This is a genomic window from Pantoea sp. GM_Pan_4, from assembly GCF_026541005.1.
GTDB lineage: Bacteria > Pseudomonadota > Gammaproteobacteria > Enterobacterales > Enterobacteriaceae > Pantoea > Pantoea dispersa.
This window is the reverse complement of sequence record NZ_JALNUZ010000002.1, coordinates 172083-229753: the sequence shown is the minus strand read 5'-3', so window position 1 is coordinate 229753 and position 57671 is coordinate 172083. Positions and strand designations below refer to the sequence as shown.

At 54.9% G+C, this 57671-nt stretch carries 56 protein-coding genes, 1 tRNA gene and 2 pseudogenes (2 of these 59 cut by a window edge); 25 read left to right on the top strand and 34 right to left on the bottom strand.

What is annotated here, in order from left to right; all coding sequences use genetic code 11:
* The 3 genes in view from ptsN to npr are tightly spaced (at most 52 nt apart) and all read left to right on the top strand, a layout consistent with a single transcriptional unit that may run on beyond the window.
* Positions 1-259: the 3' portion of a PTS IIA-like nitrogen regulatory protein PtsN gene (gene ptsN / locus OXR61_RS07065; protein ID WP_031279741.1), read on the top strand. The gene continues 224 nt to the left of window position 1, outside the view; 259 of the gene's 483 nt are visible here — the last part of the coding sequence; the start codon falls outside the window, past its left edge; its stop codon occupies positions 257-259.
* Positions 260-311: 52 nt separating this feature from the next.
* Positions 312-1166, top strand: a complete 855-nt coding sequence (rapZ, locus tag OXR61_RS07060; RefSeq protein WP_021507744.1) for an RNase adapter RapZ — start codon at positions 312-314, stop codon at positions 1164-1166.
* Positions 1163-1435 (top strand): PTS phosphocarrier protein NPr, encoded by a 273-nt coding sequence (npr, locus tag OXR61_RS07055; RefSeq protein WP_058759594.1) that lies wholly within the window; start codon positions 1163-1165, stop codon positions 1433-1435. Before rapZ ends, npr begins: the two co-directional genes overlap by 4 nt.
* Before the next feature lie 5 nt (positions 1436-1440).
* Here npr and mtgA read toward each other — a convergent pair whose 3' ends face one another.
* Entirely contained in the window at positions 1441-2163 is a 723-nt protein-coding gene (mtgA, locus tag OXR61_RS07050) for a monofunctional biosynthetic peptidoglycan transglycosylase (protein WP_031279742.1), read from the bottom strand.
* 306 nt (positions 2164-2469) lie between these two features.
* On the opposite strand from mtgA, the gene OXR61_RS07045 reads away from it, so the two are divergent.
* Complete coding sequence (locus OXR61_RS07045) at positions 2470-2814, top strand: hypothetical protein (protein ID WP_153001976.1); 345 nt, start codon at positions 2470-2472, stop codon at positions 2812-2814.
* Positions 2815-2971: 157 nt separating this feature from the next.
* On the opposite strand, the pseudogene arcB reads toward OXR61_RS07045, so the two are convergent.
* Positions 2972-5396: pseudogene (gene arcB, locus OXR61_RS07040) on the bottom strand (aerobic respiration two-component sensor histidine kinase ArcB).
* Positions 5397-6280: 884 nt separating this feature from the next.
* Here arcB and OXR61_RS07035 point away from each other — a divergent pair.
* Entirely contained in the window at positions 6281-11812 is a 5532-nt protein-coding gene (locus OXR61_RS07035) for a glutamate synthase-related protein (RefSeq protein ID WP_031279743.1), read from the top strand.
* A gap of 53 nt (positions 11813-11865) precedes the next feature.
* Complete coding sequence (locus tag OXR61_RS07030; protein ID WP_021507751.1) at positions 11866-13620, top strand: sulfite reductase subunit alpha; 1755 nt, start codon at positions 11866-11868, stop codon at positions 13618-13620.
* 112 nt (positions 13621-13732) lie between these two features.
* Here the strand turns inward: OXR61_RS07030 and sspB are convergent, their stop codons facing one another.
* The 5 genes from sspB to zapE form a co-directional block, all read right to left on the bottom strand.
* Positions 13733-14218 carry a ClpXP protease specificity-enhancing factor gene (gene sspB, locus OXR61_RS07025; RefSeq protein ID WP_021507752.1) on the bottom strand — a complete coding sequence of 162 codons (486 nt, stop codon included), beginning with the start codon at positions 14216-14218 and terminating at the stop codon, positions 13733-13735.
* Between the two features lie 3 nt (positions 14219-14221).
* The gene (sspA, locus tag OXR61_RS07020) at positions 14222-14863 is read right to left on the bottom strand and encodes a stringent starvation protein SspA (RefSeq protein WP_021507753.1); all 642 of its coding nucleotides are present in this window, start codon (positions 14861-14863) and stop codon (positions 14222-14224) included.
* 329 nt (positions 14864-15192) lie between these two features.
* Positions 15193-15585, bottom strand: a complete 393-nt coding sequence (rpsI, locus tag OXR61_RS07015; protein WP_021507754.1) for a 30S ribosomal protein S9 — start codon at positions 15583-15585, stop codon at positions 15193-15195.
* Between the two features lie 15 nt (positions 15586-15600).
* Positions 15601-16029 carry a 50S ribosomal protein L13 gene (gene rplM / locus OXR61_RS07010; protein WP_021507755.1) on the bottom strand — a complete coding sequence of 143 codons (429 nt, stop codon included), beginning with the start codon at positions 16027-16029 and terminating at the stop codon, positions 15601-15603.
* Positions 16030-16267: 238 nt separating this feature from the next.
* Entirely contained in the window at positions 16268-17395 is a 1128-nt protein-coding gene (gene zapE / locus OXR61_RS07005) for a cell division protein ZapE (RefSeq protein ID WP_021507756.1), read from the bottom strand.
* A gap of 184 nt (positions 17396-17579) precedes the next feature.
* On the opposite strand from zapE, the gene zapG reads away from it, so the two are divergent.
* The 3 genes from zapG (at position 17580) to degS (ending at position 20623) form a co-directional block, all read left to right on the top strand.
* Positions 17580-17984 carry a Z-ring associated protein ZapG gene (gene zapG, locus OXR61_RS07000; protein WP_021507757.1) on the top strand — a complete coding sequence of 135 codons (405 nt, stop codon included), beginning with the start codon at positions 17580-17582 and terminating at the stop codon, positions 17982-17984.
* Positions 17985-18092: 108 nt separating this feature from the next.
* Entirely contained in the window at positions 18093-19463 is a 1371-nt protein-coding gene (degQ, locus tag OXR61_RS06995) for a serine endoprotease DegQ (RefSeq protein ID WP_031279744.1), read from the top strand.
* An 86-nt stretch (positions 19464-19549) separates the two neighbouring features.
* On the top strand, positions 19550-20623 hold the full coding sequence (degS, locus tag OXR61_RS06990; protein WP_021507759.1) for an outer membrane-stress sensor serine endopeptidase DegS: 1074 nt from the start codon (positions 19550-19552) through the stop codon (positions 20621-20623).
* A 64-nt stretch (positions 20624-20687) separates the two neighbouring features.
* On the opposite strand, the gene epmA is transcribed toward degS, so the two are convergent.
* The 3 genes from epmA to efp form a co-directional block, all read right to left on the bottom strand.
* Positions 20688-21665, bottom strand: a complete 978-nt coding sequence (gene epmA, locus OXR61_RS06985; RefSeq protein ID WP_267411554.1) for an elongation factor P--(R)-beta-lysine ligase — start codon at positions 21663-21665, stop codon at positions 20688-20690.
* Positions 21666-21829: 164 nt separating this feature from the next.
* On the bottom strand, positions 21830-21964 hold the full coding sequence (locus OXR61_RS06980) for an entericidin A/B family lipoprotein (RefSeq protein WP_031279745.1): 135 nt from the start codon (positions 21962-21964) through the stop codon (positions 21830-21832).
* A gap of 152 nt (positions 21965-22116) precedes the next feature.
* A complete protein-coding gene (gene efp, locus OXR61_RS06975) occupies positions 22117-22683 on the bottom strand; it encodes an elongation factor P (protein WP_021507762.1) in 567 nt (188 codons plus the stop codon).
* 40 nt (positions 22684-22723) lie between these two features.
* Between efp and epmB the strand changes: the two genes are divergently transcribed.
* Positions 22724-23752, top strand: a complete 1029-nt coding sequence (gene epmB / locus OXR61_RS06970) for an EF-P beta-lysylation protein EpmB (RefSeq protein ID WP_031279746.1) — start codon at positions 22724-22726, stop codon at positions 23750-23752.
* A gap of 145 nt (positions 23753-23897) precedes the next feature.
* On the opposite strand, the gene OXR61_RS06965 is transcribed toward epmB, so the two are convergent.
* From OXR61_RS06965 to OXR61_RS06950, 4 genes are all read right to left on the bottom strand, one after another.
* Positions 23898-24245: a DUF4156 domain-containing protein gene (locus OXR61_RS06965; RefSeq protein ID WP_021507764.1), complete on the bottom strand. Its 348-nt coding sequence runs from the start codon at positions 24243-24245 to the stop codon at positions 23898-23900.
* A gap of 195 nt (positions 24246-24440) precedes the next feature.
* Complete coding sequence (gene groL, locus OXR61_RS06960) at positions 24441-26096, bottom strand: chaperonin GroEL (RefSeq protein WP_021507765.1); 1656 nt, start codon at positions 26094-26096, stop codon at positions 24441-24443.
* Positions 26097-26142: 46 nt separating this feature from the next.
* Entirely contained in the window at positions 26143-26436 is a 294-nt protein-coding gene (locus OXR61_RS06955; RefSeq protein WP_021507766.1) for a co-chaperone GroES, read from the bottom strand.
* A 194-nt stretch (positions 26437-26630) separates the two neighbouring features.
* Entirely contained in the window at positions 26631-27083 is a 453-nt protein-coding gene (locus OXR61_RS06950) for an FxsA family protein (protein ID WP_021507767.1), read from the bottom strand.
* 375 nt (positions 27084-27458) lie between these two features.
* Between OXR61_RS06950 and aspA the strand changes: the two genes are divergently transcribed.
* From aspA to OXR61_RS06925, 5 genes are all read left to right on the top strand, one after another.
* Complete coding sequence (aspA, locus tag OXR61_RS06945) at positions 27459-28895, top strand: aspartate ammonia-lyase (RefSeq protein WP_021507768.1); 1437 nt, start codon at positions 27459-27461, stop codon at positions 28893-28895.
* A 114-nt stretch (positions 28896-29009) separates the two neighbouring features.
* Positions 29010-30311, top strand: coding sequence for an anaerobic C4-dicarboxylate transporter (locus OXR61_RS06940; protein ID WP_021507769.1), 1302 nt, complete (start codon positions 29010-29012; stop codon positions 30309-30311).
* 86 nt (positions 30312-30397) lie between these two features.
* A complete protein-coding gene (locus OXR61_RS06935) occupies positions 30398-32095 on the top strand; it encodes a protein-disulfide reductase DsbD (protein WP_021507770.1) in 1698 nt (565 codons plus the stop codon).
* A 66-nt stretch (positions 32096-32161) separates the two neighbouring features.
* A complete protein-coding gene (locus OXR61_RS06930; protein ID WP_021507771.1) occupies positions 32162-32740 on the top strand; it encodes a transcriptional regulator in 579 nt (192 codons plus the stop codon).
* A 108-nt stretch (positions 32741-32848) separates the two neighbouring features.
* Positions 32849-32924 (top strand) — tRNA-Phe (locus OXR61_RS06925).
* Between the two features lie 276 nt (positions 32925-33200).
* Here OXR61_RS06925 and OXR61_RS06920 read toward each other — a convergent pair.
* Entirely contained in the window at positions 33201-34160 is a 960-nt protein-coding gene (locus OXR61_RS06920) for a site-specific integrase (RefSeq protein ID WP_267411539.1), read from the bottom strand.
* A 34-nt stretch (positions 34161-34194) separates the two neighbouring features.
* Positions 34195-35769: a TraI domain-containing protein gene (locus tag OXR61_RS23375; RefSeq protein WP_267411537.1), complete on the bottom strand. Its 1575-nt coding sequence runs from the start codon at positions 35767-35769 to the stop codon at positions 34195-34197.
* 206 nt (positions 35770-35975) lie between these two features.
* Between OXR61_RS23375 and OXR61_RS06910 the strand changes: the two genes are divergently transcribed.
* The 6 genes from OXR61_RS06910 (at position 35976) to OXR61_RS06885 (ending at position 40771) form a co-directional block, all read left to right on the top strand.
* Positions 35976-36536 (top strand): hypothetical protein, encoded by a 561-nt coding sequence (locus OXR61_RS06910; RefSeq protein WP_267411536.1) that lies wholly within the window; start codon positions 35976-35978, stop codon positions 36534-36536.
* 175 nt (positions 36537-36711) lie between these two features.
* Positions 36712-37701, top strand: a complete 990-nt coding sequence (locus tag OXR61_RS06905; protein ID WP_267411535.1) for a conjugal transfer protein TraE — start codon at positions 36712-36714, stop codon at positions 37699-37701.
* 117 nt (positions 37702-37818) lie between these two features.
* Positions 37819-39027, top strand: a complete 1209-nt coding sequence (locus OXR61_RS06900; RefSeq protein WP_267411534.1) for a conjugal transfer protein TraF — start codon at positions 37819-37821, stop codon at positions 39025-39027.
* 47 nt (positions 39028-39074) lie between these two features.
* Positions 39075-39611, top strand: a complete 537-nt coding sequence (locus tag OXR61_RS06895) for a hypothetical protein (protein ID WP_267411533.1) — start codon at positions 39075-39077, stop codon at positions 39609-39611.
* A gap of 14 nt (positions 39612-39625) precedes the next feature.
* Positions 39626-40270: a hypothetical protein gene (locus OXR61_RS06890; protein WP_267411532.1), complete on the top strand. Its 645-nt coding sequence runs from the start codon at positions 39626-39628 to the stop codon at positions 40268-40270.
* A 57-nt stretch (positions 40271-40327) separates the two neighbouring features.
* The gene (locus OXR61_RS06885; protein WP_267411531.1) at positions 40328-40771 is read left to right on the top strand and encodes a plasmid protein; all 444 of its coding nucleotides are present in this window, start codon (positions 40328-40330) and stop codon (positions 40769-40771) included.
* 55 nt (positions 40772-40826) lie between these two features.
* Here the strand turns inward: OXR61_RS06885 and umuC are convergent, their stop codons facing one another.
* From umuC to OXR61_RS06870, 3 genes are all read right to left on the bottom strand, one after another.
* Positions 40827-42101, bottom strand: coding sequence for a translesion error-prone DNA polymerase V subunit UmuC (umuC, locus tag OXR61_RS06880; RefSeq protein ID WP_267411763.1), 1275 nt, complete (start codon positions 42099-42101; stop codon positions 40827-40829).
* An 8-nt stretch (positions 42102-42109) separates the two neighbouring features.
* A complete protein-coding gene (umuD, locus tag OXR61_RS06875) occupies positions 42110-42559 on the bottom strand; it encodes a translesion error-prone DNA polymerase V autoproteolytic subunit (protein ID WP_255152487.1) in 450 nt (149 codons plus the stop codon).
* A 392-nt stretch (positions 42560-42951) separates the two neighbouring features.
* Positions 42952-43626, bottom strand: coding sequence for an SOS response-associated peptidase family protein (locus tag OXR61_RS06870; protein WP_267411530.1), 675 nt, complete (start codon positions 43624-43626; stop codon positions 42952-42954).
* Positions 43627-43680: 54 nt separating this feature from the next.
* Here OXR61_RS06870 and OXR61_RS06865 point away from each other — a divergent pair.
* Positions 43681-43791, top strand: a pseudogene (locus tag OXR61_RS06865) (DNA polymerase III subunit theta); the annotation flags it as partial.
* A gap of 46 nt (positions 43792-43837) precedes the next feature.
* On the opposite strand, the gene OXR61_RS06860 reads toward OXR61_RS06865, so the two are convergent.
* Positions 43838-44530, bottom strand: coding sequence for a hypothetical protein (locus OXR61_RS06860; RefSeq protein WP_267411529.1), 693 nt, complete (start codon positions 44528-44530; stop codon positions 43838-43840).
* A gap of 126 nt (positions 44531-44656) precedes the next feature.
* Between OXR61_RS06860 and OXR61_RS06855 the strand changes: the two genes are divergently transcribed.
* Together OXR61_RS06855 and OXR61_RS06850 are read left to right on the top strand one after the other, a co-directional pair.
* Positions 44657-44899 (top strand): DNA polymerase III subunit theta, encoded by a 243-nt coding sequence (locus OXR61_RS06855; protein ID WP_267411528.1) that lies wholly within the window; start codon positions 44657-44659, stop codon positions 44897-44899.
* A complete protein-coding gene (locus OXR61_RS06850) occupies positions 44896-45075 on the top strand; it encodes a hypothetical protein (protein ID WP_267411527.1) in 180 nt (59 codons plus the stop codon). The genes OXR61_RS06855 and OXR61_RS06850 overlap by 4 nt, the downstream gene beginning before the upstream one ends.
* Before the next feature lie 47 nt (positions 45076-45122).
* On the opposite strand, the gene OXR61_RS06845 is transcribed toward OXR61_RS06850, so the two are convergent.
* From OXR61_RS06845 to OXR61_RS06800, 10 genes are all read right to left on the bottom strand, one after another.
* Positions 45123-45824: an N-6 DNA methylase gene (locus tag OXR61_RS06845; protein ID WP_267411526.1), complete on the bottom strand. Its 702-nt coding sequence runs from the start codon at positions 45822-45824 to the stop codon at positions 45123-45125.
* 126 nt (positions 45825-45950) lie between these two features.
* Complete coding sequence (locus OXR61_RS06840) at positions 45951-46901, bottom strand: DUF1281 domain-containing protein (RefSeq protein WP_267411525.1); 951 nt, start codon at positions 46899-46901, stop codon at positions 45951-45953.
* 96 nt (positions 46902-46997) lie between these two features.
* Positions 46998-47981, bottom strand: a complete 984-nt coding sequence (locus OXR61_RS06835) for a zincin-like metallopeptidase domain-containing protein (protein ID WP_267411524.1) — start codon at positions 47979-47981, stop codon at positions 46998-47000.
* A gap of 71 nt (positions 47982-48052) precedes the next feature.
* Positions 48053-48664, bottom strand: a complete 612-nt coding sequence (locus tag OXR61_RS06830; RefSeq protein ID WP_267411523.1) for a hypothetical protein — start codon at positions 48662-48664, stop codon at positions 48053-48055.
* 80 nt (positions 48665-48744) lie between these two features.
* Positions 48745-49053: a hypothetical protein gene (locus OXR61_RS06825; protein WP_059009494.1), complete on the bottom strand. Its 309-nt coding sequence runs from the start codon at positions 49051-49053 to the stop codon at positions 48745-48747.
* A gap of 109 nt (positions 49054-49162) precedes the next feature.
* Complete coding sequence (locus tag OXR61_RS06820; protein WP_267411522.1) at positions 49163-49480, bottom strand: hypothetical protein; 318 nt, start codon at positions 49478-49480, stop codon at positions 49163-49165.
* 78 nt (positions 49481-49558) lie between these two features.
* Positions 49559-49924, bottom strand: a complete 366-nt coding sequence (locus tag OXR61_RS06815) for a hypothetical protein (RefSeq protein ID WP_104187978.1) — start codon at positions 49922-49924, stop codon at positions 49559-49561.
* Between the two features lie 88 nt (positions 49925-50012).
* Positions 50013-50429, bottom strand: coding sequence for a hypothetical protein (locus OXR61_RS06810; RefSeq protein ID WP_267411521.1), 417 nt, complete (start codon positions 50427-50429; stop codon positions 50013-50015).
* 567 nt (positions 50430-50996) lie between these two features.
* Positions 50997-51887 (bottom strand): integrase domain-containing protein, encoded by an 891-nt coding sequence (locus OXR61_RS06805; protein WP_255152473.1) that lies wholly within the window; start codon positions 51885-51887, stop codon positions 50997-50999.
* Between the two features lie 984 nt (positions 51888-52871).
* Entirely contained in the window at positions 52872-53723 is an 852-nt protein-coding gene (locus OXR61_RS06800) for a hypothetical protein (RefSeq protein WP_267411512.1), read from the bottom strand.
* A gap of 241 nt (positions 53724-53964) precedes the next feature.
* Between OXR61_RS06800 and OXR61_RS06795 the strand changes: the two genes are divergently transcribed.
* Positions 53965-54186 (top strand): hypothetical protein, encoded by a 222-nt coding sequence (locus OXR61_RS06795; protein WP_146068652.1) that lies wholly within the window; start codon positions 53965-53967, stop codon positions 54184-54186.
* 49 nt (positions 54187-54235) lie between these two features.
* Here the strand turns inward: OXR61_RS06795 and OXR61_RS06790 are convergent, their stop codons facing one another.
* The 4 genes in view from OXR61_RS06790 to OXR61_RS06775 are tightly spaced (at most 11 nt apart) and all read right to left on the bottom strand, a layout consistent with a single transcriptional unit that may run on beyond the window.
* Entirely contained in the window at positions 54236-55756 is a 1521-nt protein-coding gene (locus tag OXR61_RS06790; RefSeq protein WP_267411508.1) for a conjugal transfer protein TraG N-terminal domain-containing protein, read from the bottom strand.
* A 10-nt stretch (positions 55757-55766) separates the two neighbouring features.
* Complete coding sequence (locus tag OXR61_RS06785) at positions 55767-56105, bottom strand: hypothetical protein (protein ID WP_267411506.1); 339 nt, start codon at positions 56103-56105, stop codon at positions 55767-55769.
* A 1-nt stretch (position 56106) separates the two neighbouring features.
* Positions 56107-57531, bottom strand: a complete 1425-nt coding sequence (locus OXR61_RS06780) for an integrating conjugative element protein (protein WP_267411504.1) — start codon at positions 57529-57531, stop codon at positions 56107-56109.
* An 11-nt stretch (positions 57532-57542) separates the two neighbouring features.
* Positions 57543-57671 carry the 3' end of a TIGR03756 family integrating conjugative element protein gene (locus OXR61_RS06775; protein ID WP_222985808.1) on the bottom strand. Its footprint extends 843 nt past the window's final position, so 129 of the gene's 972 nt are visible here — the last part of the coding sequence; its start codon lies off the right edge, out of view; it ends in the stop codon at positions 57543-57545.

Here is a 57671-nt window from a genome sequence, read left to right as displayed (position 1 = left end):
GGAGGAGGATACGCTGCGCGCGGTTGGCGTGTTTATCAGCCTCGACCAGCCTATCGCCTTTGACGCCGTCGACAACCAGCCGGTTGACCTGCTGTTTGCCCTGCTGGTGCCCGCAGACCAGTGTAAAACCCATCTGCACACCCTGTCGCTGGTGGCGAAACGCCTGGCGGATAAAACCGTCTGCCGCCGTTTGCGCGCGGCACAGAGCGATGAAGAGCTCTACGCCATCATTACAGAAGCTCAGGAAGATCACGCTTAAGCGACAGACACTTTTACCGGCCTGCGTGCCGGTTTAACACGGGAGAAATGTGATGGTGCTGATGATCGTTAGCGGTCGGTCAGGCTCAGGAAAATCAGTCGCGCTGCGCGCCCTTGAGGATATGGGCTTCTACTGTGTCGATAACCTGCCGGTGGTGCTGCTGCCGGAGCTGGCGAACACCTTAACCGAGCGCAATATCTCAGCGGCGGTCAGCATTGACGTGCGCAACATGCCGGAATCGCCGGAGGTGTTTGAGCAGGCACTGAACAATCTGCCGGAAGCGTTCTCGCCACAGCTGCTGTTTCTGGACGCCGATCGCAATACACTGATCCGCCGCTACAGCGACACGCGCCGCCTGCATCCGCTCTCCAGCAAAAATCTGTCGCTGGAAAGCGCCATTGATGAGGAGAACGATCTGCTGGAGCCGCTGCGCTCGCGTGCCGATCTGATCATCGATACCTCAGAGATGTCAGTGCATGAGCTGGCAGAAATGCTGCGCACGCGCCTGCTGGGCAAGCGTGAGCGTGAACTCACCATGGTGTTTGAATCCTTCGGCTTCAAGCACGGCATCCCGATCGACGCTGATTACGTGTTTGACGTGCGTTTTCTGCCCAACCCACACTGGGATCCGAAGCTGCGTCCGATGACCGGGCTCGATCGTCCGGTGGCGGCCTTCCTCGATCGTCACACCGAAGTGCACAACTTTATCTATCAGACACGCAGCTATCTCGAGCTGTGGCTGCCGATGCTGGAAACCAATAACCGCAGCTATCTGACGGTGGCGATTGGCTGTACCGGCGGTAAGCACCGTTCGGTCTACATTGCCGAACAGCTGGCAGACTATTTCCGTTCGCGCGGTAAAAATGTGCAGTCCCGTCATCGCACCCTGGAAAAACGCAAATCATGACCGTGAAGCAAACCGTTGAGATTCGAAATAAGCTGGGTATGCACGCGCGCCCGGCGATGAAGCTGTTTGAGCTGGTGCAGAGTTTTGATGCGGAAGTGCTGCTGCGTAACGAGGCCGGTACCGAAGCCGAAGCCAGCAGCGTGATTGCGCTACTGATGCTCGACTCCGCTAAAGGCGGTCATATCGAAATCGAGGCCAGTGGCCCGCAGGAAACCCAGGCGCTGGCCGCGGTCATTGAGCTGTTTGAAGCCGGTTTTGACGAAGATTAACCGCGTCAGTGCAGCTGGTAACGGTTGAGGAAGCCCTCGCCGCCCAGCTGGCGCATCTGGCGCATAATCCACTGCTGGCGCTGACGAATGTAGCCGGAAGGCGCATCCGCGCGGAAGCGAATCGGATTCGGCAGCACCGCCGCCAGCAAAGCGGCTTCCGCCATGCTCAGCCGACTGGCAGGCTTGTGGAAATAGCGCTGCGATGCCTCTTCCACACCAAACACCCCGTTCCCGAATTCCGCAATATTCAGGTAGACTGTCAGAATGCGGCGTTTGGTCCAAACCGTTTCCAGCCCCACCGTCAGCCCGGCCTCCAGCCCTTTGCGCACCCAACTGCGGCCATCCCACAAGAACAGATTCTTCGCCGTCTGCTGAGACAGCGTTGAAGCGCCGCGCATCCGTTCGCTGCCGTCATTGTCCAGCACCTGCTGAATGGCATGCACGTCAAAGCCCCAGTGCTCGGGGAATTTTTGATCTTCCGAGGCGATCACCGCCAGCGCCATCCACGGTGAAATCTCATCCATTCCCACCCAGTCTGAATGCGCGACATAATCGAAGCGTCCGCTGAACCACGCGCCAAGCTGCCGCTCCACCATTACCGCCGAAAACGGCACCGGCAAAAATGCGAACAGCACGATGCCGGCCAGCCACAGACCCAGCCATGCCAGAAGCACCCTGCCAGCCAGCCGCTTCAGGCGCTGGACCATCTTCCCTTTACTCTTACTCATGCAATCGTCTCTTACCGGTTCCCTGGATTAATCAATTACTCAGGTCATGATTTCAAATAGCGGTGATGCAAGCCGGAATTTTATCTCTGCGGCATCGCGACCACCAGCCAAACTCATTGCGCGGGCAACCATCGTTCCTCTATTAGAGCCAGTCGCATCAAGCACTTCCGGCAAAAAGGAATCGGTTCCATGCAGAAAAATCGCGCAGCGCGCACGGGCATAAATACTTAACCGATTGTGATACCGCTCACGTTAAACCTTTCACGATGTTTAACTATCATCTTTAGTAGTCAGTGAAGATGTTCATTGACAACCGAGACCATTCTGAAAAACACGGCGCAAATAGCGACAATTACGCTTCAGACCAGGGCGCAACCTGTAAAACGTTTTACCGCCCATCCGGTTTACGCTAACCGTTCAATGCCCGAACTGGAACTTTCAGCCGGGGGTTTCCAAAACGTTTTGGATAACCGCGGCAAAATCTGGTTATTCATTATTAGAATCAATAACATGAGCATAAAAACGGCCGTTGCGCTGCGCTTTTTGCCGTTTCCCTTCGCTGCGCAGCGCTTTCCGGACCGCGACTGTGGGAAAACCAGGCAAAAAACCGAACATTTGCTCAAAAATAGTGCAATACGCCAAAGAAATTGATTCCTTGCTTGACTGTGTCAGCAAATTAATGTTTTCTGTATTTAAACGCTGCTCAACATCACACAATTTAATGAATCTTGTCACAAGCTGTGGCGAATTTGCTAAGGTGATTTTGAAGCGTTAACCAATACCACGCTGTTGCTTTTGTATTCGATTTCTAATAATAGCAGCAGCGCCCATTTCCCTGGTGTTGGCGCAGTATTCGCGCACCCCGGTTTCGACTGGGGTCATTTTTTTTCTGGCCCGCGCTATTTTTCCCGCTCCGCAACCCAGTTCCGTAATACTTCAACGTCGTGCCGCCACTCGTGCTTCAGCTCGTCAACCCACTCCTGCACGTTATCCCACCAGGCCGGCAATTCCGGTGACTGAATCTGTTTCGCCAGTTTCTGCAGATGCAGCAGGCCGACCGAGCCCGCCGCGCCTTTGATCTTGTGCCCCTCTTCGGCGATGCCCTTCTGGTCACGCGCCATCATATTGGAGTCCAGCACCTCAAGATAACCCGGCATCATCTGCTCGAACATCGTCAGGCTTTGGGTGATCAGCCCCGGACCAACCAGCTCGATATACTGCTCCAGCATGTCGACATCCAGCAGCGTGCGTGACTGTTCCGCGTCGGCGTCACTCACCACCGCTTCCGCTTCAGCCTGGTAATCCCAGAATTTCTTGATCATCGCGGTCAGCGCTGGCACCGCCAGCGGTTTGCTCAGCACATCGTCCATGCCGGCATCGAGATACTCTTTTTTATCCTTCAGCACGTTGGCAGTCAGCGCGACCAGCGGCGGCAGCGTCACGCCGGCATGCTGCTGATGAATGGCGCGCGACACATCGAGGCCAGTCATGTCCGGCAGCTGGATATCCAGCAGCACCAGGTCGAACTCCTGCGGATCGAACATCGCCAGCGCCTCACCGCCGGTCATCGCCACCTCCACGCTGCAACCCAGCTTCTCCAGTACCGAGCGCGCCACAATCACGTTGAGTTCAATATCTTCTACCAGCAGCACGTGCAGCGCCGGCAACGGCATGCTGTCGTCCTGACCCTCATCTTCCACTTCATCCGCCACGCGCGGCGCGTGAATTTCCACGGTAAAGCACGAGCCCTGACCCGGTGCGCTGCTGACGGTAATATCGCCGCCCATCGCCTGCGCCAGCCGGCGTGACACCGCCAGGCCAATCCCGGTGCCGGTGGCCGGTTTACCGCCGTGCTGATCTTTCACCTGGTAATACATGGCGAAGATTTTGTCCTGCTCTTCCTGCGGAATGCCCATCCCGGAGTCCTGCACCTCAAAGTGCAGCGTTTCGTCCTGGCGATAGGCGACGCGCACCACGATTTCGCCCTGCCGGGTAAACTTCACGGCATTGCCGATCAGGTTCCACAGAATCTGGCGCAGGCGCGTGCCGTCGGCGGAGATCTTGTGCGGCAGCGGCAACTCCGGTGCCATGACAAACTTCAGCCCTTTCGGCTGCGCCAGCAGGCCGGAGAGGTTTTCCAGGTCGGCGAGGAAGCCGGTGAAATCCAGCGGCTGGTTATCCAGCTGCACTTTGCGCCGCTCAATCTTGTCGACTTCAATCACATCATTAAAGATGTTACCGAGGGTGATGGCCGAGACGTGAATGGTTTTCAGGTACTTCAGCTGCTCCTGATTGAGATCGGTATCCAGCAGGATGCGGCTTAACCCGACGATGCCGTTAAGCGGCGTACGCAGCTCGTGGCTGATGGTGGAGATAAAGGTGGTCTTTTCACGGCTGGCGTTCTCCAGCGCGTCCTGATAGCGCTTACGCTCGGTAATATCGCGTCCGAAGCCCATCAGGCCGCTGCGTTTACCGACGCGGTCGTAATACGGCACTTTGCGGATTTCAAAGCAGGCTTTGCGCCCGTCCGGATACTGCAGCCACTGTTCATAGGTGAGCGACACATTGTGGCGAAACACCTTCTCATCGGTCTCCAGCACTTTGGTGGCGGCATCTTCGTCATAAATGTCGCGCGGCGTCAGACCAATCAGCTGCTTCTCGCTCAGGCCGGTGAGCAGTTCCATGGCACGGTTACAGCCGGAGAACTGTTTGTCGATGTTGCGATAGAACACCAGGTCGGGCGAGGCATCAAGGAACGAACGCAGGAAGGAAGATTGCTGCTCCAGCTCAATCTGCGCCTGTTCACGCCGCGTCATCTCTTCGCGCAGCTTATCCATCACCTGCTCGCGCGCCTGCTCTGCTTTAATACGGTCGCTGATTTCCTGGTTCAGCTGGCTGATGGTCTCTTTCATCTGCTGATTCAGTTCAAGGTCGCGCGTGCGCATCTCCTCCAGCTTGTCCACCAGCTTCGACAGCCGCTGGCGCGACTCCTCCAGCTGATCGACCACCACGGAGAGAAAGTAGACCGCCCACGGGGTAATCAGCAGGCCAAAAAACACTGAACGTACGACGTCGATACTTTCAACGTGGCCACGCAGCACCATGGTGACCGCCATCTGCACTACCATTGCCAGCACCACCAGCGCCGAAGCCAGCAGCAGCGAAAACCGCACCAGCCCGAGCTTGACCATTAAATCCACGTAGTACTGTGCTAAAAGACGAATCTGTTTCATCACGCGCTCCCTGAACGAATCTGGCTCATCATAGCGTAATTATCCGCGCGCTGCGCCGCCGCACGCGCCGTGCGGACTGACTTTACGCCCTGTTATGGTGCAGCAGCGCGGCGTTTCGCCGACGTTCGCGCCTTTATGCCTAAAGCGCTTGACTAATTCTGCCAACTGAATAATCTGGAGGGCCGCGCTTTTGCGGGTCCCGGTGCCGCGTGCCCGGCGCATCCGCTTTCTGCAGCCATCCCTCCTGATGGTTGCCTTCCGTTATTGCATATCCATTCAGCTTAAGTGCTGTTTTAATCACACCCTGGTTAATTAATTTTACTAATGGCAACCGCGTTTTGATTCAAATGTTCCGCCATAAGAAAAACAGATACATGCTGTGCACGAAACGGTCCAAACAGAATTTTGTGCTGGCATCCCCACATTCAACAGCATGGTCTGGAAATATGAGGCCGATCACACAGTGAGACGGCTCACACTTCATAAGGGAATCAGAAAGGTCAGATTGACATATATTTACGTAATAAAAACATAATAATCATACAGTTAAATCGCAAAAAGGCTGATTAACCGTAATAAAGCTGGCTATTTGACCTGAGTTCGCTTTCCCGATAAGTTGGAATTCCGCTGGATGCTTTCCAGTCGGGACTGTGTCTCGGCATATCTATGCAGCAAGAAGACTCCCTCTGGATGCAAGTTATCTCCCTTAGAGACCGGATTTTATGGACAGCCAATCAAGGACGTGAATCAGTGCCTTGATTGTCGTTGTCCGGTGTTGCGACGTCCGCGTAAAAGCGCGCGAAAACAAATTGATACAGCACGCAGCAGCGCTCTGTGCCTGAAATAATGCAGGTAATGTCTAAAGCAGTTTAAGGAGACCCTCAATGTCCACTCAACAACCTAACCCCTGGGGTTTGTATGATCCATCAGCAGGAAGCGACAGCTGTGGTGTAGGTTTTATTACCCGCAAGGACGGCGAGCAGACCCATGAAATCCTGCAGATGGCGCATAGCGCCCTGTGCACGGTACCGCACCGTGGCGGGATGTCTGCAGAGGGTGTGGGCGATGGTGCAGGCGTTAACGTTGACCTCTCCCTGAACTTCTTCCGTAAGCTGACCGGTCAGGCGCTGGAAGCGGGCCGCTTTGGCGTGGGCAACTTCTTTGTGCCAAAAGATGCGGCGCTGCGCGCGAACGCAGAGCGTCTGGTTGAAGAGACGCTGGCCGCTTACAACTTCCCGGTGCTGCTGAAGCGTGATATGCCGCTGGACAACAGCGTCACGCGCCCGGCCGCACAGCAGTGCCAGCTGCCGATCGTGCAGTGGGTGTTTGCCGCACCGCAGGACGTTACCGAGCAGAGCGACTTCGAGCGCCACATTTATCGTGCGCTGCTGGACATCGAAGCACGCGCCTTTACCGAAAGCGAATTCGGCGGCCTTTATCCGCTGTCGCTGTCGTCGCGCACTCAGGTGTTCAAAGCCCGCCTGAACTCCAATGAAGTGATTCCTTACTTCAAAGATCTGACCGATCCCGATCATCAGGTACGCGGACTGTTTTTCCATACCCGCTTCTCCACCAATACCGATCCGCATACCACGATGGCGCAGCCGTTCCGCCTGATGGCGCACAACGGTGAGCTGAATACAGACCGTAAAAACCGCATCGCGGAAGCGGCACTGATGCTGGCACGCGGCAAAAAGATCGTGCGGCCAAAAGGCCAGTCTGACAGTTCGCGTCTCGATCAGAGCATCCACAGCCGTCTGATGGAAGATAACCTCGATCTGATCAACGCCGTGGTTTCAATGATGCCGCCGGCGTGGGAAAACGACACCTCGCTGTCGGCTGAAGTGCGCGCCATGCTGGAATACTTCTCGCTGTATGAAGAGAAGAACGACGGCCCCGCCGCGCTGATCTTCGGTAACGGCGAAGTGATTGGCGCACGGCTGGACCGTCTTGGCCTGCGTCCGCTGCGCTCCGTCGAAACCGCTGAGTACATCGGTGCGATGTCAGAAGCCGGCCAGATCGCCTTCCCACCGGAGAGCGTGCTGCGCCGTGGCCGTATCGAAGCTGGCGGCATGCTCTATTACGATCACAAAGAGAAACGCTCTTACACCACCGTGCAGGCGCTGGAAAAGCTGGCGGCGGAAAAAGATTATCTCTCCCTGGTGCAGGCGGCACGCGTTGAACTGCAGCAGCTGCCGGAAGTGCCGGCAGAGAAACTCGGCTCACCGCTGCGCTATCGCGGCGACCTGAAAACCTATCAGCGCTTTGTGGCTTACTACTACAACCAGGAAAGCTTCAAATTCATGATGGACCCGATGCTGCAAACCGGCGCTGAGAAGATCTCCGCGATGGGTTACGGCAACGCCATCAATGGCCTGTCCGATCATGAAGGCGGCATGGCGCACTACTTCTCGCAGCGCTTTGCACAGGTCACCAACCCGCCGCTTGACTCCATCCGTGAAGCGGACGGCATGACGCTGCGCGTGGCGCTCGGCGCCAAACCGCACCTCGGTCGCAGTAAAGGCCAGCAGATCATCGTGCCAAGCCCGATCCTGACGCACCTGGACATGCTGCGTCTGCGCGAGCAGAAAGTGGCGCCGTATGCGCGCTTCGAGATGCTGTATGAGCCGGTCATCGGTAAAGACATCGTCAGCCGCGCCGCCAACGCCAAAGCGCTGGAAAACGCTATCGATAACCTGGCGCAGCAGGTGGTGGATTTTGCCCGTCAGCAGGGCGGCATCGCGGTGATTACCGATCGCCATATCTCGTCAACTCATGCTGCCATTCCGATGCTGCTGATGGTGTCGGCCATCAACCAGCGTCTGGTGCAGGAAGGCCTGCGTCTGGATGTGTCACTGGTGGTCGAGAGCGGCCAGAGCATCTCCTCGCACCATATCGCCGCCACGCTCGGCTTTGGCGCCTCTGCCGTGTATCCGCTGGGCGTACAGATGCGTGCAGAAGAGAAGTTTGGTGAAGGTGAAGAAGGCAACAAAGCGTTCAAACGCTATGCCAAAGCGGCAGAAAAAGCGCTGATGAAAACCATGGGCAAAGTGGGCCTGTGTACCGTTGAGAGCTACAGCTGCGGTGAGTTCTTCGAGCCGAACTTCCTCGATACCGAAGATCCGGTGCTGAAGAAATATTTCCCGAATATCAAAACTCCGGTGGGCGGTGCGGGCTTCCCGGCCATCGCGCAGATGGCGGTGGACTGGCACCAGAGCGCGCTGAAAATTCAGGGCGAAGCCGAAGTGCCACTGCTGGGTCTGTTCAAAGAACGTGCCGAAGGCGCGGGCCACTCGTACGGCACCATCGCAGTACGTACCTTTATTGATATGACAGAGCAGCCGATTCGTTTCGCCGACAAAGCGCGCGAAGAGGACAACTTTATCCGTCTGATGACGCTGGCCAGGCTGGACAACGCGTTCAGCATCAAAGCCGAGTCGTTTAAAGACAGCAGCTTCGAGCGCATCCCGAATGCGGTGATCGACAGCTTTGCTATCACGCCGGATTACCGTCAGTTCTCCAGCCTGATGCACGCCGAGCGTAAGCGTCGTCCGGCGGCGCTGCGCGACATCCTCGCGCTGCCGTGCGATCTGACCCACGTGGACAGCGAAGCCGAATTTGGCCGCAAGCTGGGCCGCTACTCGCTGGTCAACAACGGCTTCGCCATTCGCGGCCTGCGCTGCGAAGCGGTGAACGGCAGCCTCAACCAGTTTGAGCTGCGTCTGATTGATGCTATTGCCGGCCTGAAGCCGGAGAGCGAGCGTCTGGCCGCGCTGTCACGCGCGCTGAAAACCCGCTTTAACGATGAGATCGAAAGCAGCAGCATCACTGAAGGCGTGTTGCACATTACCGCTTACGGTCAGGCAGCAGACTATCTGGCAAAAATCTTTACCGCGCTGCCCTCGCTGCCGCTGGAAGAGGTCCAGCCGGCGCACGAAATCACCCGTACCTTCGCCTCAGGCGCCATGAGCCACGGCGCGCTGGTCGCGCCGGCGCACGAAGCGGTGGCGCACGGTACCAATATGGTGGGCGGAATGAGTAACTGTGGTGAAGGTGGCGAACACTATTCACGCCACGGCACCATTCGCGCATCGCGCATCAAACAGCTGGCATCTGGTCGTTTCGGCGTGTGGGCGGCTTATCTGGCCGACCCGATGCTGGAAGAGCTGGAGATCAAAATTGGCCAGGGCGCTAAACCGGGCGAAGGCGGTCAGCTGCCAGCACCGAAAGTGACGGTGGAGATTGCGGCCGCACGTGGCGGTACGCCGGGTGTTGAGCTGGTATCACCGCCGCCGCATCACGATACTTATTCTATCGAGGATTTGGCGCAGCTGATCCACGACTGTAAAGCGGCGCGCGTGCGCGTTATCGTCAAACTGGTGTCGTCTGAAGGCATCGGTACTATCGCAGTCGGCGTGGCAAAAGCCGGCGCAGACGTCATCAACGTCGCCGGTAACACCGGCGGCACCGGCGCGGCGTCGGTCACCAGCCTGAAATACACCGGGCGCGTGGCAGAAATCGGTATCGCCGAAGTACACCAGGCGCTGTGCGCTAACGGGCTGCGTGACAAAGTGCAGCTGCGCTGCTCCGGCGCACAGCAGACCGGCAGCGACGTGATTAAATCAGCGCTGCTCGGCGGCGACAGCTTCGAGTTCGGCACCACCGCGCTGATGATGCTGAAATGCGTGATGGCGAAAAACTGTAACGTCAAATGCCCGGCGGGCCTCACCACTAACGCTGAAGCCTTCGATGGCGATCCGCGTCAGCTGGCGCAGTACTTCATCAACGTGGCGCAGGAAGTGCGTGAGTTCCTCGCACGCCTCGGTCTGCGTTCGCTGCGTGAAGCGCGCGGCCGCTCTGACCTGCTGCACCTGATGGATCATCCGCTGGAAGTGGGCAAACTCGATCTGCGCGCCATGCTGACCGTGGTGCCGGAGCAGAAGATCGCTCAGCCGGTGTATCTGGAAAAAGATTTCGAGCTGGACGATGGCTGGGTAGAAGAGCTGAAAGCGCAGCTGGTTGACGCTGCCCGCCGCGAGATTACGCTGGGTAACGGCGTAACGCTGAACAACCGTAACAAGAGCGTTGGCGGTCAGCTGGCGATCGATATTGAGCGCATGCTGAACCACGAGCTGTCGGCGCAGCAGCTGGCGGCGCTGCCGGCGGTACTGCAGGATGACCGTGGCCGGAAATATCTGGCACCGCGCACAGTGCAGATTGATACCCGCGGGTCAGCCGGTCAGTCATTTGGCGCGTTCTGCAACGACGGCATGCAGATGAAGCATTACGGCACCTGTAACGATGGCGTCGGTAAAGGTCAGTGTGGCGGCGAACTGGTGGTGATGTCACCGGGCGGCGGCGCACAGGACAGCGACGGCAACGTGCTGATCGGTAACTTTGCGCTGTTCGGCGCGACCGGCGGTCGTTTGTTTGTTCAGGGCCAGGCCGGTGACCGTTTCGCCGTGCGTAACTCTGGCGCCACCGCGGTGGTGGAAGGTGTCGGCGACTTCTGCTGTGAATACATGACCAACGGCGCGATTCTTAACCTCGGCACCTTTGGTAAAGGTTTCGGTAACGGCATGAGCGGCGGCTTCGCCTATCAGTATGATCCGTACCGTTCCCTGGCCGCGCACGCCGCCGGTGATTCGGTGCTGTTCGGCTCCATCGCTGACGAAGACGAAATGGCGCAGGTGCACAAGCAGGCAGTGCTGACCATGCTGCACTGGCACCTCGAAGCCACCCAGTCGCCGCGCGCGGCGTGGCTGCTGGAGAACTGGGAAACCGAGTGTCAGCACTTCGTTTACGTGATGCCACGCTCGCTGCTGCTGTATCAGGACGGCGGCGAGATCCTGAAAGCGAAAACGCGTAAGGATTTGCTGGAAGAACTGTCCACGTCGCTGGCCGCGCATCAGGTTGCCAAGTTCAAATCAGCCTGGCGTGCGGGCAAAACCATCGCCGACGGTGCGGTACCGGCCTACGGCGCGACCGATACGCAGGAGATGTTTGTTCTGCTGAATAACTACACCGTTCTGAGCTTCGCGCAGCAGCTGGCGCTGGGCAAACTGCCGAAAGGCACAGCGGTGGAAGATGCGGCAGTCGAGAAAGCGGTTCGCAACCTGCTGATGACCGAAGATTTCGCGCTGGTCAGCAAGCTGCAGCGTCATGCCCGTGCGGCCATTGAGAACTACAGCGATGATGAGCTGGCAAGCCTGATCGCCGCCAAGCGTATGTCGGATTACAAAGCCGCGCTGACGCAGCGCAACATTCGCTCCATGGACAGCCTGGCAACCTATGGCTGGATCATTTATCAGGACGCCTGCAACCGTGAGGTGCTGGGCCATCTGCCTGATTTTGAAGAGCTGTTTGCACGCGCCGCACTGCCAGAGATTGCCGCCGCGGTCGGGAAACTCTCCTGATTGCGCTGCGAAAGAAGATTGATGACGATAAAACGGTTTGAGTACTGATATCCATGAAGATTCCTTACATTCCTGAAGACGCGCCGTTTAACGGCGAACAGAAATACTGGCTGGCGGGGTTTCTCGCCGGTCTCCACTCGCGCCTGCTGGTATTAGAAGACAAGCAGACCGCACCGGCAGCGGGCGCCAGTGCCACCACCCAGCTGCATATTCTGTTTGGCTCCCAGACCGGTAACGCCGAAGCGCTGGCGCAGACCGCAGCCAAAGCGGCGCGCGCTAAAGGCCTGGTGCCGGTAGTGCAGGCGCTGGGTGAAGTGGATCTGGATGTGTTCGCCACCATGCGTCATGTACTGATCGTCACCTCCACCTACGGCGAAGGCGAAATGCCAGACAACGCACAGCTGTTCTGGCAGGCCATCTCAGCCAGCACCGCGCCGCGTCTGGAGCAGATGCACTTTGCCGTGCTGGCAATCGGCGATACCGGCTACGACGGTTTCTGCCAGGCCGGTAAGTTCATTGATATGCGCCTGGAGCAGTTGGGGGCGAAACGCGTAGTGGATCGCATCGACTGCGACATCGATTACGAAGAGCCTTCCAGCGAGTGGATTGGCAGTGCCATGCCACAGTTTGCCGCCAGCGCGGGCAGCAGCGGCACGGTGCTGGAGAGCGCGCCGGAAGCGCCGGTGATCCCGGGCAGCAACAAGCAAAACCCGTACGCGGCGGCGCTGGTGACTAATAAGCGTCTGTCCGGCGAGCAGTCCGCCAAAGATATCCGTCACTTCGAATTTGACCTGAGCGACAGCGGCCTGAAATACGAAGCCGGTGATGCGCTGGGCGTGATCCCGGTGAACGATGCCGGGCTGGTGAGCCTGCTGCTGAGCGAGCTGAAAGCCGACTACGAAACCCCGGTGCCGGGCTTTGACCGTAACCTCGGCGATCTGCTGACCTATCAGTTTGAGATTTCTGAGCCGTCGCGCAAGCTGATTGAGTGGGTCGGACAGCACACCACCAACCAGGAGCTGCTGCACGTCCTGCAGCACGACGATAAAGACACGCTGGCCAACTGGCTGTGGGGCAAAGATACGCTGGATCTGCTGCAGCTCGAGCTGAAGCGCAGCCTGTCGGTGCCGGAGCTGGTGGCGATGCTGCGTCCGCTGCAGCACCGTGCTTACTCCATTTCGTCCAGCTCGAAGGCGCACCCTAACCAGGTGCATCTGACCATCGCTTCCGTGCGCTATCACAGCGGTGGCCGCGAGCGTAAAGGCGTGTGCTCAACCTATCTGGCTGAACGCGTGCGTCGCGGAGAGAAGCCGGCGATCTTTATTTCGCCGAACAAAGCGTTCCGCGTGCCGGCGAACAATAACGCCCCGCTGATCATGGTCGGTCCGGGTACCGGCATCGCGCCGTTCCGCGCCTTCCTGCAGGAGCGCCAGGCGACCGGTGCTGAAGGTAAAAACTGGCTGTTCTTTGGCGACCAGCATCAGGAACATGATTACATTTACGCGGATGAGCTGGCGGGCTGGCAGCAGAGCGGTCTGCTGACGCATCTCGACCTGGCCTTCTCCCGCGATCAGGAAGAGAAGATTTACGTGCAGAACCGCATGCTGGAGAAAGGCGCTGAGCTGTACGCCTGGCTGCAGGAAGGCGCCTACTTCTACGTCTGTGGCGATGCCTCACGCATGGCGAAGGACGTCGACGCCGCGCTGTATGAAGTGGTGCGTCAGTTCGGTGGTCTTTCCAGCGAGCGTGCCGCAGCCTATATCGATCAGCTGAAGAAAGATAAGCGTTATCTGCGCGACGTTTATTAAGATCGGTACAAAGGGAGCGCTACGCTTCCTTTGGTCTGCTGCGCGCTAAGCCGCGCCGCGACACAGGCATAAAAAAAACGGGCTAATCAGCCCGTTTTTTATTTTCCGCGATTTACTTCACTACGCGCAGTGAAGGACGTCCACCGCGCGGCGGCGGTTCATCATCCGGTGAAGAGTCGTCATCCGTCGCATCGTCCGGACGGTCACCATCAATCACCGACATCAGCGTCTCTTCCTGGCCGCCTTCCTGCTCGTCGCCGGACAGCTCATAAGCAGGCTCCGGTTCGAACATGGTGCCGGCGCCGTTTTCGCGCGCGTAAATCGCCAGCACCGCAGCCATCGGCACGGATACCTGGCGCGGCACGCCGCCGAAACGCGCATTGAAGCGCACCTGATCGTTGGCAAGCTCAAGGTTACCCACCGCGCGCGGTGCGATGTTCAGGACAATCTGTCCGTCACGAGCGTACTCCAGCGGCACCTGTACGCCAGGCAGATTGATATCCACCACCAGATGCGGCGTCAGCTGGTTGTCGAGCAGCCATTCATAAAAGGCCCGCAGCAGATAGGGACGGCGGGCAGTAAGTTGCGACATTTCCATAGATTAGCCCCGGGCTTGCAGGCGCATTTCACGTTCGGCTTCCGTCAAAGAAGCGAGGAAGGAGTCACGTTCAAATACGCGCGTCATGTAGCCTTTCAGCTCTTTCGAACCTGCGCCAGCCAGATCCACACCCAGCTGCGGCAGACGCCACAACAGCGGCGCCAGATAGCAGTCAACCAGGCTGAACTCTTCGCTCATAAAGAACGGCGTACGTGAGAACAGCGGCGCAATGGCCAGCAGCTCTTCGCGCAGTTGCTTGCGCGCGGCATCGGCTTCGGCACCGCTGCTGGTTTCAATGGTACGCATCAGGCTGTACCAGTCCTGCTCAATGCGGTGCATCATCAGACGGCTTTCACCGCGCGCGACCGGATAAACCGGCATCAGTGGCGGATGCGGGAAACGCTCATCAAGGTATTCCATGATGATGCGGGATTCATACAGCGTCAGTTCACGGTCGACCAGCGTTGGCACAGTGCGATACGGGTTGAGGTCAATCAGATCCTGCGGCAGATTATCCGTTTCAACCTGCTCGATCTCCACGCTGACGCCCTTCTCAGCCAGCACGATACGTACCTGATGGCTGAAAATGTCAGTCGGACCAGAAAACAGCGTCATTACCGAACGTTTGTTGGCAGCGACAGCCATGAAAACCTCCAAGTTTGTTCACAAAAAAATACTGCGAATAGCCAACCACGCGGCGACTCACCTGCTCATCAGATTCGCACACAGCCGGGCGTTACGGGCATTGTCCGGTCGTCCCGACAGGAGCAGTATGCACAACGCCGCGACTCGCGGGCGCAAAGTGTCAGTCAGTTTACCAGATTTTAAGCAGCTTGTGGGGCGGGGATAATCATTTGCGGGCAAAATGCGGGTAAAGCTCGCGTTTTTGCGCTGAAAAAGCCGCGATTCAGGCAATAAAAAACCCGCCGAAGCGGGTTTTTTGAGCCAATTGTAACTGCCGAAGCAGCCAGCAATTAACGCTTGGAGAACTGTGGACGACGGCGTGCTTTACGCAGACCGACTTTCTTACGTTCAACCTGACGCGCGTCACGGGTAACGAAGCCCGCTTTACGCAGTTCAGAACGCAGAGACTCGTCGTATTCCATCAGAGCGCGGGTGATACCGTGACGGATCGCACCAGCCTGACCAGAAATACCACCACCTTTAACGGTGATGTACAGGTCCAGTTTACCAACCATATCAACCAGCTCCAGCGGCTGACGCACGACCATGCGTGCAGTCTCACGACCGAAGTACTGCTCCAGAGAGCGCTGGTTAATTACGATGTTACCGCTACCCGGCTTGATAAAGACGCGAGCGGCAGAGCTTTTGCGGCGACCAGTGCCGTAGTTTTGAGTTTCAGCCATTGCCTATAATCCCGATTAAATGTCAAGAACTTGCGGTTGCTGCGCCGCGTGGTTGTGCTCGTTACCTGCGTAAACTTTCAGTTTACGGTACATAGCACGACCCAGTGGGCCTTTTGGCAGCATGCCTTTAACCGCGATTTCAATCACACGCTCAGGACGGCGTTCGATCATCTCTGCAAAGGTCGCTTGCTTGATACCACCGATGTGGCCAGTGTGGTGATAGTAAATCTTGTCGTTACGCTTGTTGCCGGTTACAGCAACTTTGTCAGCGTTCAGAACGATGATGTAATCACCGGTATCAACGTGCGGAGTGTATTCCGCTTTGTGCTTACCACGCAGACGGCGCGCCAGTTCAGTCGCCAGGCGACCCAGGGTTTTGCCAGTTGCGTCAACAACATACCAGTCACGCTGTACGGTTTCTGGTTTAGCTGTAAAAGTTTTCATTGAAAAGCTTACCCAAATAAAAGTTACACGTTGGTGAAATCCCAAACGCTAAGTTAACGATTGAGGCTCACACGACCAATTCGCCCAGCAAGCCCACCCCCTCAGGTAGAGTTACCGGATCACACAGTTTTCCGGGAAAAGAAAGCCTGTGCTGTAACGTGGGGTCGCAAGATTATAGAGAAGTCGAATCTAAAGATCGACTCTTTTTGCGCCCGAAGCGGTGATTTCTGTTTGCCCCTCAGGGCAGGTGCGGCAGGCGAAGATACTCCTCGCTCTGCATCTCCTGCAGGCGCGACAGACAGCGCTGATATTCGAATTTCAGCCGCGTGCCCTGATAGATTTCAAACAGCGAGGTTTCTGCCGCCACCACCAGCTTGACGTGGCGCTCGTAGAACTCATCCACCAGCGCGAGGAACCGCCGCGCCTGGTCTTCCGTTTTGTAAATCATCACCGGCACATCGTACAGCAGCACGCTGTGGAAGCGGCGCGACAGCTCGATGTAATCGTGCTGGCTGCGCCCTTCACCGCACAACGCGAGGAAGTTGATGGCCAGTACGCCTTCGTGAACGCCGAGCGTCGGCAACTGGCGATGGTTAATCTCCAGCACCGGCGCGTCGCCGCGCGGTTTACCGGACAGCGCGCTGAACATGCGCTCCATCTCCGCGTGCGTCGCGTCGTTAAGCGGGAAATTCCACAGATGGGCCGATGTCAGGGTGCGCAGGCGATAATCAATGCCGGCATCGACATTCATCACATCGCAGTGGCGCTTGATCTGCTCGATAGCCGGCAGAAAACGCGCCCGCTGCAGGCCGTTGCGGTACAGCTCATCCGGCGGAATGTTGGAGGTCGCCACCAGCGTAATGCCGCGGGCAAACAGCGCTTCCATCAGGGTACCAAGCAGCATTGCGTCGGTAATGTCGGAGACAAAAAACTCGTCGAAACAGAGAATATCGGTTTCCGCTTTGAAACGGTCAGCGACAATCAGCAGCGGGTCGCTGTGGCCCTGCAGCTGCGTTAACTCTTCGTGCACGCGCAGCATGAAGCGATGGAAATGCAGACGCAGTTTGCGATCGCCAGGAATAGACTGAAAAAACAGATCCATGACCCAGGTTTTACCGCGCCCGACGCCGCCCCACATATACAGGCCACGCACCGGCGCCTCATGGCTCTCCGGTGCTTTATTCATCAGCTTTGATAAGCGGCCAAACAGCCCTTTAGACGCTGGCTGCGGCGGCTGCTGGCGGGCAATCAGGCCTTGCTGGATGCGATCTAAACGGGTGATGGCGTCACGTTGTACATCGTCCGGACGAAACTCGCCCTGCGACAGCGCCTGCTCATAGCGCGCAAGCGGAGATGAGGTTTGCATGGTTCTCTCAGAATCCCTGAAAAAGTCCGATTCACGTGTCGGTTGTCGAAAATTAGGCCGCTCTACACTAAGCGATACAGCCCGAGGATTCCACTTCCGATGGATTAACGGGTATAGTGGCTACTATTGAAGTTGAAACAGAAGCAATGCCCTACGAAGCAACGGAAATTACACGGGAGTCATTATGACCTGGGAATACGGGCTGATTGGTTTAGTGATTGGCATTATTGTCGGCGCGGTAGCGATGCGTTTTGGCAACAAAAAGCTGCGTGAGCAGCGCAGCATGCAGTACGAACTGGAAAAATCCAAAGCGGAGCTGGCGGATTACCGCGAAGAGCTCACCAACCACTTTGCGCGCAGCGCAGAGTTGCTGGACAACATGGCGCGCGACTATCGCCAGCTGTATCAGCACATGGCGAAAGGATCGAATGACCTGCTGCCAAATCTGCCGGGCGAGAAAAACCCGTTTGCTTACCAGCTGACGGAAGCCGAGGCCGATAACGACCAGGCGCCGGTGCAGATCCCGCGCGACTACTCTGAAGGCGCATCGGGCCTGCTGCGCAGCGGCGAACGCACCACCCGCAGTTAATCCTTTTGGGGCACAGCATGGCTGTGCCCTTTTTGTTTTCCGAACGCTTATTACCAATAACTGTCACACTTCTTTTATCCCCCTTTTCGCAGCGAGAGCGTCATAGCAATGAAAAAACCAGCACGACTGTTAAGCGCATTAGCCTTGAGCATTGGGATGAGTCTGGCGGCGACGCCGGGTGCCATGGCCACGTTGCCGGCACAGATTCAGGGACAAGCACTGCCAAGCCTGGCACCGATGCTGGAAAAAGTGCTGCCGGCGGTGGTCAGCGTGCATGTCGAGGGCACCGACAGCGGTCAGCAGGGCCAGGATATTCCCGAGCCGCTGAAGCGCTTCTTTGGCCAGGCACCCGGGCAGTCTCAGCCACAGCCGTTTGAAGGACTGGGTTCCGGCGTCATCATCGACGCAGCTAAAGGCTACATTCTGACCAACAATCACGTGGTAAACGGTGCGGATAAAATCAGCGTGCAGCTGAGTGATGGCAACGAATATGACGCAAAGCTGATTGGTCATGACGAGCAAACCGACATCGCGCTGATTCAGGTAGAAGGCGCAAAAAACCTCACGCAGGTGAAAATTGCTGATTCTGACGCGCTGAAAGTGGGTGATTTCGCCGTGGCGATCGGCAACCCATTCGGCCTCGGCCAGACGGCGACGTCCGGCATTATCTCGGCGCTGGGCCGCAGCGGGCTGAATCTGGAAGGGCTGGAGAACTTTATTCAGACCGATGCCGCCATCAACCGTGGTAACTCTGGCGGCGCGCTGGTGAACCTCAACGGCGAGCTGATCGGCATTAACACCGCCATTCTGGCGTCGAGCGGCGGCAACATTGGTATTGGCTTTGCTATCCCCAGCAACATGGCGATGAACCTGGCGCAGCAGCTGATTCAGTTCGGCGAAGTGAAGCGCGGTCAGCTCGGGATCAAAGGGACAGAAATGACCGCCGATATCGCGAAAGCATTTAACGTCGATGCGCAGCGCGGAGCATTTGTCTCTGAAGTGCTGCCAAAGTCGGCGGCGGAACAGGCGGGCATCAAAGCGGGCGACATCATTACCGCCATTAACGATAAGCCAATTACCAGCTTTGCCGAGCTGCGGGTGAAAGTCGGCACCACGCCGCCAGGCCAGCAGGTGAAAATCGGTCTGCTGCGCGATGGCAAACCGCTGACGGTGACCGTAACGCTGGAACAGAGCGCGCAGAGCACCGCCAGCGCCCAGCTGATGTCGCCAGCGCTGCAGGGCGCCACGCTCAGTGACGGCAATACCAAAGCCGGCGATAAAGGAGTCAAAGTCGATACCATCGAAAAAGGCACGCCGGCAGAACAGGTTGGCCTGCAGAAAGACGATGTGATTGTCGGCGTTAACCGTACGCGGGTGCAAAGCCTCGCCGAGATGCGCAAAGTGCTGGAGGGCAAACCGCCGGTACTGGCGCTGAACGTGGTGCGCGGCGACGAGAGTATTTACCTGCTTCTGCGATAATCCTCGCAACGGGCGGACAAGCAGGTGTTTGTCCGCCCTTCTCGTGCTATTCTGCCCTGCGATCAACTCTTGCCTGAAATAACACCATGTTTCTTAAACTTTTACGTTCTGTGGTGATGGGCCTGATCGTGGCAGGTTTACTGCTTGTCGCGATCCCGGCGCTGCGAATGGGCAGCAACGTCACCTTTGATCACGACAGCAGCGCCGATGAAGCGCCCTTCAGTTTCAATCAGGGCGTGCGCCGTGCTGTGCCGGCGGTGGTCAACGTCTATAACCGCAGCGCGCACGGCAACAATAATCGCGGCATTACCACGCTCGGTTCCGGCGTCATCATGAACGCGAAAGGCTACATCCTCACCAACAAACATGTCATCAATAACGCTGACCAGATTATCGTCGCGCTGCAGGACGGACGCTTTTTTGAAGCGACGCTGGTGGGCTCCGACGCCATGACCGATCTGGCGGTGTTAAAAATCAGCGCCTCTAATCTGCCGGTAATCCCGATCAACGCCAAACGTGTCGCGCATATTGGTGATGTGGTGATGGCGATTGGCAATCCGTACAACCTCGGCCAGACGGTCACCCAGGGCATCATCAGCGCCACCGGTCGCATCGGTCTGAGCTCCTCCGGTCGGCAGAACTTCCTGCAAACCGATGCCTCGATCAACCAGGGGAACTCCGGCGGCGCGCTGATTAACTCACTGGGCGAACTGATGGGCATCAACACGCTGACCTTCGACAAAAGCAACGACGGCGAAACCCCGGAAGGCATTGGTTTTGCCATTCCGACCGCGCTGGCGACCAAAATTATGGATAAGCTGATTCGCGATGGCCGGGTGATCCGCGGTTATATCGGTATTACCGGGCGCGAGCTGCCGCCGCTGCACGGTCAGGGCAGCAACCTTGATCGGGTGCAGGGCATTATTGTCAGCGAAGTGACGCCGGGCGGTCCGGCGGATCGCGCCGGCATTCAGGCCAATGATGTCCTGCTGCAGGTAAACGGTAAGCCGGCGCTGTCCGCGCAGGAGACCATGGACCAGGTGGCGGAAATCCGCCCGGGATCGGTGATTGATGTGCAGGTGCTGCGCAATGAGCAGAAGATGACGCTGCCGGTTACCATCCAGGAGTTTCCGGAAGCGGCCAATAATACCTCGCCGTAAACGCACCCGGCCGCGGACAGCGCCATCGCTGAGCCGCGGCCGGGTGTGCAGAACCACGGCGTAACTAGCTGCGATCGACCGGGAAAGCGATCACCTCACTGAGCGCATCGGCCTTCAGCGCCAGCATAATCAGGCGATCGACGCCCAGCGCCACGCCGGAACAGGCCGGCATGCCGTGCGCCAGCGCATCCAGCAGGTAAGTATCAATCGGATGCTGTGGCAAACCGCGCGCGGCGCGACGACGATTATCCTGCTCAAAGCGCTGACGCTGTTCACGGCTGTCGGTCAGTTCGCGGAAACCGTTGGCCAGCTCCACGCCTTTGTAATAGACCTCAAAACGCTCTGCCACGCGGTGATCTTCGGTACTGATCTCCGCCAGCGCCGCCTGACTGGCCGGGAAGTGATAGACGAAGCACGGCTTATCGAGACCAATTTTCGGTTCCACGCCCAGCATAAACAGCAGCTGCAGCAGCGTGTCGCGATCGTCTTCGCGATTCGCCAGCTCGCCCTCACCCAGCTTTTCCGCCGCTTCGCGCAGCTGCGCCTTGTCCGCCGACAGCGGATCGATCTCCAGATGACGGATAAACGCCTGCTGATACGATAGCGATTCGGCGCTGTCGCACTCCAGCACCTGCTGCAGCAGGTCGTCGACTTCGTTCATCAGCCGATACATGTCGTAGTGCGGCCGATACCACTCCAGCATGGTGAATTCTGGATTATGGTGGCGCCCGGCCTCTTCATTACGGAAGCAGCGCCCCATCTGATAAATCGGGCCGCTGCCCGCCGCCAGCAGGCGCTTCATGTGATATTCCGGACTGGTCATCAGCCACAAATCGCGCCCGTCTGCCGCGCCAGGTCCGACGAAGCGCGTCTGGAATGGCACCAGATGGATGTCGGTGATCGTCGCCTGGCTCATGGCAGGCGTATCCACTTCCAGTACGCCGCGATCGGCAAAGAAACGCCGGATTTCCGCCAGGATGGCGGCGCGTTTCAACAAATTGGCAATGGGTGCGCTCGGCTTCCAGCTTGCCGTTTCGCTCATGGTGATGACTCCTTATACAGACAAGGGGAGGAAGTCTACCCGTATTGCTGACGGCAAACAACGGCACCGCCGTCGCGGCAGGCAGTTTCAGAAATCACAGGTGCTGGCAGGACAACTGGAGGAAGAGAAAGCCGGTACGAAAGCAGGTTTCGCACCGGTTTTAGTTACTGCGCGCTGCGCTGAATTGCCTGACCGCCCGCTTCAACATCTTCGCCTACACCACGCGTGGTGTTACAGGCTGAAAGCAGCGAGGAAAGCACCAGTACCGAGAAAATCGCGACAATACTTTTCTTTAACATAGCCATATCCTTGTTGGTTGCAGTAAAAGTACAGCTTTTAAAGCATAGACCGGATACGCCATGATGGCGGTTAAGCTGCTGAAAAAAGACGCGGTGCGGGGATGAGCGCGGAAATAAAAAAAGGCGCATCGATGATGCGCCTGATTTGACGATTATTTTACGCGGGAAACGTATTCGCCAGAGCGGGTGTCTACTTTTACCACTTCGCCAATCTGTACGAACAGTGGCACTTTGATCACGGCGCCGGTAGACAGCGTCGCTGGCTTGCCGCCGGTACCGGCAGTATCACCTTTCAGACCTGGGTCAGTTTCGGTGATTTCAGCTTCGATGAAGTTCGGTGGCTGAACGGCGATCGGTTTATCGTTCCACAGGGTTACGATACACTCGGCGTTGTCCTGCAGCCATTTGGTCACGTCGTCCAGTACCTTGGCTTCAACCTGATACTGTTCGAAGGTTTCCGGGTGCATGAAGTAGAAGAAGTCACCGTCGTTGTAGGAGTACTGCAGCGTCATGTCACGCACGTCTGCGCCTTCGGCGGAGTCGGTAGACTTGAAGGTTTTCTCAACGCGTGAACCGGTCAGCAGACGACGCATTTTAACACGTGCAAACGCCTGGCCTTTACCCGGCTTAACGAATTCACTGGATTCGATGGCATACGGTTCGCCTTCGAACATGATTTTAAGACCGGCACGAAAATCGTTGCTAAGATAAGTCGCCATAAAGGCCCTCTGTAGATATTAACTGGTAATAGCCAAAAAAATGGCACACATTGTAACCCTAAATCCCCCCGTCAGAGAAGATTGGTTGCAGCAACTTGCTGATGTTGTCACCGATCCTGCTGAATTACTGCAACTTTTAGCCCTCGAAAACCACGCAGATCTGGCAGCCGGGAGCGAAGCACGCCGTCTGTTCGCCCTGCGCGTACCGCGCGCCTTTATTCAGCGCATGCAGCGCGGCAATGCGCAGGACCCGCTGCTGCTGCAGGTGCTGACCAGCCGTCAGGAGTTTACCGATGCGCCAGGCTACAGCACCGATCCGCTCGATGAGCAGAGCAGCGTGGTGCCGGGCTTACTGCATAAGTATAGAAACCGCGCGCTACTGCTGGTCAAGGGCGGCTGCGCGGTGAACTGTCGCTACTGCTTCCGCCGGCATTTCCCCTATCAGGATAATCAGGGCAACAAGCGCAACTGGCAGGCGGCGATTGATTACATTGCCGCCCATCCCGAGCTGGACGAGATCATCTTCTCCGGCGGCGATCCGCTGATGGCGAAAGATCAGGAGCTGGCGTGGCTGATTGGCGCGCTGGAAAACATTCCGCACCTGAAACGCCTGCGCATTCACAGCCGGCTGCCGGTAGTGATCCCGGCGCGCATTACCGAAGGGCTATGCCAGCTGCTGGCGGATACGCGTCTGCAGGTGCTGCTGGTCAGCCACATCAACCACGCGCAGGAGATTGACGAGGCGCTGCGCGAACGCATGCAGAGGCTTAAACGCGCCGGCGTCATCCTGCTGAACCAGAGCGTGCTGCTGCGCGGCGTTAATGACGATGCGCAGATCCTCGCACAGCTCAGCAATGCGCTGTTTGATGCTGGCATCCTGCCCTACTATTTACATGTGCTGGATAAGGTGCAGGGTGCGGCGCACTTCTTTGTGCCGGATGAACAGGCGCGGGCGCTGGTGCGGCAACTGCTGACCATGGTATCGGGCTATATGGTGCCGAAGCTGGCGCGGGAAATTGGTGGTGAGCCGAGCAAAACGCCGCTGGATCTGCAGCTGCGTCAGGAGTGACGTTCCCTGCCAGCTGCCCGGTGCGCATGAATGCGCACCCTACAGTCGGCGCCATCACCGCAGGAGCCATTGATGGCGACCACGCAGGGACTGAACTCAAAAACAAAAAAGCCGCTCTCGCGGCTTTTTTATTGCTGCTCTGCCATTACGGGCACTTATACACCTGACCCGACATTTTGCTGTCGAGCGGGGCAAAGGCAGACAGCAGGTTCTGCGTCGGGCTGGTGGCACCATAAATTACGTTGCCGCCCATCTCCGCTGCGCGGTTACGCAGGTCGTTGGCCGCACCGCGCAGTGAACTGCCTTCACCGCCTGAGCCGGTCAGCCAGTTGCTCTGCGAGCCGGTAACATTGCCCAGCAGCTGACATTGGCTGCCTGGCTGTTGATCAACAAAGGTGACACGTTCGCCGGCGGCACTCAGTTGGTTGGAGGTGCTACAGCCCGCCAGCAGTAAGGTACCGACTGCCAGTCCGAGCGAGAGGTTAATCCGCATTATAATCCCCATTTATTATCATCAGTGTCGGGCGGCAGCGTAGCAGAAAAGCGCACATTTTTTCTGAACATTCATTGCCCTAAACCCGCAAAGCCGAAGTATTGTGCCCTTACTTATACCTTGTTCGCCGGCAAAAGAAAAACCCCCGACCGTTTCCGATCGGGGGTTTCTCAACAGCTCAGACGTTCAGGGCAATTACATCATGCCGCCCATACCGCCCATGCCACCCATGCCGCCAGCGCCAGCACCTAAGTCAGGTGCGTCGCCTTTCGGCAGGTCGGTGACCATCGCTTCGGTGGTGATCATCAGACCGGCCACAGAAGATGCGTACTGCAGCGCAGAACGGGTCACTTTGGTTGGATCCAGGATACCGAAGTCGATCATGTTGCCGTACTCTTCGGTCTGCGCGTTGTAACCGTAGTTACCGTCGCCCGCTTTCACGTTGTTAGCAACCACAGATGGCTCTTCACCGGCGTTAGAAACGATCTGACGCAGTGGCGCTTCCATCGCACGCAGAGCAACCTTGATACCGACGTTCTGGTCTTCGTTCTGACCTTTCAGGCCAGATGCTGCGATTTTCGCCGCAACACGCACCAGCGCAACACCACCACCGGCAACCACGCCTTCTTCAACCGCAGCACGGGTAGCGTGCAGGGCATCTTCAACGCGTGCTTTCTTCTCTTTCATTTCAACTTCAGTCGCTGCGCCTACTTTCAGTACGGCTACACCGCCTGCCAGTTTTGCAACGCGCTCCTGCAGTTTCTCTTTGTCGTAGTCAGACGTCGCTTCTTCGATCTGCTGACGGATCTGCGTCACGCGGCCAGAGATTGCGCCCTGATCGCCCACACCATCGATGATGGTGGTGGTGTCTTTGTTGATCACCACACGTTTTGCCTGACCCAGGTCTTCCAGCGTCGCTTTTTCCAGCTCCATACCGATCTCTTCAGAGATCACGGTACCGCCGGTCAGGATAGCAATATCCTGCAGCATCGCTTTACGACGGTCGCCGAAGCCCGGTGCTTTCACCGCAGCCACTTTCACGATACCGCGCATGGTGTTGACCACCAGCGTAGCCAGCGCTTCGCCTTCCACGTCTTCTGCGATGATCAGCAGTGGTTTGCCGGCTTTCGCCACAGCTTCCAGCACTGGCAGCATTTCGCGGATGTTAGAGATTTTCTTGTCAGCCAGCAGGATGAATGGGCTTTCCAGCTCCACTGCACCGGTTTCTGGCTTGTTGATGAAGTACGGAGACAGGTAGCCACGGTCGAACTGCATACCTTCAACCACGTCCAGCTCGTCCTGCAGACCGGTGCCTTCTTCAACGGTGATCACGCCTTCTTTACCCACTTTGTCCATCGCCTGAGCGATCAGGGTACCGACGCTTTCATCGGAGTTGGCAGAAATGGTACCTACCTGCGCGATAGCGCGGGAATCCTGGCATGGTACAGACAGGGTTTTCAGCTCTTCAACGGCTGCGGCAACGGCTTTATCGATACCGCGCTTCAGATCCATTGGGTTCATGCCCGCCGCGACGGCTTTCAGGCCTTCGTTGACGATAGCCTGTGCCAGAACGGTAGCGGTGGTGGTGCCGTCGCCTGCTGCGTCGTTGGCTTTAGAAGCGACTTCTTTCACCATCTGCGCACCCATGTTCTCGAACTTGTCTTCCAGCTCGATTTCACGTGCCACAGAAACACCATCTTTAGTGATGGTCGGTGCACCAAAAGATTTATCCAGAACCACGTTACGGCCTTTCGGGCCCAGGGTAACTTTTACTGCATCTGCCAGTACGTTCACGCCACGCAGCATTTTTACGCGTGCGTCATTACCGAATTTTACGTCTTTAGCTGCCATTTCAAATATCCCTTAAATTCGTTTCGTTCAGTGAATTACGCGTAAATTACGCTTCAACAATCGCCAGAATGTCGCTTTCAGAGATGATCAGAACTTCTTCGTTGTCGATTTTCTCAGTCTTGGCACCGTAGCCTTCGCTGAAAATCACCAGATCACCCACTTTCACGTCCAGCGGCTTCACGTCGCCGTTTTCCAGGATGCGGCCATTGCCAACAGCCAGTACTTCACCGCGGGTTGATTTGCCTGCTGCAGAGCCGGTCAGAACGATACCGCCAGCAGATTTGGCTTCAACTTCTTTACGCTTGACGATAACGCGATCGTGCAACGGACGAATTTTCATTTGATAGCTCTCCTTTGAGAAGTCCAATCATTCATTTTTGGGTTGAACGCCGGGCTTGAGGGTTCCGGCCTCGTGGAGAGAGAGATAGGGGCAGAAAAGGGGCTTTCAAGGGCAAAAAAATAAAAAATTTTCGTTTGCGTAACAGATGACGAAAAAGACAGCAAAAAGGGCGGCTTACGCCGCCCCGCTTACATTCAGCGATCTTTATCGTGACCGATACGATCCTGATCTTTGCGCTCAAACTCGCCGTCCATGGTGACGCCGCTGTCCGGGCCCTGCCCCGGGCCGCGCCATACGCGCAGGTGCGGCATCAGCTTCAGCGTCAGGTGTTTCTGCACCGGCGGCAGCAACAGCAGCAGGCCGAGGAAATCGGTGAAGAAGCCCGGCAGCAGCAGCAGAAAACCGGCGATGATCAGCGACACGCTTTTGATCATCTCCGCCGCCGGGCTCTCGTTACGCGCCAGCTTCTCCTGCATCAGCATAAAGTTCTTCATGCCCTGGTTTTTCACCAGTGACACACCAATGCACGAGGTAAAAATCACCAGCAGCATGGTCAGCAGCACGCCGAGCGCGTGCGCCACCTGGATGAAAATCGAGATCTCAATCCAGGCCAGAACAAAAAAAATCACTAACGGTAACCAGCGCACCGATATCTCCTGTGAGTCACGCCGCCACGCAGCGTGCGGGGCAGCAAAATTGAAGGGTCAGCATGACCATAACGTATGAGATGGGCACGCGGCCGGGGAAATTCAACCGCCGCTGTTAAATTTATGCCACTGACTTAAAATTGCGAAGTACATCACATATCGTTATTACCGCTGGGCCAGCAAATGTCCGTAAAGTGATCTGTGCACAAGCATTTCTGCAGTGACAGAATATGATCGTGCTCGCCAGCCCGAAGATGGATAAAATGTCGGCACTGGTATTCCACGACAATATAATTGCTTCACCTGCACGTTATTCGCCGCCCATCCATTCCGGATGCCCGGCAGTAACACAGCAGCAATAATAAGAAGGTAATCATGGCGAACAACATTCGTATCGAAGAAGACCTGTTAGGCATGCGTGAAGTTCCGGCAGATGCCTATTACGGTGTTCATACTCTGCGTGCGATTGAGAACTTCTATATCAGTAACAGTAAAATCAGCGACATCCCTGAGTTTGTTCGCGGCATGGTGATGGTGAAAAAAGCCGCCGCGCTCGCCAACAAAGAGCTGCAAACCATCCCCCGCCACATCGCCAACACCATCATTCAGGCCTGTGATGAAGTGCTGAACAACGGTAAGTGCATGGACCAGTTCCCGGTTGATGTCTATCAGGGCGGCGCGGGTACCTCGGTCAACATGAACACCAACGAGGTGCTGGCTAACATCGGTCTGGAGCTGATGGGTCACCAGAAAGGTGAATATCAGTACCTCAACCCGAACGATCACGTGAATAAGTGTCAGTCCACTAACGACGCTTATCCTACCGGCTTCCGCATTGCGGTTTACGCCTCGATCCTCAAACTGCTCGACGCGATTGGCCAGCTGAGCGAAGGTTTTCAGCGCAAAGCGGTGGAGTTTGAAAACATCCTGAAGATGGGCCGCACCCAGCTGCAGGACGCGGTGCCGATGTCGCTCGGTCAGGAGTTCCACGCGTTCAACGTACTGCTGAACGAAGAGACGCGCAGCATTCTGCGTACCGCCGAACTGCTGCTGGAGGTTAACCTCGGCGCCACGGCGATCGGCACCCGCCTCAACACACCGGACGGCTACCAGCAGCTGGCGGTACAGCGCCTGGCGGAAGTCAGCAACCTGCCGGTGGTGCCCGCCGAAGATCTGATTGAAGCCACCTCAGACTGCGGCGCTTACGTCATGGTGCATTCAGCGCTGAAGCGCCTGGCGGTGAAACTGTCGAAAATCTGTAACGACCTGCGCCTGCTGTCATCCGGTCCGCGCGCCGGCCTGAACGAAATCAACCTGCCGGAACTGCAGGCCGGTTCTTCGATCATGCCTGCGAAAGTTAACCCGGTGGTACCGGAAGTGGTCAATCAGGTGTGCTTTAAAGTGATTGGCAACGACACCACGGTGACCATGGCTTCTGAAGCCGGTCAGCTGCAGCTCAACGTGATGGAACCGGTGATTGGCCAGGCGCTGTTTGAGTCGATCAGCATCCTGACCAACGCCTGCTACAACCTGCTGGAAAAATGCGTTAATGGCATCACCGCCAACAAAGCGGTCTGTGAAGCCTACGTGTTCAACTCCATCGGTATCGTCACTTACCTCAACCCGTACATCGGCCATCACAACGGCGATATCGTCGGGAAAATCTGTGCTGAAACCGGTAAGAGCGTACGCGAAGTGGTGCTGGAACGCGGTCTGCTGACCGAAGCCGAGCTGGACGATATTTTCTCCATCCAGAACCTGATGCACCCGGAATACAAAGCCAAACGCTACACCGACGAAAACGAACAGTAATCCGTTCCGGATCAAGTCGTCTGAAGCACGCCTGTATACAATACGGCGTGCTTTTTTATTTTGACGTCTATAACTAAAGTGGCTGCGTGTGGCGGCACTTCAGGGAGTGAAACTATGGTAGTGGTGGAATTGCTCATCGTCCTGCTGGCGATCTGGCTGGGTGCGCGCCTCGGCGGCATCGGCATTGGCTTTGCCGGCGGTTTAGGCGTGCTGGTGCTGACGCTGGTTTGCGGCATGAAACCCGGCGCGATCCCGTTCGATGTCATCGAGATCATTATGGCGGTGATTGCGGCCATCGCCGCGATGCAGGTTGCTGGCGGCATGGATTATCTGGTCGGGCTGGCGGAACGCCTGCTGCGCCGCCATCCGCGCTATGTCACTTTCCTTGCGCCGCTGGTGACCTATGCGATGACGCTGCTGGCGGGTACCGGGCACACCGCTTTTTCAACTCTGCCGGTGATTGCGGAAGTGGCCAAAGAGCAAGGCGTACGTCCTTCGCGCCCGCTGTCGATAGCCGTAGTGGCGTCGCAAATCGCCATCACCGCCTCGCCGCTTTCGGCCGCGGTGGTATTTTTTGCCTCGATTCTTGAACCGCGCGGCGTCAGTTATCTGGCGCTGCTCGGCGTCGCGCTGCCTGCCACCATGCTGGCCATTTTCTGTGCCGCCGTGATCACCAACTTCCTCGGCAAAGAGCTCAAAGAAGATGACGTCTATCAGGCGCGCCTGGCGAAAGGTGAAGTAACGCTGCGCGGTGAGCAGGTTTATCACATCAAGCCGGGTGCCAGACGCGCGGTGCTGCTGTTCCTGATCGGTATTGCGGCGGTGGTGCTGTACGCGACGGCAATCAGCGACAGCGTGGGCCTGATCAGCAATCCGGTGCTGCCGCGTAACGAAGCCATTGTGGTGTTTATGCTGACGGTTGCTACGCTGATTTGCCTGACCTGCAAAGTGGAAACCGGTGAAATCCTCAGCGCCAGCACGTTTAAATCCGGCATGAGCGCCTGTATCTGCGTGATGGGCGTCGCCTGGCTGGGCGATACCTTTGTCAAGGCGCACCTCAGCGACATCCAGACGCTGGCCGGCGACATGCTGCAGGGCTATCCGTGGATGCTGGCGCTGGTGCTGTTCTTTGCTGCCACGTTGCTCTATTCGCAGGCGGCCACCACCAAAGCGCTGATGCCGGCCGCACTGATGCTCGGCGTGTCGCCGCTGGCGGCGGTCGCCTCCTTCGCCGCGGTGTCCGCGCTGTTCGTGCTGCCCACCTACCCGACGCTGCTGGCCGCGGTGGAGATGGACGACACCGGCTCGACCCGCATTGGTAAATACGTGTTCAACCACTCGTTTATCATTCCCGGCGTGCTGGCGATTACCTTCTCGGTGGCGTTTGGCTTCCTGTTCGGCAGCCTGATCCTGTAGCGTCGTGGTTACATCCTGAAAACCTCGTGGCGCAGCGGCCGTGTTATTATCGCGGCTCATTCGCCACTGGAGCTGATTAATTCGTCATGGCTGCTCGATTTTCCCGCCTGCTAAGCCTGTGCCTGGCGCTGCTGTTTTGCCTGTCGGCGCAGGCCAGCCTGTTCTCGCCCACCACCAACAACCGCTTTGTGCCGGTCGATCAGGCCTTTGGCTTTGATTTCAGCCTGCAGGGCCATCAGCTGACGCTGAGCTGGAAAGTGAAGGACGGCTATTACCTCTATCGCCAGCAATTCCACATCAGCGCGCAACACGCGCAGCTGGCGCCGGTCACGCTGCCGCCGGGCCAGCCGCACGAAGATGAGTTTTACGGCAAGAGCGAAATCTATCCGCAGGACGTACAGCTGCCGATCACCCTGCGCCAGGCCGATGCCGGTGCAACGCTCAGCGTGACCTATCAGGGCTGCGCCGCGGCCGGTTTCTGCTATCCGCCGGAGACCCGCTCGGTGCCGCTGACGGCGATTGCTGCCGATAGCGCCGCGCCGGTAATCGCGGCATCACCGGCCGCTCACCGCACGCCGCTGCCGTTTTCGCCGCTGTGGGCGCTGCTGATTGGCATCGGCGTGGCCTTTACGCCGTGCGTGCTGCCGATGTATCCGCTGATCTCCGGCATCATTCTTGGTGGCCAGCGCCGCTACTCGCTGGGCCGGCTGTTCGCCCTCGCACTGGTTTACGTGCAGGGCATGGCGCTGACTTACACCCTGCTCGGTATGGTGGTGGCAGCGGCGGGGCTGCGTTTCCAGGCTGCGCTGCAGCATCCTTACGTGTTAATCGGCCTCTCCGTGCTGTTTGTGCTGCTGGCGCTGTCGATGTTTGGCCTGTTCACGCTGCAGCTGCCTGCCAGCCTCCAGACGCGTCTGACGCTATGGAGCAACCGTCAGCAAGGCGGGTCGCTGGCGGGCGTGTTTATGATGGGCGCACTGGCTGGGCTAATCTGCTCACCCTGCACCACCGCGCCGCTCAGCGCCATCCTGCTGTATATCGCGCAGAGCGGTAATCTGTGGGCCGGAGCCGGCACGCTGTGGCTGTACGCCTTCGGCATGGGACTGCCGCTGATTGCTGTAACGATGTTCGGCAACCGGCTGCTGCCGAAAAGCGGTCCGTGGATGCAGAGCGTAAAAGAGGGTTTTGGCTTTGTGATTTTGGCGCTGCCGGTGTTTCTGCTGGAGCGCGTGCTGGGCGATATCTGGGGACTGCGGCTGTGGAGTCTGCTCGGCGTGGCATTTTTTGCCTGGGCGTTCAGCCTGAGTCTCAGCGCGCGCGGCACAGCGCGCGTGCTGCCGATCATCATGCTGGCGGCCGCGCTGGTGGTGGCGCGCCCGCTGCAGGACTGGGCATTTGGCAGCAGCAGTACGCAAAGCGTCGCGCACCTGCCGTTCCAGCGCATCAGCAACAGCCAGCAGCTGGATAGCGCATTACAGCAGGCGCAGGGCCGTATCACCATGGTCGATCTCTATGCCGACTGGTGCGTGGCCTGCAAAGAGTTTGAAAAATACACCTTCAGCGATGACGGCGTGCGCAGCGCCCTGAGCAACGTGCAGCTGCTGCAGGCTAACGTAACAGCCAACAATGCGCAGGATAACGCGCTGCTGCAGCATCTGCAGGTGCTTGGCCTGCCGACCATCCTGTTCTTCGATGCGCAGGGCAAAGAGATTGCCGATTCACGCGTCACCGGCTTCCTTAACGCCGCGGATTTCCGCGCCCATTTGCACAATCTGCCGCGTTAAACGAAACTGGTTGCACGACACTGTCCGGGCGTACGCGCCCGGGCCCGCATTCCGGAGGAGAGTCTTTTGCAACGCGAACAGATCCTTGAGCATGCGCTGAATGTGCTCGAACAGAGCGGCCTTGCCGCGACCACCTCGCTGCAGCAGCTGGCTGGCGAAAGCGGCCTCGCCAGCGATCAGCTGGAGCGCTACTGGCCCGATCGCGATGCCCTGCTGTATGACGCGCTGCGCTTTCACGGCCAGCAGATCGACAGCTGGCGCCGCCAGGTGCAGCTGGATGAGCGCCTCAGTGCGGCACAAAAGCTGCTGGCGCGTTACGACGTGCTGGCAGAGCACGTCAGTAAAGGCCGCTTTCCCGGCTGCCTGTTTATTGCTGCCTGCAGTTTCTATCCCCAGCCGGATCAGCCGGTGCACCAGCTCGCCGAACAGCAGAAGCGCAGTTCCTGGCAGTTCACCCATGAAATCCTCGTCGACCTGGCGCTGGACAACCCCAGCATGGTGGCCGATCAGATGGAGCTGATCCTCGAAGGCTGTCTGAGTAAGCTGCTGGTGAAGCGCAACGTGCAGGATGTCGCTACCGCGCGGCGTCTGGCTGAAGATGTGCTGAGCATCGCGCTGTGCCGGCAAAACGGCGCGCTGGCGTAGGCTTTTTGTTCACCCTGCCTGAAAAGCAGGCAATCAGTCACGATTGCTACGCTTTTTTTACGAAACCCGTTGACGGCTGTGAGCCATTAGGGTTTAATGCGCCCCGTTGCCCGGATAGCTCAGTCGGTAGAGCAGGGGATTGAAAATCCCCGTGTCGGTGGTTCGATTCCGCCTCCGGGCACCACTCTTCAGAGCCTGTTCGTTAGGGGTTGAGATCCTCAACGGGCATGACAGTGGTCCCCAGCATGATGTTGGTAGTTTGCTTACCGCACCATTGTTGAACACGGGACTTAAAGTCCGGAGGATGTTCTAGCATCCTCTGGACTTCTCACATCCTTAAAAAATACTTCAGCATCGTATTTACCTTTAGAAATGTTTTCTGTCAATCTTTTGTAAAGGTTTGCCTCCCTTTTTTTCCTCTTTTAGAATCATATCGTTAAGATTTGACTTAAGATTACTCTTAGGCCACCTCCAGCTGTTCGAGAACGCTCCTGACCTTGTTGATGTCGCTCTCAACGTATTGCAGAGTGACTGCAGGCGTTGAATGGCCCAGAAGATCCTGAGCCATTTTCAGGTTTCGGTCAGGCATACTCATCAGATTTGTAGCTATGGTGTGCCGGAATCGATGAGGACTCACAACAAAACCACATTCATTTGAAAGCCGGCGAAAAAATGCACGCAATGGTGGATTATCCATGTTTTCACTTGTCTCATTTCTGCGACCATCAAATCGGGATAAATTGAAAAGCTGATCCTCCATCTTTGCCCCTCTTTCCAGAGAGCGGTTATAAAGCATTTCTAATCTTGGTCTCAGATGACGCGTGATCGGAACAAGATGCTCACGATGGTTTTTTGCTCCTTCCGGTCGAAGGCTTATCCAGTTATGCATAAAATTAACGTCACATAAACGTATATGCAGAAGCTGATTCTGCCTCATCCCTGTCCTTCGTAAAGCATCCAGCACGGTAAGCCAGAACCATGCAGGCCTCAATGCCGACCTGTAGTTATAGTTTTTAGCATACTGTTCATCCGCCTCCCTGGCCTCCATTAAAAGATATATTTTATTAATCTGGATATCAGTCAGGGTTTTCTTTCGCTTTACATCTGGCCGTGCAATCTTGCCATTAAAGGGATTTTTGGTTGCCGAAATATAACCTTCTTCAATCGCAAAGTTGAATAATGCTCTCATGTGTGTGAGCTTATTGTTCCAAGTGGTTTTTGTCAGACCCTCCACATTAATCACATGCCTGCGCCAGTTTAAAACCAACCTGTCATCAACATCAGCAGGAGATATGGCTGCCCCAGCAAAGTTCAAGAAAGTCTTTAATACTTTTCTGTAACTCCATTCAGTTGCAACTCGAAGAGTTTTACTAAAAAAATATCCTTCAATAAGTTCATCAAATGAACATGAATCTTTCATTTTGACCTCAGTTTTATAAATGCTCCCCAGCCAGTCATTTCCTGGCTGAAAGCCATGTGCTGTCCGAAGGACAGCTCCCTTTTTTTAATAAAATGTCGGCATTAATCATATAGCCTGACACTTTTGTAAAACGACCGCTCTTATCCGGCGTATCGTATTGATGGTAATGGAATAACCCCTTACCATTTCGTGAATGGTGTACGTTCAGTGCCTCAAAACTTTTTTGTAGTCTGGCCTTATCCGTGTCACTGCCTCCTGCAGTCGTGGTGTAACGGTAAAAACAGGCCGGTGAGACCACAAAAACAAACTGCGCCAGAACGTGAAGCAGACTGTCCTTTTGATTTACGCTCAGCGTGCCGTCCTCAATGCTGTCCCTGATCCATTTAAGAAAGAGCACACCTGATTCTTCTCCCTTATCTTTCCTGTTTTCATCAGAATGAAACACATCAGTTGTAATTGGCGTGGCTGGACGATTATCCGCAGAAGAATTATCCATTGCCGTAGCAGTTTTCCCTTCAGCCATTAAATCAAGCAATGACAGAAGATTCTCCGTAGATCCCTGCATCTGCACTTCTTCTCCCGTACTGATGGCGTTTTCTGCAGAAAGCAGCGGTTCCTCAGCTGTGAGTGCGGATTCCAGCTCCAGTAAAGGCGCAGGTGGGATAATCTTCTCAGGCGACAACTCGTTTTCCTGAACAGAACTGTAGTCTGAAACTCCAGTTTTAATTGGCACTAAAGGACCTTCCGCATTATCCAGACTGGACAATGAGTTAGGTTTTACTTCATATAATTTCGGGGGGGTATAGTCTGTAACTGATGTGATATTAACTAGAGAAACCTGCTGAGGTTTTTGCCCGGACATTACGGTCTCATTTGAAAGACCGCAGCTGCTCAGGGCATCGTTAACAATACTGGTTAATATCCCGGCTTCAGCACGGCGTCCCGACAGAAGGAGTAGGAGCGTATCAGAAAGAGCGGGCCAGCGCTGAAGCCACAGCAGGGCCGCCTCAGGCAATAGTCTTAGCGCCACAAATACGCAGTTCATCTCGCCTGATGGTTCTGTGGTCTGCCTGACCCGCCACTGATCTCCAGGCACGCTAAGACCGGGATACCAGACCCGACCATTTTTCAGAGCCCCTTCCATCTGCATCAGCCAGGGCAGATGATGGAACAGCCCTGCCCAGTAAGCAGCACAGACCCAGCCGGGAGTTTGCTCAGCCTGTTCTTCAGGCGTGGCGCCCGGTGGCAGCATCATGCCACGGACCAGCCTGACCGCACGCGCGGCTACGGTCAGGCTGAGTTCATTAAATCCTCCGGGACCAGAGTACGGGCCGGACCAGGCTGCCGGGCAGGTCTGCACCCTTGCCGCCATCTCCTCCAGAGGCCTGAGCCACCAGGCTTCAGTGACTTCTTTTGAAAGCGGGCTGTTTTCTGTCAGCACCCTGATGAGGCGACGGTTTTCATTTGTCTGCAGTAGCACACTTCCCGTCTGAGGAGGGTGCCAGCTACCGTCAGCAACAGGCCGGGATGATGCGTCTCCCTTAAGGAGTCTCTCTCCGGGCTGGCTTTCCTGTCTGCCTCTGCCTGTTAACCAGTTAAGTCCAATCACCGTCACCTCCGCCGGAATATGCCTGCTGAATATGACGCTAACCTAAAAGCACTCCGCACAATTTCAACAGTAAACCCGGAACCGTCTCTGACAGAAATCCTGCTTGTTAAAATATTAAAAAGTGGTTTCAGAGTTTCAGGGTGCTCTGGTAACACCGTAATGGTTTCCTGCATGCCTCTGTTTACACCTGTATCGGGAGCCATCGCATGCAGCAATTCTTTGTTTTGTTTTTTTTTATGATCTGGCTGGCCCTGTGCGGGACGATGAGCCTGAGTTTCACCCTGCAGGGCACATCCACCGGGTTATATCTGGTATGGGTGCTGCTGTTCTGTCTCCCCTTCCTGCTCCGCCCGCTCGCATGGGCCGAGCGGCAGTTAAGACCGGCGATGACGCTGATCCGCCATCGTCGCAGCCGGGCGTGGGTGCATCTTGCCCCCTGGCAGCCCACCACAGATCTGACGCCAGAGCGGGTCGATCAGTTCTGGCAAAGCGTAAAGGCGTCAACCAGACAGGCTCTGGAAAAGCACCATATCGTTATCATTTCCTCGCACCTTCTGACCGACATCCGTGCCCACCGGGTGCTGGCATGTATCGCTGAAGGTGGACTCATCGTCCAACACCGCACTTACCGCATCCCTTTTACACCGGCCATGAAGGCGCTGATGCAGCTGGAGATCCTCTTCCGACAGTGGCGCTGGCGCATGGACTTCCGCAGTGACTGGCCCGTGCTGGTTCTGCGGCTTAAATCTTGCGGACCGGAAAAATAATTTCCCCTGTTACCAGTCTGCGAGGCGTTTCACACTGGATACATACGAGTATTCGATCTGAACGATCGATTTTCTCCGTTATACACGCGCCACTCGGCCAGGTAACGTAATCACAGTGGCTACAAATGAAGGCGAATTTAGTTAAATCATGGCATTAGCCAGCATCAGGGAAATAATGAAACGAAAAAATATAACAACTCTCCTTTCCCGCATTGCGCTGGAGCAGGATGAGGACATGCAGGCACTGGTCAAGCAGTTTGCGACCGGTAAAAAAACGGCGGGCGCCCCGGTGGCCATACGTTTCCGGCCTGTAGTTCGCGAATTCATCATCCTTGTGTCCCAGAGGCTCGGTATTTCAGCAGCCGAACTGGTCAACATACTGATTGAAGGCCTGATGCTAGACACGCTCGCGCCCCGGCAGGCGCTGGTAACTCGTCTCCATGAGCGCTTCTGGCTGCTGATGGATGCGCACCATCTGAGCATGGTCAACGTGGGTACGTTGCTCTCCGGCATGAATATGGGACTCAGCGTGCTGGAGAGCCGCGAACGCACCCTTGACTATCTGACGGCACCGGTTATCGGCCAGCTGGCAGAATGGTTCGGTGTTTCAGAGGCATGGCTGGATGGGTCGGAGGAACAGCCTGTCACGCCAGTGGCGTTCTCTGGCTGGCAGGATGTGGCAGACCACCTTTTTCCTGCTGTCAGTACCAGAACTTCACGACCCGCCATTACGCTTATTCGCCGGAAAAGCAGCAAGGAAAGCCATTGCCGTGAAAGTGATACAGTCGTTTGTATCCGTCAGCTGAAATATATTAACGGAATAACACTTCGCATCGTAACCTGCACTGGCGTTATCTCGCATGCTGCGGCAGGTAATAATGAGACTAACGCTTTTCTGACTTTTTGTAGAAGAATGAAAAAATCATCCCAGCTGGAAGAAATTGAAACGGTATTGGCACCTGAATCTGTTTTTATGCGGTTTATCTGCGGAAACGAATTACCTGCCTCACTTCTTTCAACCCTCAGAGCTCATCTCGCCGGACAAAAAGAAAAAGGAATTCAATTTCGGTGGGATGATAATGATGATAAAGGTGTCAATGACAGCGAAAACTCTCTTTCACCGGAATGGCAAAAATATGCGGAGGGAATAATTATAAGCAGATGATGTATTGGTGTCGCATCGGTCATTATTAAATAAAAAATGGAATATCTCCTTTATTTATTGGTGCGTCAGCATCAGGGGTTCTTTTTACCTAAAAATACAAATGACGAAAGGAAATAAATGATGAAATTATCAATGATTACACACGGAATAACACTGGCTCTGCTGGCCAGTGCCATGCCTGCCTCGTATGCGGCAGGAACCTGGAGCGAAGCACGTAATGATGCAATGGGAGGCACCGGCGTCGCATCATCCGGCTACGCGGCAGCTGCGCTGGTTAACCCCGCCCTGATGACGCGCCATGATGCCAGCGATGACATCGGCATTATCCTCCCGGGTATCGGGGCGCAGGTCAGTGATCCGGATAATCTGCAGGACGGTTTTGACCGCGTTAAAGAAAGCTGGGACCGCTTGAGTGGCTCTGCTGGCAGTGGAAACAGCGCTGCGCAGGCAGCTGAGTTGAAGAAATCCCTGCAAAGCGTTTCAGGGAACAGCGGCCGCGTCAGTGCAGGTGTGTCTGCTGTTATCGCCATTCCGAGTGACACACTCCCGTTTGCTCTTGTTGTAAAAGGCTGGGGAAAGGCAAAAGCCAGTGCAGTGGTTACCGAACACGATCTGGCGTACCTCGATGCAGTACAGACCGGCATTTTCTCACCCGGCCAGGACGACCTTAACCAGCTGACGTCGCGTGCGGAAGGTGTGGCGGCACTGGTCAGTGAATACGGACTCGCAATGGCCTACCCGTTCACGCTGGCTGGCGCGCCGGTATCTGTGGGGGTCACACCAAAACTTCAGCGTGTGGATACCTGGAACTACAACGTCGCTATCAATAACTACAGTTCCTCCGACTTTCACAGCGGTCAGTGGAAGCGGTCCGAAAGTGGCGGCAACGTGGATATCGGTTTCGCCGCACAGCTGACGCCGGAATGGACGCTGGGTCTGACCGGGCAGAATCTGATTTCACGGGATGTGGACACCCGTGAGATTAACGGTCAGAAAGACACCTTTCAGATCCGCCCGCAGGCCACAGCCGGTACATCCTGGAGCAACGGCTTCATCACGCTCTCATCAGATATTGATCTGACCCCTGCCAGCGGCTTTGCCTCTGATGAAAAAGCGCAGTATGCCGGTGTGGGGGCCGAACTCAACGCCTGGGACTGGGTACAGCTTCGTGCGGGCTATCGGGCAGACATGCGCAACAGTGACAACAACATGTTTACCGCAGGTATTGGCTTTTCACCCTTTAACGTCGTCCATCTCGATCTGACCGGCATGGCCGGCACCGACCGCACTTATGGCGCGGCAGCACAGCTCACCTTCACATTCTGATAATTCCGGGCTGCTGCATGCAGCCCGTAACTTAAAAGGGTAACACCATGAAAAAAATAATCTCTATTGTCTCTCTGACGAATCTTTTATTTATGCTGACTGGCTGTAGCGGCAATTCCCCCTTAAACGACCTCAGTCTTAGCAGGCTGACATCGCTGATCAACCCTGTGAGTCAGCAGCAGACACAAAACAGTGCTGAACCAAACCAACGTAATTACGTCGGCCAGTTTTATGGCCCTATACCGATTCCAGCTGAAACTGTAGCCATGCGTCTGAAACAGCATTACGGATTTGTTTCTGATGAGGACGTTTCCGCTGCACGTAACAGTGGCCAGGGCAATGCCGGCTGGTCCGCTTCGGCAATTTCTGAAGGTACTAGCTGGGAAGTTCAGCCTGGAAGCCGTTACCGCATGAGCCGAAACTGGGCCGGAAATGACCGCCTTACACTTGAGGTCACGGGAGGCAGTAAAGAAAGTTTTATCACCGCGACTTATATCTCATCCAATCCGGAGCATCTTAAGAAAACCTGGACATCACGTTTGTGGAAGCAGATCCCGGAAGTTGCTAGCGGCTCTCTCAAATAAATAAGGAGCACAAGATGATAACGCTTCAGACACAACTCGATACCATCCAAGAGCGAATTGCTAACGCGCAGGATATTGTGGCACGCCGTGAACGCTCCGTTAATCGTGCAGAACGCAATCTTGAAATTGCGGAGGACAACCTCGCTGAACTTCAAAACGAACGAGACAAATTGCTGATTGCTTCCTGGGGGGATAAACCAAACTGGCAGGTCATTTTTGACCTTGTAGATCCTTCTCAAGCAATGTATGAATATAAAGAGAAATGGATAAGAAAAAAAGGCCTTCACGCTGCTGGAATGTATAATTGCGATACAAATCAGGGCGCTTTCGCTGTTGGTTTTAGCACAACATCAGAATATGAACTGAATAAAAATGTTCGCATGGTTGAATTCGTAATGCAATATTTACGAGCCGATCGTAATAACGATAAGACAATGATTGTATATAACGTTCCAACTGACGATTGTTGCTTCAATTTTGTTTTTAATACAGTAACGAGGAAATACGCAGTTACCACTGACAGTTACATGTGTCGCAGGAGTATTATAGAACATTCAACATTAGAACAAGCGTTGCGGTATCTGCAAAGCATTTCGGATACCGATATCGTCTCTGAACCAGAAAGTCTCCCCGATTCATTAAAATCCGGTGAAGAGTAATTCGATTAAATTTCACAACATGGAAGCTCAAGGCAAAGTTAACGCAGGAGAACGCAAATGAAAGAACAAACTGAATCAGCGCTGGCACGTATTGTTGAACTGGCTGACTACCAGAGAATGATTAGCCTTCCCGGCAATCCTGCACAAGGGCAATTTGTAGTGACTGGTCCCAATTTTCAGAAAGACTCCGCGCGAGTTGGTTACTGCGTACAGGTGCGTAAAGGCGTTGGTCAGTTTGGTTCTGACATGGTATTTCTTCGACACGTTGATGGCTCCCTTACTGTACATGAAAATAATTGCTACTTGGTGATGGATGATGAACAGGAAGCCCTGGCCCGCTCAGTGTTTGAGGTATTACCAGAGGACGAGGAATACGAAAAAGGCTATAGCGATTGTGAAAAAGTTCACGAAGTAGGCTTTGTTATTGCTAATTCAGCATCCCGTGGCAATCCGGAAGTTCCTTTTGCCTTCACCATCACGACGACAAAAAATCCGTCATAGCCTTTTCAAAAATAACATTAGTATGGCGTAGATGAATTTAAGTTTTTAGGCCTCTTCATAAAACCCGTGCCAGTGGAATATCACTCCAGCGAGTAGTCCAGGCAGGTGACAGTAATTCCCGCTTCATCTGCCATTCATTGCTGACACCCTGACGGGCAAACCACATATGCCCCAGCCCGGACTGGTTAATGCCGTCCAGCACCTTCATTAGCTGTGCGCTGTTCGCCCGCGGCTTATCCTCATCGAACAGGTTCAGCTGACTGACGCCATCTGGTGTGAAGTCATCGAGCATTATGCCGGCCTTCATATAGCGCCGCCCGTCAAGCCAGATGCGGTCGAGCGATCGCATCGCCACACCGATCACGTCGCGCGTATCCTGCGTGGGTAGGGTGAGATTCTCGCCGGCGCTGTTGCCGTAAAAGACTTCTCCCTGCGCATACGGCGAGGTCCGGATAAAAACGCTGATGCGCCGGCAGAACTGGCGCTCTTTTCTAAGTTTCTCCGCCGCCCGGGTGGCGTACTGACACAGCGCTTCCTGCATGGCCACTTTTGTCGTGATGCGTTCGCCAAAGGAGCGGCTGCAGACGATCTGCTGTTTCGCCGGCGCAAACTCCTCAAGGGGGATGCACGACTCGCCGTTGAGCTCGCGGACAGTGCGCTCCAGCACCACGCTGAAGTTTTTACGGATAAAGGCAGGGTTCGCTCGCGCCAGCTGAAGGGCGTTTTCAATGCCCATCAGGTTTAGCCTCTTGCCGATGCGCCGGCCAACGCCCCATATCTCCTCCACGGGCTGGTTTTCCAGCAGCGTTGCGGTGCGCTTCGGATTGCCCGGCGTCAGCGCCAGCACACCGCGGAACTGCGGCCACTCCTTGCTGGCCCACTGCGCCGATTTTGCCAGGGTTTTTGTCGGCCCCATGCCCACCCCTACGGTCAGGCCGGTTGTGGCCAGCACGTGCGCGCGCAGGCGCCGGCCGAAATGCTCAAAGTCCTCGCAGCCATCAATGCCGGTCAGATCCAGGAACATTTCGTCAATGGAATACTGCTCAACGCGGGGCGTGACCTCTTCCAGCGCTGTCATCACTCTCTGGCTAAGGCTATGATATAAAGCATAATTACTGCTGAAGACATGCACGCGCTCGGCAAAATCCTGTCCCTTTATCTGGAACCAGGGGGCGCCCATTTTTATGCCAAGTTTTTTTGCGCCGGCGCTGCGAGCGATGACGCAGCCGTCGTTGTTACTCAGGACGACCACTGGCCTGCCGCGCAAGTCAGGGCGGAACAGTGCCTCACAGCTTGCGTAAAAGGAGTTGACGTCGGCCAGGCCAAACATGGGCATGATCACCTCCGGCGGGCACGAGTGCTGTTAAAGAACCAGGTCACGACGCCGAGCAGCTGCAGCTCCTCCGGATAGATCACCGGATAGGCCGGATTCATGGGCAGCAGCGCGAGCCTGGGCTGCAGCTGCAGGCGCTTGACTGTAAACTCGCCGTTTACTTCGGCAATTACGATATCGCCGTGAGCGGCTTCCTCGGCCCGGTCGACCACCATGACGTCGCCGTCGCACAGGCCCAGGTCACGCATGCTGTTGCCGCTGGCGCGCACGAAGAAAGTTGAGGCGCGCCGGCGGATGCACAGCTCGTTCAGATCGAGTTCTTTCTCGACGTAATCCTGCGCAGGTGAGGGAAAGCCGGCGGCGCACGGATCGGCATAAAGCGGTACCCTGACCCTCGGCGTAAAAATGGGTGGCCAGAGAAGCGTCAGGCCGGCGGTACAACTGACCGGGTTCATGATTTGGTGCTCCGGCCATACTGCAGCTTGACGGCTGAAGCACTGAGTAAATCGCGCATAAAATTCCTCCTGTTATTTTACTGTTTATACATACAGTATTATTGAGGCGGAATTATCTGGCAAGAGGGAGCGAAACGGGTTGGCGCAGAAGCGAAGCCATCTGACTGACCCACCTGGAAATTTTTTTGAAGGTCTGCCTGGCTGATACTGAGCGGCACCACTATGCTCAGGTCAGGGCCGGCTGACGTGGAGAGGCGCTTCCGGCTAAACTTACACAGCCCGGCGCTCTTAGGCCGGGCTGCTTTCGTAGCCGTGCCGTAACAGCTTCGGGGCGAGTCGGATATCTGCGTATGCCGGCAGCGGCGAAACATTGCCTTCTCGATTTGCTGCTGTCAGCCTGCATCAGTTTCACGGATAAGCTCCGCCCCCTGATTATGAATATTGCCAACCTTTGCGGTCACCGGATGCCAGGAAAATGCGGATTCAGGCAGAGCGCTGGTCCGCGCGATATCCGCAGCGCGCGCCGGCGAGGTATCATGACTCAGCCATTCCCGAACCGCGTCTGCAGTCAGCACAAGTGGACGGCGGTCATGTATGTCTACCATGCCTTGATTGCTGGCTGCGGTGACGATAACGAAGCCTTCCCGCCCGTGCTCCCGATTGAAGGGCGCCTTTCCGATGGCCGCAAAAAACAGCGGCTGCCTGTCACGGTGGTGAATGAAGTAGGGTTGTTTTCCGGCACCACTTTTTTGCCACTCAAACCAGCCGTTTGCAGGCACGACGGCACGGCCGTGTACCCACATCGGCTTAAACATGCGCCCTGATGCAGCTGTTTCACTGCGGGCATTAATGAGCGGCGCTTTATCCCACCACTCGGGACCATAGCCCCAGTAGACCGGATCGAACGCCAGATCCCCATCGCGTTCACTGAGTAACAGGACCTTTGTGCCCGGCGCCACGTTGTACCGCCCGATAGGCTCCGGGTCCCGGGTTAATTCTTCAGGGCTGGCGCTAAGCGCCTCAAAGTATTCATCTCTGCTGCTGTACTGCGCAAACCGTCCACACATAATTACCTCCTGCTATTCAGCATAGGCGGTATACCGTCATCCGGAGGAGTCATCATGTCTCATAACCTTGCAGCCCGGTCGCGGGAAGAACGCGACAGAGTTAACGTGGATTTAGCTGCGTCAGGCGTGGCCTACAAAGAACGCATGAACCTGCCGGTGATCCCAGTAAGACGAAAAGCGTAAACAGGCGTGAATGGATTTGAATCCGTTTTTAGTCCTTGCCTTTTTTTTGCCGTTTAGGAATTAGAGCACCTATTGCCTCAATGCGATGATCGCGCAATACCACCCTGTGGATAAATTTTTCAGTAGTCCGCAATAAAGATTCAAAGTCAGATTCTACGGGCATCCAAGCTCTATGGGCTGCAGCATTTCCGGCGTTTGTAACAACTGCTAAGTGCTCGCGCTCAGTTTCGCTTACATAACCCCGATCAAAGACTTGGTTAACCTTTTGCTCCATAGTCAGATGTGGCGGAACACCTACAAAATATGAGGTTCTGTCGAACGCAATCCTTAGTCCAGTTGACGCAAGAATCAACGCCTTGTTTTCATATGCTGAGTAAACCTCAACAAGTATAGTGTGCAGAGTGAAATCCAGAGATTGAATCTGATCTAACCACTCTGGCCTTAAAAATTTTCCAGCGGCTGGAATGGTTTCAATCTCATGATAAGGCATGAATTGCCCTTCGAAATCATGATCACCATGCTCACTATTCCAAGAGTCTTTATAATAAAAGACAGTATTACAACCGCAGCATTCTAAGAGCTTATGCTCAGTGGCACCATAAATGTAATTATGTTGGTCAACCTGATGATCCCACTCACTTTTCTTTTGACCATGTACTATTGTATTACACAGCCCGCGGCACTTAGGACAAGGGGCTTTCAATTTATTTTTTTCAGCCATTTTTGATTTTTCGGACAGGTACTTAAGTGGTTGGAAGGTTGAATTTTAATCAAAACTAGTAAGGCTGTACAGAATCAAAAGAATGTTAAGGATGCACCGAATATACTGTCATTCGAAGGAGTCATCATGTCTTATAACCTTGCCGCCCGGTCGCGGGAAGAACGCGACAGAGTTAACGTGGATTTAGCCGCGTCTGGCGTGGCCTACAAAGAACGCATGAACCTGCCGGTAATACCTGCAGAAGTGGAGCGGCAGCAGCCAGAAGAAATGCGTGAATACTTCCGGGAGCGTCTGCAATTCTACAGGCAAGAAGCACTGAAGTTCCCGCGCGGTACTGACCCGATTTATCAGAAGGAGGAGCAGAAGTGACGCCGATTGAAAAATTAAAGCAGTTAGCCGAATCTGAACACGTGGCGAAAGATTGTTACTTCGGATTCAGCATTGGCAAGCTAACTTCAGATGAAGCTGTCGCGCTTTATATGCACCGTAAAATAAAGGAGCACAAAGGTGTTCGCAATCGGCTTCTCAGGGAGAAGCGGGCATAACTTTTCCATAAGAAAGCAGACCTGTATTCAGGTCTGCCTGCTGAGTTTTAAGCTACGTGAAAAAGTTGTTTCTGCCCCTCAGCGACATTCCGCAACCTTTCCGGCCAGCGTTCCCAGTAATGAACCGGCGTTCGTAAAACCCTTCGCCGCTCATCGCTCAGGGCATTTCCAATCACGACTTCTCCGGCTACGCCGCACAGTGAGAGCTGAATGTACGCCATACCTGCGGCCAGCGGATCGATGTCCGTTGCTGAAAACCACAGATGACGGTGTGGTGGATAACCGGCCTCCATCATCACGCTGGCGTACGCCAGCACCATACAACCGGCACCGCACGCTGGTTCCCAGAGAGTGATAAATGGCTTAACCTTCAGCTGTCCTTCAATATTTCCAAGCTGAAGCTGAGCCATCATACGGGCGATGCTCCACGGGGTAAAAAACTGCCCCCGGTATTTATCACCCATCTCGAGCTGCATAAAAACCCGCCCCAGAAAATCGCCTGGCTCCTCTTCAAGCCCGTTCACCACATGAGCAAACAGATGCGCCATATTACTGACGTCTGGCTTTTCATAACGGGACACGATGCGCAGGTACTTCTGCTCACGCTTTTCACAGAACTGCAGGCGATTTTCCAGTACGATGACGCTGCAGCTGATGAAATCCTCAAACACCTGATGCCGGCGGTGATAACGGGCGGTCTGATTAAAGAGTTTAAGAAAGGCTTTTTCGTGATTAATGACTTGTTTCATGCGTGCTTCCTCAGAAAAGGGAACACGCCTCCTGAAGGGAAACGGTGTTCCCTTCGGGGTGAAAAAACGGCCACAGGTTTCGCTGTGGCCGGACGACAGAGCCGGATTACCGGTTCTGGATTGTCGCTATGCGCGGATACTGCCGTAGTGCGCAGTGGTTACAGCGGGCACTGAGGCAGGTTCAGGCGTAACCAGGTACATACGGGCACCATCACCCGATGCAGACTGGCGTAGCTCCTCAGCCGGGTACGGACCGCTGTCAACATGATCGCCCCGGTCAAAGCAGTTGTAACCTGACGTGCCGGCATCCGGTGAAATCCAGTAGTGCCGGATCTCGCAGTCAAACAACTGTGACATTTCTCCCATGATCTCACCTGACGGCGGATACCAGGGAGACGCAAAGTGCAGCGTGAGCGAACCCACATCATCACGGCTCCAGCTGGCCTGATGGCCTGCCGGGAACTCCATGCCAAAAAGCTGCATGTAAAGTTCTGACGATCTATTGAGCCCCCTGAACAGACCCGTATCGCCGTTGAGTTCGGTAGCAAGACGTGACGGCATCACCATCAGCATGTCACAGGGGCAGGTTGTCTCCGGCATACTGCTGAGCCATTCCCAGCGCTCCTTCGGATCGAACTGGCCACCTGCACCGGCTACACCAAACCAGTCGGCATAATGCACGGCCATCAGCTGCGCCATTATCTGCCGGGCTGAAAACGGAATGGCTTCCCATTTCAGCGCATCGATGCCGGACTGCAGCGTGATTTTATCCATGCGGGAGAGTGTCTTCGTGTCCAGCCAGGCATCCTGCTCCAGCAGCTCAATAAAGTGCTGGAATGCCTGGTTAGGTGAATTCTGCGCCCCCGTACCTGAAGCGGTCAGCATCGGATACGGCGCATAGTCCACGGCCCTGACTGGCTTAAGTATGCCGGTACAGCCAGCGAGAAACAGTTTTATCGCCTGCCGGACGGCATGGCGGTATAGCGGTTTTTCCGTGCCGGCAATCCAGGGCTGCATAACATCAAGGCAGACTGACTTACCGGTGATTTCCAGGCGGTTCTGGCACCATGAAAACATTGTGAAACTCCTCTTGTCGGTTGAAACAAAAAGAGGGCATCTCCCTGAGGAAGATGCCCTCAGGGGGATGATGGCGGCCGCAGCCGCCGGGTCAGATTATGCCGCCTGTTCCGTATTACGGTTCAGGGGCGCAAGTAAATATTCCGAGGCTTCACGGGCGAACCGGCAGGCACGGAAAATTGCCCGTTTGTCTTCCCGAAGTGCTCTCAGCCAGCCGGCAAGATAGCTTTCGTGCTGCACGTCGCCGGTAATACCGAGCTCCGCACATAGAAAGGCGCTGCCGGTTTCCGCTATCAGCTCTTCGAACGCATAAACCGGGTCACCAAACTGCCGTGACGATGAGGTAATGCCTTCCCGGTTCAGGCGACTGCCGTGCCCGGTGGCATGCACCAGTTCATGCAGCAGGGTGGACCAGTAGTCCGCCTCCGTCCGGAACTGCGATACCGTCGGCATGACTATGCGGTCAGCGCCCGGCCGGTAATAAGCGCGGTCCTGCCGGCGGTGATCGCACCCGACTCCCGTGGAGCTGAATATCTGCTGTACCTGATTCAGCTGTACCGCGCTGAGTTCAGACGGAGATTCTGCCGGAACAGAAACCACACCTTCACCGCTGACGAATTCAGGCAGGCCCTCACACTGTTCAACGTTGAACAGCTGCAGTTGCTTCAGCATGGTTAGTTGCTCCATAACCGGCTCTCCGTCCCGGAACAGCAGATTATCACTGCTGTCCCTGGCCTGTTTCTCAAACGGTTTGTAGATAATGGCCAGCGCGCTGGTTTCATTCTTCCTGACGTGACCTCCCGCAGTTTTAGCCTGCAGGAAAGTCAGCCAGCGATCGGACGTATAACCGTGTTCTTCTGCGGCCATCCAGAGCAGGGGAACGTTAACCCCGCTGTAGGCACGGCCGGTTACGGCATTGACCGGCAGGCAGCTGCCGTGCACGTTCTGAGCCGAACGCCACGGGCGCCGCCAGGGCGGCACGCCATTTTCCAGCGCCACAATGATTTTATCGGTGACCTGCTGATACAGGTCGGAAGTCTGTACTGCTGACGCTTTGGATCGGGCTGTTGTCTTTTTCATGGGATGCATCCTTTGAAAACGGGGCGCATCCCGGCCGGTGGCGGACGATGCGCCACCGGTGAGTGGAAAAATCAGTAAAAACGTAAGGCGCCGTCGGCCATAACCGAACGAATACGGTCACGTACGCTCGCGACCGCACTGTCAAACATCTCCCGATCGGCGGGTTTCGCCCGCTTTGAATCAAGGCGAATGACCTGGTCGAGAACATGTAATGCCTGCGAACGCCAGCTGAGACGTTCAGCATTACCTACACAGGCATGAAAATGGCGCAGCGACTGATCGTAAAGCCAGCGGGTCCGGTCACGATATTCGCTCACCGGTACATACACCTTCAGCGGTGGATGCGTTTCCACATGAAGCGTCAGCGCATTGTTCAGGTTACTGATAACGGGTTTGATGAGCAGATCATGTTGGTCATTCAGCACAGCATCAGACATGCTCTGCGCAATAAAGGTCTGAAAGGAGAATTCCCGTTCGGGTATCAGTGAGTCAGCGAGTTCTGACCAGTCTGCATCCTCCGACGGATTACACCCTGCAGCCCAGGCTTTCAGCCACTCTCCGGGATGATTGTCATCAGGTACACGAAGATAAATCCCCAGGTTCTTTTCAAGTATCAGCGGGCGCTGCATACCCAGGTTCTGTGTGAAAAGCGGACGAAGTTCAGCAGAAGTAAAACGGATCATATTTCCTCCGGATAAAAGAAGGAGGAAACCTCCCCGGGAGGGAAGGTCCCTCCGGGAAGTGTTAATCAGTAAAAACAGATTCAGTCGAAACGGTAACGCAATCCGGCCATTTGCTGCGCCATCTGCCGGCCCGCCCGTAAAGCCTTACGTGCGGAGGCAAACTTACCTGCGCTGCCAAGTTGCTGATACTGCCAGTCACGCGAACTGTAGCCTGTTCTGCGTGAAATGATGGCGGTAAACCCCCCTTCAGACTGAACGACCTCGGCGCGGAAACTACTGTGTCCGCTGCGGTTGGTGAACCATTCAGCCTGCTGCTGACGCATTGCCTCTGCAAGGCAGCTGAGGGCGCGCGATGTGCGGGTGATAAGTAACAGCATTATACTGCTCATGGTTTTCTCCTTAATGAATGCGGAGAAAACCATCACCGCAGATGCAGGGAGGTTGTCCCCGCATGGGTTAACGCCTTTGTCATAAATGACGCTGGCGTCTGGTTAATGACTAACCGAAGTGATGATATAAAGCGTTATCCGGATCGTCCGGATTAAAGGTTCGGCTGGCAGGAATGTTAACTGTCATGGCGCAACCGCAGGCTGGGTGATAACGATGACGGAAACGATGGATGTAGCGTTTTCCAAACCACATAACGCGTTTTTCCACTGTCTCCATGTACTGCCAGACTTCACCGTCATTATCAGCAACAGCCGGTTCCTGAAGGGCGCGGTTGGACCTGTGCTTTGCCAGCCTGCTCCACATCCGGTGCCATTCGCTGCTGTTATGTTTAACGAGTAATAACGTATTAAATGCCAGTGTATTCACAGGTAAATCCTCTTCAGTAAAAATAAGAGGATTTATCTCCGTATGGAGAAAATCCCCATACGGGTTAAGTGCATCACCTCAGAAATTTGCTTCGCTATTTTCCATAGACAGAAAGCATTTTTCGTCTTTGACTGCGCTTTTGTAGAAATATGTCCAGGCCTCTTTATCAATACCTTCTGCCATGCGGCAAAGACCGTTAAAGAATGCCTCCCATGATTCAGGTATAAGCTTCCGGACATGCAGTTCAGCCAGGTCCCTGGCGACCGCAGCCATTTCCCAGACGTAAAACGGAAAGCCGTCGTCATCTGTCCCGGTATTCAGGCCAAGACGACGAAGCGCTGCGATACTCAGCAGCTCGCCCTCTGCTTTGGCCAGTGCGACTTTGTGAGCGGTACGCTCGCTGGCACGATGATAAAAATCTGCAGTGAGAATTAAATCGTTCATTGAGGATTCCCTGAAGCGTCGGGGAAATCTGCCCCTGACGGGGACAGAAGTCCCGTGAGGGTGAAAGACTGTTCGTTTAATAAGGCAGTCAGGCGATGTCAGAAAAACCGGCGCTCTGATAAAACATTTTGCGCGCTTCTTCTGTAGCGTCGTCCAGTTCTTTTTCCTGGCGAGACAGGGTAACGCCCTGGTGAAAAGCGGTATTCCAGTGACGACTGTGAACATTTACCCCCAGGAGCGTAAGCTCGGTCACGGCCTCTTCGACAAAGGTGTGTCTTATGAAGCAATGCTCAGTTGCAAAACCAACGGTATGTGCAACATATCTGAGAAAAGTCAGGTAGTCAGGAAGGCCGTCAGCAGGAACCTGAGGATCGGCGTCAACCATGAGTTTGTAACCAAGACGTACGTTAAGCTGAGTTTTAACGTAATCCACCATGATTCTTGCAGAAGCGGGGGAATCACAATTCAGTAACATGAGCGGATTGATCATTTTGGTATAATGCATGGGTACGATTCCTTATGAAAAAAAGGGAACCGTCCCAAAGGGAAAGTATCCCTCAGGGTGAGAATCAGGCCAAAAATGGCTGATGAGTAAATAAGATGTTCAGGAGAGTGAAGCGAAGTAGAGAAGGACCTTAACCACAGGGGTCTCTGTTTTCAAAGGTTAAACAGATTTGTAACCGCCCGAAAGCGCCATCTCTCAGGTTGTGATGGCATTGGCATGTGATTACCCGAAGGCGTTCCTCTCAAATCACCGGAACATTGGCAGTTGTCAGAGACAACGTTAACAAAATAAGCGTACACAATTCCCGCACCTCAGGCAAGAGTGTCAACGCAAAGATCTCCCCGCATTATTTTTCTCTCAGCACAATCCTGAAAGTTTCAAAACAGTGCGCCCTGAGTGAAGTACAGACAGGCATCAGTACGGGTGAACCTGTCACCATAATGGGCATAAGCCTCCTGTAAACAGGCTACCTCGCAATGTCCCCTGTCGATAATGCGTGAAATGTTTACTTTAAACCCTAAAAGCACGCGACAAATAATCGAAACATCACCAGAAATAAAACCATGCTTAATCATGAAGCTCAACCTTGTTATAAATACGCGCCACGTAATGCCCCCTGCCATCGCCATGTCCCAGATCCATTGATGCAAGAGCCTGTGCCTCTTCTTTAGTAAAACCTTTTTTCATATGGAGATTCATAACATCAACAGAGTACGCATAACGTAAACTATGGGGTGCATATTTACCGGTTAATCCTGATTCACGGACGACATTGCGATAGCGTTCAATGGCCGTATGTAATGATGGTTTATCGATTAACTTGCCATTATTTTCACTCAGATGTTTAAGAGACGCATTGATTGCAGCCAGAGTCGCATCACGATCTAATACCGTGGTATCTCTTGGGCGCCCTCCTTTTGTACCGAATACAATGCGTATTTTTTCGTCCCCATTCAGTAACGCTTTTTGCCAGGTACGCAATGATTTAGCAGACTGAACTGTTTCTTCCGTTCTTAAACCGAGTAATCGGGATAGCTTCATTGCGCAGGCAATGCCCTCATCCTTTTGCTCTACACTCGTTAATACCTGACGAAAATAAGTATCGGGAATGGCAACCTTCGTTCCGTCCCGGCTCGTTTCCGAAATCCCCAGGGCCTGGTTGCTCAGTTTTTCATGAGAAGGATTAGCCATGAATGTCTTTCCTGCAACCCGCAGTAAAGCGCGGATCGCCGCCATTTCATTTTGAAGAGTGCGCCTGGAAATTTCTTCTGAAAGGCGACTTTTCATATACAGTTCGATATGCGACGTTTTAATGTTCTTGATATCTCTGATTTGAACATTAAGCCTTAATAAACGTTCGGCAAACCTGTCAGCAATTTTCATTCGGTCAGAAACAGTTTTAAAACTTCCCCCCGCCTGTCTGGCAAGCGTTTTAAGATTTTTATTAAGTTTTGCCATAATCCCCCCTCCACTTAAACAGGTGTCAGTGCTTTTCCGTCTGTGTGAACGGAAAAGCACTGACACCGACTGCACCACAGCTACAGACGATGAATTTCACCCCGACGGCACGGTTTATTGTTGCGCTTCCTGCGTCTCGACAGATATCTGTGCATCGGGGCGGCGAAATGTTGAGTTATTGCGAAGCTCCCCAGGTCTCTGACCTGTTCGCGGTTTGCACCGGGCTGAAATGAATCAGTCTGCTTCCACACACCAGTGTGTTGACTGGTGTCGCCATCGATATCGTGTCGATTTTCTCCTCTTTTAATGAAGTCCCTGGCCGTTTTTACGGTTAAGACGTTTGATTGATAAGTGAACAAACAGTGAATGAAGCACGTCTTTAAGGCGCTTAAAACCTTTGAGTACGTGTTGGTCAGTTGGTAAAGAAGTTGTTTAAACGGCAGTGCGTCAGCGCTGCCAGTTATGCGCTGCGCGCGTCACTTGGTACTCGTTTCACTCGAACGCAAGTGACGCCGCGCTCCTCTGCTCTCAATGCAGTCGTGGAAGATGCCCAAATGTTCCAAATGGTCATACCCACGTCGCAAAGTGTGCAACCGGAATTCAGCGTCTGAACGAAAGAGTAAACGTTGGCGAAAAACGCCGTGGAGATGAAAAAACCCTGAACAGGCATAGAAAGAAAAGGACCTTCGTCGTTGTGCGACCTCCGTTTTCAAAGGTTAAACGGAGTTACCGCCCTAAGGCACCGTCTCTCAGGTCATGACGGTTTTGGCATGCAATCACCCGAAGGCGTCCCTCTCAGATTGCCGGGACATTGGCATGTTGCTTTACGCAACGGTACAACGAGGGAGATGTTAGATCGAAGCATGATCCTTTTACAAGTTAAATGTCATAGCCTCATGCGAATCATATAAGATAACGAGTCTGAAGCAGGTGGCGAATAAAGGTTCAATAAATTATTAGAACTCTACGCCATTTCGAAACTAGTTAGAAGGAACGGAACAGTGGTAACCCCCCCCATGTTCTAGAATACTCCATGCTGAATAATTGCTGTGCAAAATCCAAAGTTAAATCCCTATAGCTTTCCTCATAAAATTTCCTGATCTTATCATCGCTAATAACAATGCTGGAAACAGGTATTTCAACTACACCTGTTGAGGACCTGTTCATTATTATCCACTCTTCTCCTTCCATTTGATTCGAAGGGAACATTAAGTATGAGTACAGGACATCCTCTGCAGGTATGCTTAACTCAATCGATATAGATCCATAGCCACCTTTGTTATTGGTGTCAGTAAAAGAGTTAAGTACGTCCATAAGTACAGGTATTTTTTCTTTACCTAATAAATCAGCTGCAGATTTATACAGCATAAGTAAGTCACTATAATTAAGACGTCCAGAAAAATGAGATGATACTGTTGCTTCATTAATTTTTTGTCGAGGCAATTCTTTGGGGCCGATTTCTCGCCTTAATTTTACATGAGTAACTCCCGCATAATTTAAAATCCCTTGCAGGTGAAGATAAATATGTTTCAACTCACCGGCGATTTCATTTAACTGTGGTTTACTCAGGGAAGCAATAAATGCATCAACCTCCTTGCTATACCTGGTGTATATTCTGTCATCATCAATTGGCACGTCATTTACATCAAAAGCCCTTGACATTAGCCGCAGTAAAATTGCATATCCATCTCTTTTTTTACCACTAAACCCAGTAATAAATCCATATGGTTCAATATGGCTTCCATAACCAATGCATGCTGATAAGAGCTCACTTGTTAATTGAAACTTAGAATCACTGAAAAGCGAATTAAGTCTATGCGTTTTGGATGAGACCATTTTTTCACCAGTATGTTTTAAAGATGAACTTCATTTTTCGCACCTTACTATAACATCTCTGTGAGAAGTGGGTTTTGTAATAAATTCAAAATTCATCCGATGGACAACTTGATAGAACCCTAATGTGGTACCTGATGAAACGAGCCGTTTTACTGTTCAAAAATTTGCCAGTAGTGCTGTTTTTTAGTAATGTGATTCGACATGACAATCTTTGCTTTGTGTTGTGAACGAGGAAGATCTTATGGCAAGTGACTGGAATGAAGAGTTAGAGAAATACGAGAGTGGTCGTAGTTTTGGGGACGACGTGAGAGACTCTGTAAAGACAGCTTGCACAGCAGCTTCTTTGATTGTTTCAAAACTACCTGCTTCGACTAATAAGACCAAAAAACCTAAAGACGGGTTTCGTGATGGTGCTGAAGGTTATGGGTGGTATGTAGGCAATTTCAGGATAGATCGTGATTAGAGGCTGTCAGCGATGAAACTGCCAGCCTCAGCACTAGTTATAATGAGTATTAGACGAGTTTCTTCACCCCAGCTTTAACAGCCTCTCCTGCCATCGCCCCCCCTTCTTGTCCAGCCTGTTGAGCTTGAGCGCCACCCTTAATGAATCCCTCAGCAATGCCACCAATTTTTACCCCTATCCAGCCAAGCATGCCCACCCAGAATGCCGGAAAAACTACGTACATCATTCCCAGCACAAGATTCATTATCCATCCATCACGAGGTGAACTAAGGAAATCCGCTATAGGTTGACCTGAAGCAAGCCCATTAGCCGCAAGACTTGAGTACAAAATAGTGATCAATCTGTCATCAAGCCATCCTGCCAGCTCCCACCAAAAGGTGATAAACTGCAATGCAAACAGTGCAAATGATATGGTAACCACTGTTTTGGGCTCGTAAGCACTGAACATCATCAGCACCGGTATCACAGTGATAATCATCATCTGCAGAAGCGCCTGAATCATCGGAAGCGCCTGTTTCAGCGCATCGAAGCCAGGAAGTGCTTCTACCTGCTTCATACCTAAACCTACAGTAGATGCCAGCCGTGACAGATTTCCGCCAATACCGGAGGCGGTGTCATCTGCACCGGCCATGTAAGTAACACCGCCTCCCGAAAGTCCGGCATTTCGCGGGCTTACTATCCACCGCAGCACGACCTCTTCCCATTGCTGACCGGGAAATTGCCTCTGCACTTCTTTACGTGTGTAATCACTAAAGGTGGCCAGCACGCGAGTACGAAGCCCCGAAGAGCCATCGGACCACCACGTTTTACAGGTGGGATAGCCGCCCTGACCGGTGTCCGGATAGCCGCTGTCGCGGGAGCTGTTATAGGGCCACTGGCTCCTCGGGGTGGTGGCGGTGTAGTAGTCGTAATAGCCCGACGTGTTCAGGAAGTAGTCGCTGCCAATCCAGCCTACCGAGTTAATGGTGGCATCGCTGAGCTGACTATTGCTGTTCTTGAGCCGGAAATAGGCCCTTGAATAACACTGATCTGCAAAGTCCTGGACCTCCTGCAGCAATACCGGGTCACGCAGCTTCGTGTTCTGCACGTCAAAGCGCATCTGGCGCAGTTGCGTGCCGCAGGGAATGGACGCGATCATGGCTTGGGTGGTGCCCTTAGACATCATATGCAGCAGATACCACCAGATGGGCACCTGGGCGGTACGACCGTCAAAGTCATTGACTAAACCGCTGTAGCCCGAGTTCTGCGGCGTGGGTACGCTGATGCCACACTGCTTTGCCCGGGAACTGTCGAATTTGATGGTGCTGATATCTACTGGCAGCAGCGGGATGCAGCAAAAAAGCATCACCACAAATGAAACATAAATGGCATGCTCAATGCGCGGGAGCGCCAGTAATCCTTTATTCCCTTCGTCTGCACCTTCCTCACGCACCTTGAGCCACACGCCCATGACCTTAAAAACCAGCGGCAGCGCGAAGAGCCCTGTGCTGCTGAGAATGGTCCACATGGCATTGTTCATCACCCAGCCAAAGAGGACCAGAAAATATTCCAGGTAACTGTTTGCTGTCATGATCTTCCCCTTATGCCGTGCCGGTCCAGGCCACGCATTCCGTGGCCAGAATAAACAGCACCCCGAGCAGCTCGGTGCGCGGCAGGCGGGCACGAGCCACCGGCCACCGCTTCAGAAGCTGCGGGCGGATCTTCAGGCCCCAGGCTGCAGCGATGCCGGCATACATCACAAGTCGCCAGGCAAACAGCCCCCACCGGCTCTCGTGCAGCCAGAGGCGTGTCAGCTGGCCGTCCGGGTCATACGCCATAAAGACCGAAGCCAGCGCAAACATAGCTATGGTTACCAGCAGTAACGGGAGAAGCATGAGTAATATGCGGCCTGCACGGCCGCGAATAGAGGAGAGTGCCATATCAGTTTGCTCCGGAAGACTGCGTCTGGTTCATCTGGCTGAAGCCCTGATCCTGATTGCCGGCTTTCTGCTGCAGCTGGTTATCCTGGTTACGCTCTCCCTGACGCGCCAGCGTGGTCAGCAGGCTGTTGTTGCTGATGGATTTGCGCAGCTCCATCTCGTTACGCAGGGCGCTGAGCTCGCGGTCAAGCGCATCGATGCGGCGGTCCCCTTCAGCAAGCGCCTCGGGTTGCTCAGCGGCGTTTGGCTCGGATTCGCCGGTGGTCAGCATGCGCCGCATGGTCAGTGCTGTTTCCACGGTGTCAGCCATCGCCAGCTCGCCGGCCAGGCGCTGAACCAGCGCGACCTTGTCCGGGTCATCGCGCAGTGACTGTATAACGCCGCGCGTTACAACCAGGCTGCCGGTTTTAAGCGCCGCCAGGTTATCGGCCGTTGGCTGCAGTTCACCGCCTACCAGTTTACCCAGTTGTTCCAGATTGGCTTTGGTAGCATCTTCAAGCACGGGCGAGAATCCCGTGCCGGCGACAGAACTGCCGGGCTGGTTTTCAGCCCCGCCGCTTGTGCATTCGCTGGTTTCTCTGCAGGTCCGGATCGAACGATCGCCCAGCACCTTAACCACCGCCGCAGCCGCATCATCCGAGGTTTTCCAGCGCTGGCAGACCGTGCCGTTGCAGCTGGCGGAGCCCACGCTGCTGTTGCTGGTCACCGGCAGACTGTTCATCATGTTATAACCGGCTTTAGCCAGGTCACGGGTCGGCTGAATGGCCTGCTGGCCTTTGCCTCCGCGCTTCTGACCGCCAACCCAGGTTACGCCTTCTTCACCGGTGGCCTTCTGCAGCTGCTGGTCGCTGGAGACGGCGTCTCCGCCGCTGGACGCCACAATATCCTTGTATTCTTCGGATACAGCAGCCTGCTGCCACTTGCTGCCCAGAGTGTAATCAGCAAGCTTTTTTGACATATTCTGGCAATTGAGTTGCGCTTTATCGAAGTTGAGCCCTGCCTGCAGCACCCCGTTGGTGAGCATTTCATACAGTCCAGGATTAGCACGCTGAATGGCCATTGCCGGCATGCTCATGACCGCGCCGGTCGCGCCCTGAATCACGTTGCCCATAAGGTCCTTGAATCCGCTGGTGATGCCGTTGAGCTGATTGCCTACGGTCGTTTTCAGGTCAAAGTTGCCGCACATGAGGTCACTGCTCCACCCACCATTCAGCCCCAGCCGGGACATGTTGCTGCGGCTCGGTGGCGGTGAGATCACTGAGCCGCCACCAATAGAGTAAAAAAGTCCATCGTTAATCGCGCCGCTTACTGACGCACCGCCGGACGAAAGTGACGTGTCCACAGCCAGTGCCGGCAGGGAGAGAAAGGCGGAGAAGGCTAATGCCGCCAGAGGGCGGTAGAGCCGCTGCGAATAATGCTGTTTCATCTGCTTAGTCCTCAGGAGAAATCGGTACTGTAAAGGAAGGTCTGGCCACGTCGTTTGCAGCAGCTGTAGGGCTGCCACAGCGCCCAGGCATAGTTGCCGTTTTCAGCTATCTGCCCGCCGGTGTCGGGGAACACTGCGCA

Coding starts and splice junctions, on each gene's coding strand:
- OXR61_RS06780 (WP_267411504.1), bottom strand. CDS start 57,531: ATGAAACAGCATTATTCGCAGCGGCTCTACCGCCCTCTGGCGGCATTA.
- OXR61_RS06890 (WP_267411532.1), top strand. CDS start 39,626: ATGATAACGCTTCAGACACAACTCGATACCATCCAAGAGCGAATTGCT.
- OXR61_RS06895 (WP_267411533.1), top strand. CDS start 39,075: ATGAAAAAAATAATCTCTATTGTCTCTCTGACGAATCTTTTATTTATG.
- OXR61_RS06935 (WP_021507770.1), top strand. CDS start 30,398: ATGGCTGCTCGATTTTCCCGCCTGCTAAGCCTGTGCCTGGCGCTGCTG.
- mtgA (WP_031279742.1), bottom strand. CDS start 2,163: ATGAGTAAGAGTAAAGGGAAGATGGTCCAGCGCCTGAAGCGGCTGGCT.
- efp (WP_021507762.1), bottom strand. CDS start 22,683: ATGGCGACTTATCTTAGCAACGATTTTCGTGCCGGTCTTAAAATCATG.
- OXR61_RS06790 (WP_267411508.1), bottom strand. CDS start 55,756: ATGACAGCAAACAGTTACCTGGAATATTTTCTGGTCCTCTTTGGCTGG.
- OXR61_RS06860 (WP_267411529.1), bottom strand. CDS start 44,530: ATGGCTGAAAAAAATAAATTGAAAGCCCCTTGTCCTAAGTGCCGCGGG.
- OXR61_RS06905 (WP_267411535.1), top strand. CDS start 36,712: ATGAAACGAAAAAATATAACAACTCTCCTTTCCCGCATTGCGCTGGAG.
- OXR61_RS07035 (WP_031279743.1), top strand. CDS start 6,281: ATGTCCACTCAACAACCTAACCCCTGGGGTTTGTATGATCCATCAGCA.
- sspA (WP_021507753.1), bottom strand. CDS start 14,863: ATGGCTGTCGCTGCCAACAAACGTTCGGTAATGACGCTGTTTTCTGGT.
- OXR61_RS06840 (WP_267411525.1), bottom strand. CDS start 46,901: ATGTTTTCATGGTGCCAGAACCGCCTGGAAATCACCGGTAAGTCAGTC.
- OXR61_RS06900 (WP_267411534.1), top strand. CDS start 37,819: ATGATGAAATTATCAATGATTACACACGGAATAACACTGGCTCTGCTG.
- OXR61_RS06815 (WP_104187978.1), bottom strand. CDS start 49,924: ATGAACGATTTAATTCTCACTGCAGATTTTTATCATCGTGCCAGCGAG.
- OXR61_RS07030 (WP_021507751.1), top strand. CDS start 11,866: ATGAAGATTCCTTACATTCCTGAAGACGCGCCGTTTAACGGCGAACAG.
- OXR61_RS06910 (WP_267411536.1), top strand. CDS start 35,976: ATGCAGCAATTCTTTGTTTTGTTTTTTTTTATGATCTGGCTGGCCCTG.
- rapZ (WP_021507744.1), top strand. CDS start 312: ATGGTGCTGATGATCGTTAGCGGTCGGTCAGGCTCAGGAAAATCAGTC.
- OXR61_RS06835 (WP_267411524.1), bottom strand. CDS start 47,981: ATGAAAAAGACAACAGCCCGATCCAAAGCGTCAGCAGTACAGACTTCC.
- OXR61_RS06885 (WP_267411531.1), top strand. CDS start 40,328: ATGAAAGAACAAACTGAATCAGCGCTGGCACGTATTGTTGAACTGGCT.
- degQ (WP_031279744.1), top strand. CDS start 18,093: ATGAAAAAACCAGCACGACTGTTAAGCGCATTAGCCTTGAGCATTGGG.
- OXR61_RS06870 (WP_267411530.1), bottom strand. CDS start 43,626: ATGTGTGGACGGTTTGCGCAGTACAGCAGCAGAGATGAATACTTTGAG.
- aspA (WP_021507768.1), top strand. CDS start 27,459: ATGGCGAACAACATTCGTATCGAAGAAGACCTGTTAGGCATGCGTGAA.
- OXR61_RS06955 (WP_021507766.1), bottom strand. CDS start 26,436: ATGAAAATTCGTCCGTTGCACGATCGCGTTATCGTCAAGCGTAAAGAA.
- OXR61_RS06845 (WP_267411526.1), bottom strand. CDS start 45,824: ATGAAACAAGTCATTAATCACGAAAAAGCCTTTCTTAAACTCTTTAAT.
- OXR61_RS06920 (WP_267411539.1), bottom strand. CDS start 34,160: ATGAAAGATTCATGTTCATTTGATGAACTTATTGAAGGATATTTTTTT.
- umuD (WP_255152487.1), bottom strand. CDS start 42,559: ATGAACCCGGTCAGTTGTACCGCCGGCCTGACGCTTCTCTGGCCACCC.
- OXR61_RS06795 (WP_146068652.1), top strand. CDS start 53,965: ATGGCAAGTGACTGGAATGAAGAGTTAGAGAAATACGAGAGTGGTCGT.
- OXR61_RS06940 (WP_021507769.1), top strand. CDS start 29,010: ATGGTAGTGGTGGAATTGCTCATCGTCCTGCTGGCGATCTGGCTGGGT.
- OXR61_RS06965 (WP_021507764.1), bottom strand. CDS start 24,245: ATGCGGATTAACCTCTCGCTCGGACTGGCAGTCGGTACCTTACTGCTG.
- OXR61_RS06810 (WP_267411521.1), bottom strand. CDS start 50,429: ATGCATTATACCAAAATGATCAATCCGCTCATGTTACTGAATTGTGAT.
- zapE (WP_021507756.1), bottom strand. CDS start 17,395: ATGCAAACCTCATCTCCGCTTGCGCGCTATGAGCAGGCGCTGTCGCAG.
- sspB (WP_021507752.1), bottom strand. CDS start 14,218: ATGGAAATGTCGCAACTTACTGCCCGCCGTCCCTATCTGCTGCGGGCC.
- rplM (WP_021507755.1), bottom strand. CDS start 16,029: ATGAAAACTTTTACAGCTAAACCAGAAACCGTACAGCGTGACTGGTAT.
- npr (WP_058759594.1), top strand. CDS start 1,163: ATGACCGTGAAGCAAACCGTTGAGATTCGAAATAAGCTGGGTATGCAC.
- OXR61_RS06785 (WP_267411506.1), bottom strand. CDS start 56,105: ATGGCACTCTCCTCTATTCGCGGCCGTGCAGGCCGCATATTACTCATG.
- OXR61_RS06980 (WP_031279745.1), bottom strand. CDS start 21,964: ATGTTAAAGAAAAGTATTGTCGCGATTTTCTCGGTACTGGTGCTTTCC.
- OXR61_RS06825 (WP_059009494.1), bottom strand. CDS start 49,053: ATGAGCAGTATAATGCTGTTACTTATCACCCGCACATCGCGCGCCCTC.
- epmB (WP_031279746.1), top strand. CDS start 22,724: ATGGCACACATTGTAACCCTAAATCCCCCCGTCAGAGAAGATTGGTTG.
- zapG (WP_021507757.1), top strand. CDS start 17,580: ATGACCTGGGAATACGGGCTGATTGGTTTAGTGATTGGCATTATTGTC.
- epmA (WP_267411554.1), bottom strand. CDS start 21,665: ATGAGCGAAACGGCAAGCTGGAAGCCGAGCGCACCCATTGCCAATTTG.
- degS (WP_021507759.1), top strand. CDS start 19,550: ATGTTTCTTAAACTTTTACGTTCTGTGGTGATGGGCCTGATCGTGGCA.
- umuC (WP_267411763.1), bottom strand. CDS start 42,101: ATGTTTGGCCTGGCCGACGTCAACTCCTTTTACGCAAGCTGTGAGGCA.
- OXR61_RS06800 (WP_267411512.1), bottom strand. CDS start 53,723: ATGGTCTCATCCAAAACGCATAGACTTAATTCGCTTTTCAGTGATTCT.
- OXR61_RS06855 (WP_267411528.1), top strand. CDS start 44,657: ATGTCTTATAACCTTGCCGCCCGGTCGCGGGAAGAACGCGACAGAGTT.
- groL (WP_021507765.1), bottom strand. CDS start 26,096: ATGGCAGCTAAAGACGTAAAATTCGGTAATGACGCACGCGTAAAAATG.
- OXR61_RS06830 (WP_267411523.1), bottom strand. CDS start 48,664: ATGATCCGTTTTACTTCTGCTGAACTTCGTCCGCTTTTCACACAGAAC.
- rpsI (WP_021507754.1), bottom strand. CDS start 15,585: ATGGCTGAAACTCAAAACTACGGCACTGGTCGCCGCAAAAGCTCTGCC.
- OXR61_RS06805 (WP_255152473.1), bottom strand. CDS start 51,887: ATGGCAAAACTTAATAAAAATCTTAAAACGCTTGCCAGACAGGCGGGG.